This window comes from Carboxylicivirga linearis (assembly GCF_018271995.1).
In the GTDB taxonomy this organism is placed as follows: Bacteria; Bacteroidota; Bacteroidia; order Bacteroidales; family Marinilabiliaceae; genus Carboxylicivirga; species Carboxylicivirga linearis.
On sequence record NZ_JAGUCO010000007.1, the window covers coordinates 173,014 to 230,684 of the forward strand.

The window sequence follows — 57,671 nt, forward strand, 5'->3', positions numbered from 1 at the left end:
TCGAGTATAACGAGGTTTATGGAACGGTAAAAGATATCGGAATAAGAGCCACAACCATCACGACTATGCAAGGTCAGGATGTGGTTTTTCCCAACCGCCTGATTGTAGAAAATTACTATACTCATTTTACCATCAATGGACATCGACGAATAGATCTTTCAGTGGGTATTTCGTATGGTGATGATCTGGAAAAAGCAGAAGAGGTAACCAAAGAAGCAATCCGTGAAATAAGCTATCTGGAGCCTGGCACAACAGTTGAGCTTTTTTATACTGAGTTTGGAAGTAGTTCAATCAACTTTGTGATTCAGTATTGGGTTAAATTTGCTCGCGAATCTGATTACCTGAAAGCACAAAGTCAAGGTATTAAAAACATCAAAAAAGCCTATGATCAAAACGATATTACCATTACTTTCCCAATCAGAACACTGGATTTTGGTATGAAGGGAGGTAAATCACTTGGTGAAGTGCTTTCGGAAGCTAATACATCGAAAGAATAAATCCATAGAATATAACCAGAATGGGGCCATGCAAATACTTGTGTGGCTTTTGTTTTTTGTGAAAGGGTAATGGAGTATCAGGTATAATGTGGAATACCAAACTGTGTATTTTGTGCCACACTTAAGGATGTTTTGCCACAGTTTTTGTAATCAAAAGGTCTTCTATCCCAGTATTTGTGTTTTGGCAAGGTATTTTCACTACATCTAACAAATAAATGTTTAACCAAAATTTATACGTTATGTCTAAAACAACAAATACATTGATAGGATTTATAGCAGGAGCAGCTGCAGGTGCCATTACAGGAATTTTATTTGCCCCCGATAAGGGATATAAAACCCGCAAGCGAGTAAAAAAGAAAGCTAAAAAAATAAAAACAGATGCTCAGCGTGAAATCAACGAGAAAATGGATGATTTGAAAGAACAAATGTCTGAAATGGTTGATGACATGAAAGGTAAGTACGCCGATGCCGAATCGGAAGTGAAAGCCCAAATGGGTAAAATTAAAAATCAGGTTGACAAAAATAAAGTTGACGCCTAATAACTATTCCCGGCATGAACAAATTATCATTAAAGGATAACATCTCAGAGTTAAACGGATCGGTTAAAGACTATATGGATGCACGGGTGCAATTAGCAAAGGTGCATTTGCTGGAAAAAACAAGTAAAATAGGGACTTACCTAATTACCTCCATCACCATTATGGTTACCCTTCTGTTTTGTTTATTATTATTGGCTTTGGCATTTAGTTTCTGGTATGGTAATATGGTTCAGGGCTTATTGATTTCGGTTGCCTTTTTTCTAATACTGGCTTTTGTAATCTACATATTAAGAATCCGACTAATTGGTAATCAGGTAGTGAGAAATTTAGCATCCATAATACTCGACGATGAAGACAAAAACTAATGAGATGAAAAAGAAAAGATTGAAATCCTTTAATGACTTGTATTATTACAAACAAAATCTGGAGTACAAAGTAAAGTACAACGAATACATAATGAAAGAAACCGTTCAGGATTTTGAAACGTATCTTCAGGTTTCGGCTGTTAACAGCTTAAAAGAGCATTTACAGAATACGATAAAATCATATCTCATTAGATTGATGAAGCGATATCAGTCGAGCTAATTATAAACAGACTTTTTTAATAAAACAGACCTCTTTATCATTGAAAGAGGTCTGTTTTTGTTTTTCAACCAGGTATTTAAATCTGAATTATATAATGCATATCTCAAACTAAAATCATGTAGATTTAAATGTGGAAGTTATTCAACAGGTTTGTGCAACGCATTCTGTTGAGAGGCTTCTACAGTTGGATTTACGCCATTTTTCTTTCTAAAAAAATATGTTTCTGTAACTGTCAGTAGCATAGTGTTGTGTGGTTTTATAGCAGGTGCTGTGCTAATTAATTATCTATTTCAGAATGGTATTTGAACTACTTATACCAAACAATAACAAATAAAATAATAGAGATATGAAAAAGAAGATAATTGAGTTCATTCAGACTACGGAAAACATTGAAGAGGCTACCAGAGCTTTAATCGCGTTAGGAAATAAACTGGATAAAGATCTGGAGCTGGTTATAGTAGCAGATCCTAATATTACAACTACGCCAACAGGTATGAATCCTGTGCCGTCGATGGAGGAAGCAAAGCAGTTTTATGAATATATTGAGTCAAAGGAAAACAAAGCTCAGGAAGTCATTAATAATTTAAAAGAAATGACTCGCGATATCTATATCAACCTAAAAGTACAGACGGGTACATTGGACTATTTAGTTGAACAGAAGTCGAAGGAAGAGGATACCTACCTGATAGTGCTGGCCGACGATAATTACCGAAACGACTTTTCTATCATTACTTTCTTTGAAAAGTTTTCTCAAATTGCAGAGTGTCCTATATTAAGATTGCCGGGTAACTACCATTTCAAACCATTTGCCAAAATATTATATGGTTCTGACTATCTGGAAGTAGATATTCCTAAACTTCAGAAATTAACCGGTATAGCCGCAGTATTCAATGCCGATGTTACCTTGTTGCATGTGACTAACGATATTCAAGCAGAGGAATTCGACACCATTAAAGTAGGAAAAGAAATTCTGGATAAAGTAGATTATAAAAAGCTGGTGGTGCGAACCATACAGGCATCTGATATATCCAATGGAATTAATAATTATGCCACCGAGAATGGCTATGATTTAGTAGCTGTACTTCGCGAAAAGAAAGATTTCTTCGAAAACCTGTTTAATAAAAGCCAGGCCATTGAAATATCTAAAAAGTCGGATAAACCGGTATTGATGTTTCACGAATAAAGAGGGATTGATAGAATAATTAACATTTAACAATTAAAATATATATTATCATGGAAGTATTAACAAAAACATATTCGAGATTAGGATTTAGTGGATTAGATACAGCCGAAATGGTGACCACAATGAACAAAGTTTTAGCCAACTATCATGTTTTTTATCAAAAACTAAGAAATTACCACTGGAATGTTAAAGGAAGCGATTTCTTTGACTTGCACGAAAAGTTTGAAGAACTATATACCTCAGCTGTGACTAATATTGATGAGGTTGCAGAACGAATCAGGGTGTTTGGTAAGACTCCAATGAGTACTTTGGCCGAATATCTGCAGGTATCGGATATTAAAGAAACCGGAACAGATTTAACTCCTATTGAAATGGCAGGACAAGTATTAGCCGATATTGAAACCCTGGATGGATTTTTGGTTGAGGTTGCCGAGGCTGCCAATGAAGTAGGAGATATGGCCACCATGGATTTAATGAATTCAATGATCCGTTCGTTGGAGAAACAGCACTGGATGCTAACCATGTGGCTTAATAATTCAAAAAACTAACGAATAGTCCATTTAGTGTAAGATTAAGTTAGGTTAGAGGGGTTCAGCTTAAAAGCTGGACCTTTTTCTGTTTTAACCTTTATTTTTTAGGGGAAGTTGATACAAAGTATCGCTTCTTTTCTCACATTTGCACCCGAAATGAGAATAGATAAAGTAAAAGGTCATATGGCAATGGTAGTTGCTAATATGGCATGGGGGCTGATGTCTCCTTTTGTGAAGTCGGTAGTGGTAAATAGTAATATTGATGCCTGGACCATTGTTGCCTATCGGGTGACGGGTGCGGCTATTGCTTTCTGGACAGCTTCGATATTCATCCCTAAAGAGCGTATTCCGTTTAAAGATTTACGATGGCTGGTGTTGGGTGCTCTGTTTGGTATTATTCTAAATCAAGGCGTATTTGTGTTTGGTGTATCGTATACTTCGCCCATTAATGCTTCTATTGTAACCACTACTTTACCTATTATAGCCATGGTTATTTCGGCTTTTTATTTAAAAGAACCGGTTACCTGGAAAAAACTGGCCGGTATTGCCATTGGTGCAACCGGAGCCATTGTAATTATCTTAAATAGTTCGTCGGGTAAATCGTTTGGCGAATTAGGATTAAAGGGAATTTTGTTGTGCTTTATGGCGCAATTTAGCTATGCTATTTACTTTGTGTTTTTTAAAAATATCATCAAGAAATATCACTCCATCACCATAATGAAGTGGATGTTTCTTTTTAGTACTTTCATCTATTTACCCCTTACCTGGTCCAATATTTCAAGTGTTGATTATGGCAGTATGCCGGTAACAGTAATGGGGCAATTAGCTTTTATAGTCCTGGGATCCACTTTTTTCTCATATATGATGATACCTATTGCGCAAAAATACCTTCGCCCAACTGTGGCCACCATGTATAACAATGTGCAACCTATTGTAGCCGCCATAGCCGCCGTTCTGCTTCAACTAGATAATTTTGGCTGGCCCAAAGTATTTGCCATCCTGCTGGTGTTTGCAGGTGTGTATTTGGTAACTACAAGTAAAGCCAAAGAAGAAGTGTAGAAGATTGAAATGGGTAGGGTAGAGTGTGCAACAACATCTTTAGATAGTACAACAACACTTCCAGTCCACTTAACAACGCCTTAAGAGTGTGCAATAACACCTCAAGTCTGTTCAATAATACCTTAAGAGGGTGCAATAACACCTTTAGATAGTATAAAAACGCCTTCAGTCAGTATAAAAACACCTTAAGAGTGTTCATCAACAAAATAAAATGATTAACTAATAGCGTTTTTATTTAATCTGATATTGTTATTGTTTCTCATGAAGTGATTGTCGGCGTGTTTTGGGTATTCTTTGGCAAGGTGAGGGAAGAGGTGACTGTGGATTAAGTGGGGGAAATTAGTATCAATCTTATTTTTACACAGATCACAAATTGGTTGACTTTAAAAAGTACTTTTAATCTTTATTATATAGCTTTTCTAATGTCTCTTTTTCGGTAGTTTGCTCAATTGTTGTATTGTTATTTTGTTCTATTCATAAAATATACTGTAAGGATATAAAAATCAATACTTCAATTAACAGGTTTCTCATATGTATTTCATGTTTTGCATAATCATATAACTATTTTAGACTAAAACATCATAGATATCATAAATAAGTATGAGTGAAAGTTATCAGAAGTTAAATTAATCGAATATAAACAATTAATAGTCGAAAATTTTAAAAAACTCGAGTGTGAATGACCATACATTTACAATGTATTCAAATAGAATATGTTATTAATCTAAATCTTTTTATTATGAAAAAAAATGTATGGTATTCCCATTTATTCTTGATGGGAGTGATTTCACTGATCACGGTCTTTTCAAGCTGTGAAAAAGAGGGTGTTACTCCGGAATTGGAACCTGAAGTTACCCCTAAATTAAAATCAACCATTATTGAAGGTGATTATGTATTGTTTAATCGTAATAGCAATTTAGCTGCAGACTTAAATGTTAATACAGGTGATATTACTCAATATAGTTATTGGGGAGGTTCAAATCAACATTGGAGAATTACAGCAGTAGGAGGCGGATATTATAAAATTAGCCCATTAAGTGATTTGAATCTGGCCATGGATATTGCAGCTCAATCAATGGATGATGGTGCTAATTTACAGACCTATTCTTATTGGGGTGGGTATAATCAGCAATTCTTATTAAATGATCTGGGTAATGGTTATTACAGTATTATTAATCGTAATAGCGGAAAAGCGTTGGATGTATACCAGGCATCTACAGCCAATAGTGCAAACATTAATCAATGGTCGTATTGGGGAGGTGCTAATCAACAATGGAGACTTGAACCTTTATCAAATGGAGGTAATGCTAATGGACAACTTTCGTGGAGATTAACTTCCTCTGGTGTTCCTTCAGATGTTTTAGCACGTATTACTGCTGCTATGGATGCGGCGGTAGCCAGATATAATTCTTGGGGTGATTGGGCCCCTCGTACATTAACTGTTGAATATAACACCGGGGTGCCAACGGCAGATGGAAATATTAATGGAAATATTCGTTTTGGTGCTAATAGCAGTTATCAAAATGAAAGAACAGCTTTACATGAGATAGCTCACACATATGGAGTTGGAACTTCCGGAGCCTGGTCGTATCCTTTAATTGATAATTATCTTTTTGTTGGAAGCAATGCTGTTGAAAAAATTGAGCAATTTGATGGATCAGGTGCTACAATAAGCACAGGAGGTAGTCATTTTTGGCCCTATGGTTTAAATTATAATGATGAATGGTCTATTATAAATGCTAATCGTCATGTACAAATTGTGTATGCAATGTGTCAGGATGGGTTGTACTCAGGTTATTAATATATAACCACATCCGGGTATAGTTATTCCGGTTAAAAAATTTATTGTTATAACTATAAGGCTGGGCTAACTTTTAGTGTCCAGCCTTATTTTTTAGTTAGGTATAGTGGGGTAACTATTTGTTTTTGCTTTCTACGCCTTTTCCTATTATCATACCGATGGCTCCACATAAAATTGAAGCAGAAATCACTATCAACCCTCCATACTCAGTTTTAGGTAGAATATTAAGTAAGGTCAGGATGATACCTATTAAAAAGGCTGATGAGGCACCTATAACCGTATAACCGAAAATATACCATGGGAATCTTATTTTGTTTATTTTGGTTTTTACAGAATCTGATTCAAGGGTGGTTTCTTCATCTAATGTGTTTATTAAAGAATCGGAAGAAACATTTAAGGTAGAAGCAATCATTTTTAAAGTACTGCCTCTCGGTACACTTTCTCCATTTTCAATTCTTTGGATTGTTCTTAAACTAATACCGGAGTTTTCGCATAGTTCCTCCTGAGACAACCCATTACGTTCTCTTAATTCTTTAATTTTTGTTGGTGTATTCATGTAGATTTCTTTTTGGTGTTTTGTTAGTTCAAATATAAGAGTGAGAAACTATATTGTATTGCGTCTTTTTACATCAATTTGCAGGTCAATTAATTGCATCGTAACGACGGTGAAGTGACGTAAAGATGACGTAAGTTTGACATCGGATAATTTTGGATTTTTCGTTTATTGATATAATAACTCTTTGTATGAATAGAAGAGCTACCTAAAAACCGCTTCAGTAGATGGTGTCAGGATGAGCCAACCTAGCCATGATTTATTTCCAGCTTATTATAGGGCGTTTTTGTCTTCTTTTCTATGTGTTTTAATTTAAAATATGCCAACCAATGTGATATTTCGTCCATTCTCATATTAAACGCAGTAAAGTCGTCTTGCCAATTAAAGTCTTTTGATTCAATGCAAAGAATCCAATCCACACTTTCTTCATTATGCTCTTCTTTGGTACTAATAGATTTAATTGAATCCCATGTCAGATAATGATCTTCTTTAATTTTTATGCCAGAATCATTTATTTCAATAACTGGCTTGTTATTTATTGCTCGAATGAAATTATGTACAATAAAATATACTAATATTAAACCACCAATAATGACTATGATAAAATATTCTGTTGAATGCTTTTTGTCTGAATTATCTAGTTCACTTAAAAGTAGAAGTTCTGTGAATCCAAAAGCTATTGCTGTTTTAATCCAATATTTAGTATTGTTGTATCTAATTTTTACTTCTTGAGGGTGTTTGTGAGCATATTTTTCACTTAACCTAATTTCGGAAACAAACTTTTGAGTTATGTAATCAAAAAACTTCATTTATAATACTTACAAATTTAGTTTATCATGTGTGTAAATGTGCTACAACGTACTTGTATGTATACCTTGTATATTTATATTTTATTAATTGTATTGCTTTTGTCCACATACAAGACCAAAATAGTATGTAAAGTGGACAAAGTTATTTTATAAGTCATCTATCGGATTTTTAAATTTGCTAAAATCAGAATTAGATACATGGGGTACCTATCTGTTGTTTTTAAACTGGCATGTCCCAGCCACTCCTGTATATATCTTAAATCGGTTCCTTGCTTCAGTAAATGAGTAGCAAAGCTGTGCCGAAGCATATGAGGCGTTACTCTTTTTTTTAAACCAATAGGTAGTTTAAACGGTTGCCGGTGTTCGGCAGCTTTGAGTTGTATGGTTGGTTTTGATATCACAAATAGATTTGCAATGATGTTAAACAAAATTAATAAAATAGTTAGTATAGGCAAGTGATTTAAATATGCCTTGGTGATAGCTCTATACAGTAAGTAAGTTTATTTTACTATACTATTCTAAAAAATATTGTTTTTGAGTGGAAAAGAAAAACTCAGCCGTTAATGAGGGCCAGTCAGCGGTATTAAAGTCCCGATCAGCGCCCCGGTAATCCGATCAGCGGCATAAAAGTGTCGATCAGCGGGGGTGGGGATGCGATCAGCGGTGAAAAAATGCAGATCAGCGCCTTCGGAGCCCGATCAGCGGGTAAAAAGGGTGGATCAGCGGGTGGGGAGACCGGTCAGCGCCTTGTAGGCCAGGTGTATTCAGAAAAAACAAGAAGCTGTTGCCTCCTGTTTTTATTATATCAGTTACCTCTATGCTTTTTATTGTACTGACTCGAATATCTTTTTAGTTTTGCCGAATTGCGCCAAAACACATATTGGCCATAGTCTCTTATTACTCTTAAATTATTGCTCAGAAGGGTATAGGCTTTATCGCGTAAAAGTTTATTTGCATTTTCATCACCCTTCGATCCGTTTGAAAGAGTTCGTAGTGTTGCTAACTGCTGCAAAAAAGATTTAGCCTCTGAATTTATTCAGCTTCGTTATTAATGTATTATCAGGTATAATTAAGGGTGAGTCAAAAAGGTACCAGGTATTATACGTAACTAATCGATTAAAATGGTAATCTTTTATCAATTGACGTTTATCGGTATACGCTATTATGGGGATATAGAAAATGTAAATGGATGCTCCCCTCGGGGAGCAGTCAGCAAAAGCTGACTGAGGGATAATCGTTACTCAATATTCTTACGTACCATATTTAAAAACTCCTGCAATCCTTCTGTATCTTTCTTTTCAATTAAACTCAGAAGATGTTTTAGTTGAAAACGAATATTCTCAACCTGCTGATAGGTATATGGGTTAAAAAGGATTTCAGTAAGCAGGTAATCTTCTTCCGACATCAAACCTTTAGCAATATTCATATGCTTGCTGAAAGTTGTTCCGGGGGCTTTTTGATGTTTCATGCAGGCACCAAAAACCAACGACGAAGCAAAGGGGATAGATAGTGAATACGCAATGGTTTCGTCATGCCCGTCGAAGCTATATTCGTGTATATTTAGTTTTAAAGAGCTGAAAAAATCTTTGAAGAAGGCCTTGCCCAGATGATCGCCTTGTGTTATGATGATGGCATGATGCATGCTTAAATCATTAAGATTGGCAAAGGTAGGACCAAACATAGGGTGGGTGGATACATAGCGATATCCGCTTTGTTCGTAAAATTCCTGTAATCCGGTTTTTACCGATGATATATCAGACAGAATGCAGTTTTTAGGTACATAAGGTAATACCTCTTTAAAAGCCGGTAAGGTATATTTTAATGATACTGCATTAATTAAGATCTCAGGAGCAAACTCTGTAATCTCTTCAAATTTAGTGAGACGTTGTGTATTAAATACGTATCGAAGTTTGCTCATATCGCGGTCAAAAATGGCAACTTCATGATCGAGACAAAGGGCATCGGTTAACCAGGTACCCATTTTTCCTGCTCCTAGAATACAGATTTTCATAATTTTCAAATATATGTGTTTGGCCTTACCAATTCTTGATTCGTTTGGCCTAAGGAAAGATGAATTCTTATTTAAGGTAATACTATAGTAAGACTGGGAAGCTGAGAACTTGTTCGAAGATCACCCAGCCGCACTTAAGTATTACAAGAATAGGGGTTCGTCTTTCATTCAGCCTTGATTTTCTTTGTTTCGTTTCTTGCATCAAGGCAAGAAATGAAAAGCCCTGCGGCTAGAGCAAAGAAATACTTATTTGCTGATTAATTTATGTTTATATGCAAATAAGGAGTAGTGATTTTACTACTCCTTATTTGTATTGATTTATTTCTTCGCCAATTCTTTATTCATCACAATATTCTGACGATTGATTGATTCCTCATGAATGTGTTCGAATACTTTCACCACAAATTCAGGATTCAATTTGTTTTCATCAGCCTGATTACGACGTTTATTCATAATCTCATCATAACGACGAGTTTGAAGAATTGTAATGTTATTATCGTATTTGTACTTACCAATAGCTTCAGAAATCTTCATTCGTGAGCTTAAAGTCTCTAATAACTGTTGGTCGAGCAAGTCGATTTTTTTACGTAACTCATCCAAAGTAACACGTGGCTTTTCACCAATGGCCGATTGACGAACAACCAAATCATCCATTATTAACTTCAGATGATCAGGTGTTACCTGCTGACTTGCATCACTCCATGCTTTTTCAGGACACATATGCGATTCAATAATCAAACCGTCGAAATTAAGGTCCATGGCCTCCTGCGATACCTCTGCAATCATTTCGCTCTTACCTGAGATATGACTAGGGTCGGTGATGATAGGTAAATTAGGAATACGACGACGAAGCTCAATAGGAATCTGCCACTCAGGATTATTACGGTATTTGGTTTTATCGTAAGTACTGAATCCACGGTGGATAGCACCCAAACGCTTAATACCTGCCTGGTTGATTCTTTCCATGGCACCAATCCATAGCTCTAAATCCGGATTTACCGGGTTTTTAACCAACACAGGAATGTCAACACCTGCTAATGCATCTGCTACTTCTTGTACAGCAAATGGATTAGCTGTAGTACGAGCGCCTACCCAAAGCATGTCCACACCAAATTTCAAGGCTTCGTATACATGATGAGCAGTAGCCACCTCAATACTGATGAACATGCCTGTTTCTTCCTTCACCTTTTTCAACCAAGGCAAACCAACAGTTCCAACGCCTTCAAAAGCACCTGGACGAGTACGAGGTTTCCAAATTCCTGAACGGAATATTTTCACTCCCTGAGCAGCTAATTGTTTAGCTGTAGTCAATACTTGTTCTTCAGTTTCGGCACTACAAGGGCCTGCAATTAACATAGGACGCTCCAGTTTGTATCCTGGTAATTCCAATGGTAGTAAATCCAGTTTATTTTCCATGGTTATTGTTTTATGATTTTTTCTATTCTTTCTTTTGCTTCAATTAATACTTCTTGTTTGGTACAAAGGCTAATGCGAATGTATCGCTTACCTGTTTCACCAAATATCAGTCCCGGAGTAATAAATACATCTACTCCGTATAAGATCTTGTCTGATAGCTCACCACTATCCTTATATTTATCAGGAATGCGGGCCCATACAAACATACCTGTTTGGTTGGTGTCGTAAGTGCATTCCAGTATATCCATAATTTCCTGAACTAGTACTCTTCGTTGTTTATACTCTTCGTTAACGGCGCTGTACCAGTTGCTGTTTAGTTGCAAAGCTTTAACCGCTGCCAGTTGAAGAGGTTTAAACATTCCCGAGTCCATATTGCTTTTCACTCTTAAAATATATTGAATGAAAGTAGGGTTGGAGAAAGCTGCGCCTACACGCCAGCCTGCCATATTGTGTGATTTACTCAACGAATTCAGCTCAATGGCAATATCTTTGGCACCCTCGATAGATAAAATACTCTGTGGTGAATCATTCAAGATAAAGCTATATGGATTATCGTTGCAAATAACGATGTTGTGTTTTTTACCAAAAGCAATTACTTTCTCGAAAAAGCTGATACTTGCATTCGCTCCTGTTGGCATGTTTGGATAGTTAATCCACATCAATTTCACATTGCTTAGATCCTGTTTCTCCAGTTCATCCAGATTAGGTAACCAACCGTTGTTTTCGTCCAGGTTATAGGGAATAAGAGTTGCCTGAGCAATCTTGCTTGCCGAAGCATAGGTTGGGTAGCCCGGATTGGGAACCAAAACACCATCCCCCGGATTAAGGAAGGCAAGAGTGATATGCATAATACCTTCTTTAGAGCCCATCAAAGGAAGAATCTCAGTATTTGCATCAGTCTTTACACTGTAATATCTTTCGTACCAGCTGCTGAAAGCCTCTCTAAGTTCAGGAATACCAACATAGCTTTGGTAACCATGATTGGTTTCTACCTGACTTTGTTGAGTTATTTCTTCAATAACTTCCGGAGCAGGAGCCATGTCTGGATTTCCAATTCCTAAGTTAATAATAGGTTTACCTTCTTTTCTTAGCTTATCCAGTTCCTTCAATTTGATAGAAAAGTAGTATTCTTCTACCTGATTAATTCTATCAGCAGGTTGTATATTATTCATGATTTGCAATTTCTATAGTATTACCGTTAGGTATTGGGTATGATTGTTTACCTTTTTCGTATTCACCTAAAATCTTTAATTTTTTGCACAAAGGTCGTATAGCATCCAATGATTGTAAATAGCGTTTATAATCATTAAATGTAAGATCGATGTAAAATAAATACTCCCACTCTTGTCCTACAATGGGTAAAGATTGAATTTTGGTTAAGTTTATGTTATAAAAACTCAGAACGGTTAATACCTTCGATAAACTTCCTTCATCATGAGGTAATGAAAATACCAGTGATGATTTGTTAATACGGTCTTGCTCCAATAGTTCATCTGTTTCGGTTAATGCTCTGTCCGTTATCACTAAAAAGCGAGTATAATTACGTTTATTGGTTTCTATACCGCTGGCAATAATATTCAGGTTATACATTTCGGCAGCTAATTCCGATGCAATGGCAGCAATACCAGTTCGCTTTTCTTCGGCAATTAGTTTAGCACTTAATGCGGTGTCTTCAGAGGCAATTAATTTAATGTGAGGGTAATCTTTAAAGAACTCCTCACACTGAGCCAATGCCATTGGATGTGAATGAACCTCACGAATATCCTCAATAGATTGTCCGGGTAAGGCCATTAACTGGTGTTTAATGCGTAATTTATATTCGCCAATAATAACCAGATCGCTATCCTTTAGCATGGTGTAGTTTTGCAAGATACTTCCTACCAAAGTATTCTCAATAGCAATAATCCCGTAAATGGATCTATCCTCTTTTAATGTTTGAAACAAATCAGGGAAGGTAAGGCACGGAATCATCTCAAGATTATCCTCTTCAAAATAAGCTTTGGCAGCTATTTCGTGGTTTGCGCCCGGCCAACCTTGTATTGCTATTTTTTTCTTTGGTTTCATTGTTAATGTATGTATATGAAAAAACCCGCCTTGCGAGGCGGGTTTCTATATATTTTAATGTTTTGAATTATCTTATAGCGTGCCCACCTCTTTTAGTCTGTTAAAAAAGAAATAATAAAAGCTATAAAAAAAGTTGTGAGCCATTGTTCTGTGTTTTCGTAATTGTGCTACAAATGTAGAGAATAATTTTATATTACCAAATTGTGATTGATAAAATGTATTAAAATTTAAATAGTAAGTTAAGGCTTTAATTTACTAATAGATTCTTATTACTGCAGGGTGGATTTTTGCATTTTTAATTCTTTAATATGTGAAACTATGTTAGTAGGCTTTTGTTCTACAAGAGGATGGTAAACCATAAAGGTTGTGCCTGATCCGGGTTTTGATTCAACTTTAATTTTACCACCTAAAATGGTAATCAAATCACTACTAATGGTAAGCCCCAATCCTGTGCCTTCAGCCTTTTTATGGTTTGGATTTTCAACCTGTTGGAAACGGTGAAATATTTTTTTAAGGTGTTCTTCTGCAATACCTATTCCTGTATCTTTTACATAAATTACCAGCATTTTATCTTCAACAAAAGCTCCTATTGTGATACTTCCCTTTTCAGTAAATTTAATGGCATTCGTCATTAGGTTGAACAGAATTTGTTTTAATCTGATATTGTCGGAATGTAAAATCGTGTTTTCGTCAATCTTATCAATAGATAATTGAATTTGAAGTTCGTGTTTATTTAATTTATCTTTTTCACTCTTAAATTGTTGGTGAATCTCCCTTAAAATTTCAATCACTTTAAATGATGAGTATTGAAGTTCAATATGCCCACTCTCAAGCTGCGAAAAAATCAGAATGTCAGAAATCAATTGTAATAACTGGTGACCATTGGACTGTATAATATTAAGGTAGTTGTGTTTTTGATCAGCAGTTAATTCATTATCTTCCAATAGTTCTGAGAAACCAATAATGGCATTCATTGGTGTACGAATCTCATGAGACATATTAGCCAGAAAAGTTGATTTCATGTAATCGGCTTGCTCTGCTTTTTCTTTTGCGGCTATTAGTTCCTGTTCATTCTTTTTCTTTTCTGTTATATCGGAAATGACTTTTACAAAACCTATAGGAGTTTTACCACCATCAAAAACCGGGCTGGTTGTAGTTCTGAGGAATTTATTGATTCGGGCATCGTAATATTCCGAAGGCTCTGTTACATTTGATGATTTACATTTTTCTATTTGACAGAATTGGCAGGGTTTATTTTCGTTATAATTTATTTCGTAGCATTTCTGTTTGATCAGTTCATCGTTTTTGTTAAGTGATTTTTCTTTGTAGGCTTTATTGGCCCATAGAATCCTGTACTCATTATCAATAAAAACAACTTGTTCTTCAATACTGTCTAGTATCAACGATTTTTCGTTTTCAAGTTGGGTGATGAGTTTCTCATTCGATAGTCGAAGCTTAAGTTCCTTTTTTAAAGCAAGTCGGTTACGAGTGATATTGATACGAAGATAGATAAGGTAGATAACTAACGCGGTTAGCACAGAACCGATGATGTAGAGGATGATAGTTAGCCAAATGGGTTGTTTTTTTTCAACAGAGGCTAACATCCATTGGTCGATTATAGAATGGTAAACATCAGGGGATTCAGTTAAAAAATCACTAACAGCCAGATCAAGTTCACTCATCAATTCTACAGATTCATGGCTTGTTGCAAAATTAAGATGAACGGGATTAAAAAATATGGAGGTTTGCTTTAAATTGTGATGCATATTTATGTTGTAGCCAAAAACTTTATTGATGGCAATGGCTTCAACTTCATTGTTTTCAATTGCTTTAACTAATTCTATCTGATTGGAGTATCGCCTTATATTGGTGTGTATGTTAAAGTCGTTGAGTAAGTTGATAAAAGCTGTTCCATGAATATCGCCCTTTTCTATGCCAAGTATCTTATTCTGCATATCAGAGATGTTATTTATTTGGCTATTCTGAGCGGTGTAGATAACACCCCAATTAATAAAAATGGGATTTTTGGAATAACTAATAAGCGATTCTCTTTCTTTAGAGTAGGCTATGCAAGGGGCAATATCAATTTCATTGTTTTTGGTAGCGTTAAGAATGTCTTCCAGCGTGTATTCCTGATAGTTGAGGTGCCAGTTTTTTTTATTGGCTATATTCTTCAGGATGTCAATAAAAATTCCTTTTGACTGACCAGTAGAGTCTGTAAACAGGAGAGGTGGGTTTTGGTAAACTCCCACCGTAAGTTCACGATCTATGCTGCTTTTGTTATTAAAAGCTGCTGTATGAACATATGATGCCAGAAATATGGCTAATATGGTTAAAAGTTGCTTGGGCATAAGTTGTTAATTGCTGCAAATATAAACAATTACACCCAATGGTTGCTTTCGGTTTCTTACATTTCTTCAATTTCTTTTAATTCAAGCCATCGCATCTCTTTTTCTTCAATTAAGTCCATGGTTTTGCCTAAGAGTGCTGACTTCTCTACTAACTCATCTGATGCTAAGTTGCCAGAGTTTAGCTTGTTTTGTAAGTCTTCTTTCTTTTGTTCCAACTCTTCCAGCTCAGTTTCTAAAGCTTCCAGTTCTCTTTTTTCTTTAAAGCTAAGTTTTTTGGGCTTTTCTTTAGTTTGTTGTGTAGTAGCTGATGGTTTTGCTTTTTTCTCTGATTTAACTTTTTCGCGTTGTTCTTTTTTTGTTTTTTCGTTATAATCAGAATAATTACCCGGGAAATCCTTGATTCGTCCTTCTCCCTCAAAGGCAAAAAGGTGGTCGCAAACTTTATCAAGAAAATACCTGTCGTGTGATACTATGATTACACAACCCTTGAAGTTTTGCAGATAGTCTTCCAGAACGTTTAAGGTGAATATATCTAAATCGTTGGTTGGCTCATCCAGAATTAAGAAGTTAGGATTACGCATTAAAACCGTCATCAGGAAAAGACGTTTTTTCTCACCACCACTTAATTTTTTCACAAACACATGATGCATTTCGTTAGGGAAGAGGAAGTAACGAAGAAACTGAGGTGCCGACATGCTTTGATCATTTCCCAATGAGATGTCGTCAGCGATTTCAGAAATCACATCAATCACTTTTTTCTCTTCATTAATCTTAATTCCTTCCTGACGATAGTATCCAAACACAACCGTTTCACCTTTCTCAATCTCTCCTTTATCCGGCTGAAGTGTTTCTGTTAGAATATTTAAAAATGTTGATTTACCTGTTCCGTTTTTTCCAACAATACCCACTTTTTCGTAGGGAGCAAACTTATAACTAAAGTCTTCAATCAGCTTTTTATCGTCAAACGACTTTGATATATTATGAAGGTTCACCACTTTTTTACCTAATCGGGCCTGCGTGATTCCAATCTCAAGGTTTTGCTCGTTCAGGTTTTGAGATGCTTTATCTTTTAATTCATGAAAAGCATCAATACGGTATTTGGCTTTGGTAGCACGTGCCTGTGGCATGCGATTCATCCAATCCTGCTCACGACGCAATAAATTCCGTGCTTTTTCTACTTCTGCCTGATGGGTCTCAATTCGTTCCTGACGTTTTTTAAGGAAGTAAGTGTAATTGCCTTCGTACTTGTAAATGGTTTCATCGGCCAGTTCGATGATTTCGTTACAAACACGATCGAGAAAATAGCGGTCGTGAGTAACCATTAATAAAGTGGCTTTTGATTTTGATAAGTATTGTTCCAGCCAATCAACCATTTCTAAATCAAGGTGGTTAGTTGGCTCATCTAATATTAATAAGTCGGGTTCTGATATTAATATGCTTGCCAGTGCCACCCTTTTGCGTTGACCACCAGATAACTCTGATACTGGCTGATCGAATTGAGTTATTTTAAGTTGAGATAAAATTTGCTTGATTCGTTGCTCATAGTCCCATGCCTGCAAAGCATCCATCTTTTCAATCAGTTCGCCCATGGCTTCCTGATCGTTTTTTTCAATGGCTTGCTCATATGCTTTGATGGTTTGAACTACTTCACTTTCGGTATTGAAAACTTCTTCAATAACGGTGTGTTGCTGATCGAGATAAGGATCCTGACTTAAGTATCCTAAAGTAATACCATTTCGCAGAATAACATTTCCTTCGTTAGATGGCATTTTACCTGCCAATATATTCAACAGAGTTGTTTTTCCTGCACCATTTCGAGCAATCAAAGCCACCTTCTGACCTTCGGACAGTCCGATGTTAATGTTATCGAATAAGCAAATGTCGCCCCAATGCTGGGTTATGTTTTCGGCAGATAAGTAATTAATCATGATCAGCTATTTGTTCTCTCCAAAAAAACACCATTTTTTTCGTTACGCTTGCTTACAAATAGGTCATTTACAAAAGTAAACTTCCAAATTTATCCGATTCGCAAGCCTCAAAAATGAATCTTTCTTTATCAGAGAAGATGATTTTTTGAAATCAAAATTTAAGGCTGCAAAGGTAGGTAAATAGTTTATAAGTTATAAGGCAGGGGGCAGTAGTTATTTGTATTTAGCTATTCGTTGAAATAATCTCTAAAAGTCTGTCATCATCCGTTGAACCAATTTTTAAAGGCCGCTACTTTTTCGCGACTCACAATAATCTCGCGATCAAAATCAACATCGGGTTTAATCTTCAAACGGCTGTTTGAGTGCACCAATACTTCCTGAATTTTATTGATATTAACAATGAACGATCGGCTGATACGAAAGAATTCAGCAGGATTCAACATTTCTTCTAATTCTTCCAGTTTATAATCTATGATGTAACGATTTCCTTTTTCGGTAAGGATAAAGGCGTTGCGTCCTTCTGCATAGAAAAGCACTATTTTATTGGTGGTCACCGATTTTATTCTTTCACCCAACTTCACCATAAATCGCTCTTTAAAGGTTTTGCGATAGCTTAGCAATGCTTCGTTTAATTCTTCCAGCTTTAGTCGCTGGCTGGCTGATGACAAGTTCTGGCGAAGACTTTCCAGTTTCTCAAGGCTGTGAAACAGATCATCGTAATTAATGGGCTTCAGTAAATAATCGATGCTATTTACCTTAAAGGCTTGAATGGCATATTCGTTATAGGCTGTTGTGAAAATCACCGGAATATTAACTTGTACCTTATTGAAAATTTCGAAGCTTAAACCATCCGATAGATGAATGTCCATAAAGATTAGATCCACATTATTCAACGGATTTTGTAACCATTCAACCGATTTTTGAACGGATTCGATGATGCCTTCTATATGAATATTTGCATCGTAGCGCTGCAATAATCTGACAAGAATTTCACTTGCCGGTTTTTCATCTTCTATAATTAATACTCTCATGGTTTATTCTTCTTCAATTTCAAAAAGTGGTATGTTGATATTTATTTCTTTGTCTTCTTCAAATATCTCCGGACGTTGTGAACTAAAATAGTCATAAGCTTTATTCAGGTGCTTGATGTTCCAGTGGTTCATACTTTCCAGTGTTATTTTAGGGTTATTAGTAGCCTTAAATATAAGATGCTTGTCAACTCCGCTTAGGTTCACTTCAAGTGGTTGATATTGATTGATAATAGAACGGTTACAAACTTCGGTTAACAAGGTGGAGATGGTACCTGGAACAATTTGTTGGTAGTTGCATTCATCATCAAGTTTATCGGTAATTCTGATGGCGCCATTATATTTAATGTTCAGGATGTAAATTAAGGAATTGAGATTACTTAATTCCTCAGCTACACTAACCAGTTCAATATGTCGGGTATCTAAAATGTATCGATAAATTCCAGACAGATGTTGGATGATACTTTCTGCCATCTTTTTATCCTGTTTCACAATACTTATAAGGTTTTCGAGACTATCGTATAATAACTGAGGATTGATTTGCAGTTTGTAGTTTTCGAGATCATGTTCCAGGCTTTTTCTGAGTTCTCTTTCTCTGATGTAGTTAATTTGTTTATTGGTTTCCAAAAAGGATGTACTTACGTGTATGATGGCATAAACTACTGATACTATTCCGAATACACCGTTAAATACAATTAATTCTCGTTGAATATCCGTTAACTGTAAAATATAGGTGAAATATAAAAAGACTAATATTGAAATGATTAGTATGGAGATGGTAAGCGATATGAGAGAAATAATAATAATTCGAGTAGATGCACCGGAAGCTTTGGAGGTTTCGTTTTGCTCCGATTCATTAGTCGATGCATCCAATATTTTTATGGGGTATTTGTGCAAGGTGTAATTAAGTACCAGCCTTTGCACTTCCAGTAAAATAAAAGAGAATATAATAGTTACCGCAACTTCATTACTAAAAAAATGACTCCCTAGCTGATTTAGAGTGTCGAAAACCAGCAGTATTAGAATGTAAACAATTATTCCTGTTGGTATTGGTAACAGAAAGCGAAGCCATTTATTTAAGGTAGTATTGTTTTTCTTCATCAGGTTGGTCTATTGGTATAAAAATAAGCAATCTTAAATCATTTGGCTACGGAAGATTTATAATTAAAGGGAGTTGAACGGTAAATTGTTTGTCTCTGTCTATTATTAAACCCTGTTTGCTGAAATAAGAGTAACGTTTTTTTATGTTTTCAAGGCCCACCTTATGCGATATATGTTGAAGTGGTTTTTTTACCAGTTGGTTTTCTACTTCAATAAAACCAGGTTTGCGTTCAAAATTATTACTTATTTTTATTGTGTTGTTCGGGCTCGACTCAATAAGAATATTCAACGGTTTTTCTTCGTCGAAATGATTGTGCTTAACAGCATTTTCAACCAGTAATTGCAATGTCATTGGGGGGATATAGGTTTTCTTAACTGCTTCGCTAATGTTTATAGATAAATGAAGAGCATTTTCGAAACGTATCTGTAACATAAAGTAATAGGCCTCAATAAAATCCAATTCTTCTTTAACGGTTACCAAATCTTTCTGGTGACTTCTTAAAATATAACTGAACGTTTTGGCAAATCGTCGTACAAAACTTTCGGTGGTGGTAATATCTCGGTGAAGGAGGGAAGCAATGGTGTTAAGCGTATTAAAAAGATAGTGTGGACTTAACTGACTTTTAAGAATATCGTATTGCAATTTCAGCCTTTCCCGAATCATTTTTTCACTTTCAATATTGGCTTGAATAAAGCTTGTATACGAGTATTGGTAGAGATTTATAAGTATGTATACAATATTGGATAGAAGAAATAAAATAATGAATTTTAATGTAGCATCGCCGGAATTGCTAAGAAAAGCTCCCAATGATTGATTAGGGTGTTTGATAGCCACGAAAATCCATAAGCTAATAGCAATCAACACCAGAGCTACCAAAGAGTTAACTATAAAATGAAAAAAGAATCGCGAAGGGGTACCTTGCGTCCATGGTCGAATACGGTTAAGCCCTTTGGTTACAAATGAAAAGGCTGTAAATACTACCCACGAAGTAATAATAAACAACGAAAGTGTATCCATATCACTTCCAAATGAGCTTAAATCACCTTTTTCACTGAAGGTGATATAGCTATAGATCAGCACTCCATAAAGGGTGCTGACCAAAGCTTGTATAAGCAGTTTTTTTGATGAATAGATAGATCCGGGCATAAGTATTCCTCTAATTTAACGGATAGTTTTTAAAACTCTGTTCTTTTCGTATTCCGAATCGAGCTCTTTAGCCATTGATTTGAAGATGTATTGAACAGAAGAATCATTGGTAGGTATCTGAGGACTCATTCTAACCAGTATAGCTGCCTTTTCAATATCAACATCAATGCGTTGGTTACATTCCATTACTTTAATAAGTAATTTGTTATTTACAACCGGATGATCGATTACCATTCGCAAAATCTCTTCAATGGTTGAGTTTTGGTCCATTCGTTCAACTACCTGAAAAAACTGATTGTAGTTGTTGTCTGCAAGAGGAAACTGCTGAATAACCTGGCGGAGTACCGCCCCTGCTCCATGCTGAAAATCCGGAACCAAACGACTGGTTTGTCTCAATAAACGGTACATCGCTTTTTCATTCAGCTTATTTTTATTCAGTAAATCAAGCATCACATTGTATATTTCCATTTCACTGTCCATGCTTGCCAAAACTCCAAAATAGGCATCTATCACCTGATCGTCGTTGATAAATAAGCGATTGGCTTTTCTTAGAATCTGTCCACGTTGGCTATTGGATGAAATATTTTCAGCTGTTCTTAGGTAATTTAACAGAGCTGATTTGTCCGGTTTTTGATTTCCGGTAGATAAGCCTGTTTCTAACATGGCTGTGGTAATTTCGCCTTTCAATACATAGTAACTGTCAGACATGTCATCCAATGTATTTCTGAATTCAGCCATAACACCATCATCTTTTGGTAGGTATGGAATAGCGAATAAAAGTACAGCTCCCTTTTCTCTTTCTGATGAAAAATCAGAAACAACATCCAACATGGCAATCCATGTGTCATTGGAAAGTGTCTTTTTCTGAATCAGGTCTTTTAATACATTCCCTTTTTCTGAGTTAATTTCCATATCATCAATAATATCGAAATACTCTTTTCTTATAATATAGTCATCAGAATATTGTTGGTTGAACAAACGAAGTGTAGAACCTCGTTCAGTATTATATTCGTGTGTTGACACAGCATGTAGTAATGCTGCTGCCTGACTATTATTTAGTTTATAATTCTCAAGTATGTATCGTAACAGGGTGCCTTTGGTACTGTTGGATTTAACATCACCAACTTCATCAATTACACGCTGAAGGTCTCTGTCTTTTATTTTATTATCGAAAATCAGGGTTTTTAAAGCATTGGTTCTTGATTTACCACTACTAATAGTTACCGTCTCCATTGAAAAAAAGGACCATTCAGTTCTTGATGTATGAGATGTTGAACCTTCCTCAATAATATCAAAAACAGCATCCAATCCTTGTTGATTATATATTCGTCTTATTCGTGATTCTATACCCAAATCACTGTTTTTAACTATCTCAGGAAGTATTTCGGCCAACCATTTTTTACCTTCAGGTTCGAATGCTGTGCTTGATTTTCCAACATAGTACTCGTAAGTAAGTTTACCTTGTTCATCAGCATGAATAAAAAGACGTCGACTGTTTCCGAAAGATGTTTTATTAATTTCAACAAATCCACCAGCAGAAATAGAATTAATCATTTTATCATCATTGGAGACTTCAATAATACCCTGGTATTTTAGGTCGAAGGGCAAGTCGTTGGAAGCAGATGAAATGGTAAGGTTTCCATTTTCATATACAAATACCTTTGTTTTTTTGTTACCCGGTTTTTCATCAGCTTTAACCGTAGCTTCACTAATGCCGCATACGCATATAATAAGCATTAGTACGCTAACTATTTTGTTTTGTATAGTAGATGTTCGGTTCATATTATTTGGTTTTGATTTCACTTTATCAATTTTTGATAAAGCAATAATAATATGAATGGGATCCTAAAAAAAGTGCAATGAAGTGAATTGTTGATTTTATGTAGTCAATTGCAAAAAAAGGTATGAATTGATGTTTTATCTGTTTTAAGAAACGAAATAAATGCTATAAATGATGCCTTGAAACAGTTGGTTTTACGGGTTTTGAGTGTGGTTTTGAAGTAATTGTAATTAATTGATATTCAGGAGTACTTAAAAGGGGTTTAAAACGTGCTTACGTTTTTTAAAATCGTCACTATGTTTTGCGTAAAACGTAAGCATGTTTTAACAGAAACATAAGCATGATTTTTTCTTTTCTGGTCTTCAGCTATGCATCATGTTAGTTTTCTTCCTTTTCAAACTCAAATTTAAATTTTGCATTGGGGTATTCTTGATAAATGCTATTCTGAGTAAATTCCTCAATGGATTTAACCTGTTCAATTAAATGTTGTGATGGTGTTCCGCCAAAACGAGAGATGTTAATAATAAATTCGAATTGTAGTTTATTGTGTTTCTTAACGTTATTTGCTGTATCAAAAATAAGGCGTTGGATATCGTAAATTAATCTCTCTTCATCCATGTGACCAATGAAAAAAACAATGCTTTTGCCACCTTTTATTTCCTTGTCGGTTTCCATGGCATTGCATGAACTTTCTTCTTTTTCAGGAGTGATAACCTGATAAAAAATATTCTCTTCAATATTGCTAAACTGAAGAGATTCAATAGGAGCAAATGTTTCTTTATTAATAACCTGATAAAAAACCATTCCTTTTTCTATTTCGCAATGATAACCTTTGTATAATATGTAAGTCAGTTTCTTACCTTTAACATCCATTGTAGCAATATCCGTCATCACAAAGGCTTGCGATTGAGGAGTATCTTCAAGGGCGATATTTACAAACTCATTACTAAACGAAACCATTTGAACTTCCTTAGTATTATTATCGCTTGTTTTGAAATACATGTAATTGGGACTTTTTGCCAATTTATCAATGTTCGATAATAAAACATTATTAGTTTCTTTTATTAGAGAAAGTAAAGAAATTGCTGCCTTTAAATATTCCATAGTGTAAAAATTATTGCCTTTTCAGGTTCAAAAGTAAATAATTATTGGCTTAAGACAATTGATATGTAATTAAAATTAAACACTAAATATCAAATTGAAATTGCTACTGGTAATTTATAAAGATATAGTATTCGAATAAAGATAGTGTCTAAACTAATTTTAAAGAAAAAATTTAAAAATATTTCTTCTAATTATATGCCAATGTTTATAGGGGATAGAGAACTGTGGGAAAAAACATTACACATTTGTGCTAGTATAATAATCATACGTGTTATAACAAAACCTGCCTTTTCTGATAGATTTGATCAGTAATCGTTAACCTAAGAATTCAATTTTATTACATGTAATGTCAAGCAATATGATGTGATCATTAATAAAAAATGAATTCTTTAAAAAAATCTATTAATTAAATTCTAATGAAAATGAATCTAAAAACTACTTTTCTGAATGCGTTAGTACTCTGCTCGTTGATGTTTACGGGCACGGTGGGGGCGCAAACAACAACAACAACAAACAGGGCTTTGGAGGCAATGGTTTCTACGTCTCATGTTTCTCCCTGGGAAATTCTGGGAGCAGTAAATGATGGAGTGTCATCAACCAGCTCAACAGCCAAACCGGCTGAAGGAGCTTATGGAAACTGGAATGGTGAAGGTTTCTATGATACATACAACTGGGTGCAATACGAATGGGAACATCCAATTAATATTGAGTCCACTAACGTATTTTGGTGGTCTGATGGAGGTGGTATATCTCAACCAACAGATGCTTATATTGAATATTGGAATGGAATAAGTTGGATAAATGCAGGGGCAATTGGATTAGAGTTAGATGTAGATAACTCTTTAGATATAGGGGTATGGTCCAGTAAAATTCGGATCAATATGAAGAGTGATACATCAACTGGTATTATTGAGTGGAGGGTTATGGCCACTGATGAAACACCATGTGATGCCTCTGAAATAACTACCTTAATACAAGTGAATGATTCGCAGGAAGAACCATTGTCAAACGTGGTAGTAGGTGTGGGTGATAATGTAACCATTACCGCACAGACAACAGGAGAGGGAGAATTGTATTGGTTCGATCCTGATGGAGAAAGCACCACAGGAATTACTAGTTTAATCCTTGATAATATACAGGCAGAGCAGTCCGGATCATATAAAATTGTAAGTATTAATGATTGTGGCGGTTATTCTGAAGTCAAAGTTATTATTACTGTTAGTTTAAGTAATGATGGTTCAGCTTATAACTGGCCAACCTACGATCCACCTATCTATTATGATTTTAGAGATGAATTTCCTGAATTAGAAATGCCAACGCAGGATTTGGACGATTGTGCCAATGTGGCCGGTCGTAAGTCTTCAGGATGGTGGACATTTGTATGGGGACCAAATGCCAGAAGTGAGATAACGGATGCAGCCATAGATCCAATGTTGGAACGATTCAATGAAGATTTTGCTTACTTCAGAGATACAATGGGCTGGCCACCTGATAGAAGGGTTAAGGATGGATATAGAAGTGCTATTTATTTATTTGGTTCGGGTTTATGTACCGATGATGCAGACACAACAGCCTTAGGTGGTTGGATGGGTAATATTAATTACCAGGGAATTAATTACCCTAATGTTTTGGCATCTTATTATCCGGTTTACTCTTTTGATCCTAATTGTCCGTATGCTGATCGTGAAGGTCAGATGGGAGCGATGATTCACGAAGGAATTCATGCTTTATTGGCTGATTTACCGGGTGCTAAAAATTCAGCATGGTTTCATGAAGGAGGAAATACCTGGTTACAACAGGAGATGGAATCAAAAAAGGCTGATGATTATTCATCAATGGGATTCTTGAATGCCGGTGCCTTAATTGCTCCGTTTATGCCTATTGAATGTTACAGCGGATGGCTTCAGGATGATAGTTTTGGTGGTCCATCAGCTGAAGGAGTAAATATGGGTGATGAAAATGGTCAAATTTGTACATGGCGTAATTTGCTTGGTGGTAACCAATACGGAAATATCTTCCCGGTAATTTTTAGTCAAATTTTTGGAGACCATAGTGTGGCCTGGATATGGAGACATTGCGAAAACAGGGTTTTGGAAGGTATTTCTGACACTTTGGGTGATTATCAAATGCGCCGACTTATAATGGAATACAGGGCTAAACAAGCTTTGCTGGATATTGGTAAATGGTCAGGTGCATGCCGTGATTTAATTGATGCGAACTTTGGAATCAGCATTCATTCTGAGTGGGAACCATCATGGTTAAACCCTGAGGTATGGTATGCTACCCCATATGCAATAACTTCAGATGATGGCAATGGATTGTTAACTCCTGAGTATAGAACCACTCCGGGGTGGTCAGGTGCTAACCAAATCCCTTTGATTGTTGAAGGAGATAAAGTTTCGGTTGATTTCCAGCCTATTGGTCAAAATATGAGTTGTCAATTATGTTACCGGTCAACAGATGGTTCGTATGTGTATGGACAACCTGTGTTAGGTGGGCAATGTTCATTGAACCTTGACAAACCAGCTGCTAATAATGTCGTTTTTGCTGTTATTTGTAATACAGATTACATCTATGAAGGAGAACAGACTCGTAAGGCTCATTTCGATTATCGCTTACAGTTGGGTGACGGTGTTAAAGAACGCGGTCACTGGAATGTACGCTGGTACCAATGGGATCAACAACTTTCAAATATAGATATTCCAACCTCAATTAGAATTGAAGAAGGTGTTGTGAAAAAGCTTACAGTGTATCCTAATCCAGCAACATCAGGTGATGATATAAAAGTTAGTTTTGGAAATAATGACGGCGATTTGGCTAACTTGAAAATTTACAGCTTAAGCGGACGATTAATTGTAAACACTAAAACATCTAATTCTGAAATAATGCTTAATAGTTCAGAATTTGAAAAAGGAATTTATGTAATGTCTGTAAATCATTCAGGCACTACTGAAACTTTTAAATTGGTTATTCGATAGATTAATTTTTTCTATAACAGTTCAAGAGTGTTAAGAAGAAGCTGCCTCAAAATTAGTATTTGGGGCAGCTTTGTTTTTTGCATACATTCTATGCCCACACGGGTTTAGAAATTCTTTCAATTTGTTCTAATTCTTTGGCTGAAAACTCAAGATTATTTAATGCAGCCAAATTATTACTTAGCTGATTGGTTGAAGATGCTCCAACTAATACCGAAGTTACTGTATTGTGGCTCAATAGCCATGCTATAGCCATTTGGGCCAATGATTGGCCACGTTGTTGAGCTAACTCATTTAATTCAAATATGGCTTTACGCTTAACATCGGTGAGCATTGATTCTTTTAGAAAATGCCCTTTAGCCATTCTCGAATCTTCAGGAATTTCTTTTAAGTAGCGATCGGTAAGAAGACCTTGGGCCAGTGGTGAAAATGGAATACAACCAATACCTCTTTTGTCTAATACGTCCAGTAATCCTCCTTCAACCCATCGCTCAAAAATATGGTAACGGGGCTGATGAATTAAGCACGGAGTACCCAATTCGCGAAGAATAGATTCCGCTTTTTGAGTTTGCTCGGCTGTGTAATTAGATAAGCCAACATACAAAGCTTTTCCTTGACGAACCATTAAGTCCAAAGCTCCCATTGTTTCTTCTAAAGGTGTTTCAGGATCGGGACGATGATGATAAAAAATATCTACATAATCAAGTCCCATTCGTTTCAGGCTTTGGTTGAGGCTGGCCATAAGGTTCTTTTTGGATCCCCATTCGCCGTAAGGACCATCCCACATAAGGTAACCTGCCTTGGATGATATTACCAACTCATCGCGATATACACCTAAGTCTTTCTTTAAAACCCGACCCAGTGTTTCTTCTGCTGAACCAGGTTCAGGTCCGTAATTATTGGCCAAATCAAAATGCGTTACTCCATTATCAAAAGCATGCAACAGAATAGATCGCGAATTATCAAAAACATCGGCCGATCCAAAGTTATGCCACAAACCCAATGATATGGCCGGAAGCTTTAATCCACTTCGTCCGCATCTATTGTATTTCATCGTATCGTAACGGTTACTGGCAGCTATGTAATTCATTTTAATATTATTGAGTTAGAAATTTTATCATTTTATCTCCTGCATCTGAGCATACTTCACAAAAACCTTTGGCTTCGTTTGATTTCATTCTACAGTTTACCGCTGGACGATAAACACCTTTTGAAACATATCCTCCTCCTTCAAAAACGCCGGTTTGGTTTTTAAATTCAGAATCAACCGGAGTGGGTACCGGAGTGTGTGATGATAGCATCTTCTTCCATTTGGCGTCAAAGTTGACTAAGGTAGTGATATTGGGCTGCCAGGGTTCTACTTTTAAATCAAAAAAGTCCTGATAAGCAACATCTGAAGTGTAGTATTCATCAGCCAGGCCAAATAAACCATGTCCTAATTCGTGAATCATAACTTTATAAGCCAATGGATGATCGGCTGTGCCAAGTGAGAAATGATTGTAAATACCACCACCACCATAGCGACTTGAATTAACCAGTACAACAATATGATCGTATGGAGCTTCTGCAGCTATGTCTCTGATGGCTTTAACATCAGTTGTTTCAAGATATCTGTCTACATAAAAAGTATTGAATGCTGAGTTAACAGCGGTTTCTTTCCAAATGCCTTTTTCAGGTTCGCTGGGGCCACTATCTTTCGACGGTGAACACACTGCCCAAAAGTTAAACTTGTCTTTGTTTTGAGCGTATGGTTTTTGTTTCAATAAGTATTCAGCATGTTTTTTTACATCGCTTTTAAATTTCTCCATTTCATCAGATTGATACCCTTCGGCAATAAAAACGAGATCAACCATTTTATCCGATGCGCCGTTATTAATGATTTTGGCAACTTCGTATTTTCCGGTAGAGAATTGTCTTATATTAACATCGCTTGGATTAATCTTCTGACTTAGCATGGTGGTGAAATTACCGCCGCGATGGCGTTCTTCTAAAACAAATGTGACTTCATTTTTAGGATATGGAAAAGTGACAGTTTGATAAAATGCCTTTCTCATATTTTTAGCTTCCTCAGTACTTCTCCATTCTTCAAAAAGGGTACAAAAACCTTTGGAATATAATGTGTCAGATGAAGCATCATCGATAATAAAAAAGCGATATTCTCCGTAGTTAAATTTGTCAATCAGGTTGGTTTTAGAACCTCCCCAAAAAGGTTCCTTCTTAATTTCAGTGATATAAACCGTTTGGTTTTGTTTATTACCAGCCATTATTAGATCAATGCGCATCGAATGGTCTTCAAAATTCTTCTCAAAAACAGATTGGGCTTTAATGCAGCTTGTGATTCCAAAAAAGATAATGATATTTACTAAGAGTTTTTGCATAGAATTAATTTTATCAAAGAATTAAAAATACAGTTTTAAACCAAGAATCAAGTACAAAATTATAAATAATGGAAACGGTTGTTGAAAAAGGAACTATTGAGTTTGACAATATAATTAATAGTAAAATTGATAAGTATTTCGAAAGTATAGGATTATCAGATACTTCAGGTTTGTTAGTGAAGGTCGCCGTGCTTGCAGTTATTGTCTTGCTTATTAGTTATTTGGTGAATAAACTTACCAAATATTACATTATTAAAGCCATTGAAAGAGTTATTCGAAAAACAAAATCTAAATACGATGATTTCTTTGTTGATCGTCAGGTATTTCAGCGATTGTCTCATCTGGCACCGGCCTTTGTATTATATATTTTTAATGGAATTGTGTTTAATGATTTTCCACAGGTTGGAGAAGTCGTTCATAAAGCCATTCTTATCTATTTAGTTATTGTTTTTGTTTGGAGTCTAACAGCTTTTTTTAGTGCTGTTATGGATATCTATGATAGTCATGATTATGCACAAGAACGCCCGATCAAAGGCTATGTGCAGGTTGCACAGATTATCGGTTATTTTATTGGTATTTTGCTAATCGTATCCATTGTTTTTAATGTTGAGTTGATGGCATTATTTACTGGCTTGGGTGCTATTGCGGCAGTTTTATTACTTATTTTTAAAGATACCATATTAGGATTGGTTGCCAGTGTGCAATTATCAGCTTATAAAATGGTTCGGGCCGGTGATTGGGTAAGCATGCCTTCGCATAATGCCGATGGTACTGTGGTGGATATTTCGTTGAACACCGTAAAGATTCAGAACTGGGATAAAACCATAACCACTATACCCACTTACGAAATGGTTTCGCACCCATTTATGAATTGGAAAGGAATGGAAGATTCAGGAGGTCGACGAATAAAGCGTGCCGTTAATATTGATATGCGTAGTGTGAAGTTTTGCTCAAAAGATTTGTTGGAGCGGGCCAAAAAGATGCATTATTTAAAAGATTATGTGGAAAAGAAAGAGGTGGAGCTGGCAAATTATAACAAAGAAATGGGTATTGATGAAAGTGTTACAGTTAATGGCCGACGAATGACCAATATTGGTTTGTTTCGAAAATACCTGGAAGCGTACCTGCATCATCATCCTAAAATACATAAAGACATGACTTTTTTGGTACGCCATTTGCAACCAACTGAAAAAGGATTACCTATTGAATTTTATGTGTTTAGTAATGATCAGGCATGGGCAAATTACGAATCGATTCAGGCAGATATTATGGACCATATTCTGGCTATTTTACCTGAGTTTGATTTGAAGGTGTATCAATTTCCAACATCAGGCAGTTTACCCATGGAAAACTAACTATTTATTTTATAATGCTTATAAATTATAGTTACATTGATGGATTTTTAACTATATGTATATATTAATGTATTGAAATTAAGGTGGATGTGTGGATTTAAAATCCTTATGAGTAGTTGTTTTTGAAAGTTAAATTATTCACATTGTGATGGATTATCATTGGATATTAAATTTATATAGATTAATTTCGTACCAAATCATAAATGAAAGTGTAAATTTATTTACAAATTCTAACAATTGTCAAAAATAGTATGGAGAGCAATTCACAAATCGATAGCTTAGATAAGAAAATTTTATCGCTGATTACTAAGAATGCACGTATTCCGTTTTTAGAAGTTGCCCGCGAGTGTAAAGTATCAGGAGCAGCTATTCATCAGCGTATTCAACGATTGATGAACATGGGCGTTATTAAGGGTTCTGAGTTTATCATTAATCCAACCAAAATTGGGTATCATACTTGTGCTTTCATGGGTATTTTTCTTAAAAAAGCAAGTTTGTTTGATAAGGTGGTGAAGATGTTGGAAGATATACCTCAAATTGTTGAATGTCATTACACAACAGGACAATATGCTGTTTTTATTAAGATTTATGCCAAGAGTAATGAGCATTTGAAGAGAATATTACATGATAAACTGCAATCAATTGCTGGTATATCAGCTACAGAAACTATTATTTCGCTGGATGAGAGTTTTAAACGTCAATTGCCAATAGAGTAGTTATTCTTATATGTAAAATATAAAACCCCGCTTCTGCGGGGTTTTTTTATAACATCCATTTTGCATGGATTATATTAAAGAGCCCTTCGTTAAACTTCAGGAAAGCATTTTTGGTATTAGTGCAGATCTGCGATTCCCTTACCATATCCAATGTAACATCTTCTTCTAATAAAGGCCTTTCGTATCTTGCCTTGGGTACATTTAAATCAAGATGTGGCAGTGTGTGATTGGTTGCTTTAATAGTGTATTCATCCTTAGTAATTACACCTTTTTCAATTAATAACGGATGTGCTTCGAAAAAATTGAAGGTGTTATTTCCTAAATACAAATGAAGATCGAAACGTTGCATTAGAGGTATTTCATAATAAAAGGCAAATCTATTCTGGGCATCATTTAAATGAATACGAACACAATTGGTTGATTTATTAATTGGTGAATAAATAATTTCCCATATCAACTGATTGTGATCAATAAAGAAAATGTTGAGTTTATTTATTAGTCTTAATCGTGGTAAAGCAATGGACGAAAAATGTGGATCATCTTTGTATTGTTCACATAGTTGATCGATTGTTTTATCAGATAAAATTAGTTTCTCAGACATGGTATGTGGTGTTCAAAATAGTAGGATTACTTGCATCTTTTGAAAAGGTGATATCCAAATGCCCCAGGAATATCCCTGATTTACCTACTTGATTGATAACAACGTTCTTTCCAATTTTGTTTTTGACCGTTTCTGGTTCAGACATAAAAGTATGAGTATGACCACCTAAAATCATATCAATGAAAGATGTATTTTCAGCGAGCTTTATATCAGATACTTTTTCATCATCATACTTAAATCCAAGGTGTGATAAAGCAATAATGTAGTCGCAATTCTTTTCTTCTTTAAGTAATTTAGCTGTTTTATTAGCCACTTCAATAGGATTAAGATATTGGGTGTTACCAAAACGATCCTGATTAACCAATCCATCCAATTCAATACCTAAACCCATTACACCAACTTTTATAGGTCCTTTAGTAAAGGTTTTGAAAGGTAATGTCATGTTTTCCAGTGGGGTATTCTTAAAGATGTAATTGCTGCATATAAATGGAAATTTGGCTTTTTGTAGTTGTTTAGCTAACTCTTCAATTCCATTGTCAAATTCGTGATTCCCAATAGTTGCAGCATCATATCCCAGTTTACTCATGAGCTTAATTTCTAACTCCCCTTTATAAAAGTTAAAATACGGTGTGCCCTGAAATATATCACCGCAATCAAAGAGTAAAACATGCTCGTTTTCTTGTCGGATTTTATCAACCAATGCAGCTCGCTTGGCAAATCCTCCACCATTAGGATATTTGTAATGATCGGATGGAAGTGGTTCAATCTGGCTATGTACATCATTGGTATGTAAAATAGACAATCGAACTTCCTTTTGCGAACAAGAATAAAGTTGGGGCGTAATTGCAGCCGTAAATGCACCAGCTCCTAATTGTTTAATGAATTTCCGTCTGTTCTGTATCATAGCTTTATTCTATTGTCTAATTGGGAATTTGCTTTTTCGTTGTTTGCTTCCAGTTTTTTAATGTGATTAATAATCATATCCCGAAGCTTCACTTTGGTTTCGATTATAGTTCCTTTTTTAAACACATCATAATGGTCGCCACCTTTTGATAGATAGTCAGAGGTTGCTACAACATAATACTCTTTGTTGAAAGGCTTGCCGTTTATCTTAATTCCGGTGGCTTTTTCATCCTTAATTGTAAATGATGCACCAGCAACACCGTCTCCTCCCTGACTGGCTACGTAGTTTAAAAATTCAAGTGTTTGATCTTTCGTTAATTTTACCAAAACAACCTCATTTTCAAAGGGCATTAATTGAAATATTTTATTAACCGTTATAGGCCCTTCTTCAATAATGGTTCTTAAGCCCTTGTGATTCATCAAGGCCATGTCAGGGGTAAGTAAATTTTTTTCGCTACTTATTAATCGAGTCTCGTCCAGTATTAAATCCGAAATAAAATTAGTCAGTAATCCTTCAGGTAGGTCTTTATCAAGAGTGCGAGCAGCATGCCCAATTACCTGATACATTTGAGCATCAATACTATCTTTATATGGAGTTATATAATCAACAACCGAATTTTTCCCTTTATAAGAACTATCAATGAAAATAGTTGTTGAGTTTGTTTCTTTGGTTTGATATGAGCCATTATTACAGCCCAATGTAAATATCAAAAGCAAAGAAAATAATGCAATTATTAAAGTATTGTGTTTGCTGGTTTTCAACATAGTTGATAAGATTGTGAATTTACTTACAAAGAAAGGAGAAAGATATATAAAAGGTTTAGGCTAGTGTGTTAAATTTATGAAAAAATCGACCATATGGTCTAAAAAAATACCCGAATCAATCGATTCGGGCATTTTATCTGAAGTCTATATTTTTATTTAATTCTATCCAGGTAAATCTTTCTAACATCCAATAGGTAGTTTCTATCTATATTAGGGTTGTAAATACGAATCATATCTCTAATTCCAAAGTCAACATGTATATGGCCAATAGCAGCATCAAAAACACTGTGATCCCAATTGTTTTTTGCTTTTTTGGTAATGTCCTCAAAGTGTTTCCAGGTTAGTTTATGGGGAATAGTGAAGTATCCGTGATCTTTTTCGTCCAGATCAAAATAGATACCATCTTCAATTTCTTCTAACATAAAAAACTTCTTCAACCTGATGATTGCTTTTCCTTCCAGATTCTTTGGTTTCTTCTTGAATTCAAGTCCCTGATCGAGATAGCCTTGTTGTAAATCGGCTATTTGATCAAAGCTATCGAGATGACGTACTCTAATAATGTGAAACAGCTTATTGTAAATACTTACAGTACCGGCCGCAGCGTTGAAATTAGTTCCAAAGTACTTTTTAATATTCTGCGTTGCTCTGGTAATTTCTTCAAGAGTATAAAGTTGTTTCAAAACCAGATAGATGTATAGCGGTTTTGAATCAGAAGGGATATCACTGTAATAGCCAAAATATCCAGGGAAGGGTTCCGGAGCTTCCAATACAAAAGTATTCGGAAGTATTTTATCGTTCATGGTTACTAAAGATTCTTCCTTTAGTAAATTGCCATATCGCTGGAGAATTAATTTTTTTTGACTCATGATGTGTGTTTTTATTAATTAGTCTCCTAATTCGTATTAGTACTGATTAAAAGTTAAAACAAAAATTTTAATCGATCAACTATAAAGTCAAATTAATCGCCCTAAATTTTCGGAAAAAGTGGGGTGAAAAATATTTACTTTTTTAGTTGACAGAGAATTTGAATCAATCTTATATCACACGTTATCGCGAACGAAAGTTGGCATGTCAGGTTTTGAAAGATCCTGATGATAATAATAACCATCCAAATCAAATGCACGTAAATCGTCTGGGTTCTCAATCTTGTTTTGGATGATGAAACGGGTCATTAATCCTCTGGCTTTCTTTGCAAAAAAGCTTATTACTTTGTATTCCCCATTTTTCTGATCTTTAAAAACAGGAGTGACAATACGTTTCTTTAATTTCTTTTTATCGATGGATTTAAAGTACTCGTTGGATGCCAGATTAATCAAAATTTCTTCTTTATTCTCGTTCATGTCATTCATAAGAAGTTTGGTGATTTTATCTCCCCAATATTCATATAAATTCTTCTTCGATCGCATTTCTAATTTTGTTCCCATCTCCAGTCGGTAGGGCATAATTGCATCCAGTGGACGGAGCATTCCATATAATCCTGAAAGAATGCGCAGGTGGGAATTGGTGTAGTCTATTTCATCATCATTTAAGCTATAAGCATCCAATCCATTATACACATCACCTTTAAATGCAAATAAGGCCGCCCTTGTATCTTCTTCATTAAATGGGTGATTCCATAATTGAAACCGATGATGATTAAGTTTAGCCAGCGGAGAGCTGATACTCATTAATTTAGATAGCTCATCGGGTTTTACTTTCTTTAGTTTATTTACTAAACTGCTTGCCTCTTTTGGAAAACGAATATCTAATTTTTCGGTTGTTGGAACCGGCGATTCAAAATCTAGTGTTTTTGCTGGGGAAATTACTAATATCATATATGTTAAGGTTTTACACTTTAACAGACTTCAAGATGCGTATGTTCAAACTTTTTATTTAGTCAGCAATAATTACTTCAATACCAGCATTAATTAATTTCTCGTAATCATCTTCCGCTAATCCTTTGTCAGTTACCACTACATCAATATCGGTAAGTTGACCAATTATCGCTAAACTGCGTTTTTTAAATTTGCTTGAATCTGCCACTAAAATCACCTTTTTCGCCATCTTTAACATGGTGCGATTTAAAGCAGCTTCTTCAATGTGCGGTGTGCTTATACCTAATTGCGCATCAATACCATCGGCTCCAATAAATAACTTATCACTGAAGAAATTTTTAAGGTTATTCTGGCCAATAGACCCTACCAGCGACAACGAGTTTTTTCGCATAATGCCACCGGGCATAATAATATTGATATGATCCGATTCAGCCAGTGGAGCAGCAATGTTTAAAGCATTAGTAATGACTGTTAAGTTTTTAAAACGATGCAGATGGTTAGCTACCTCTTTTGTAGTGGTTCCTGAATCTAACACAATGGTGTCGCCTTCTTCAATCAAACGAGCAGCTCTTTTACCAATGGCTTCTTTCTCTCTCGAATGCTGAATTTTTTTATCAGATAATTTAATTTCCAGATTAACTTTATCCGTTTTAATGGCACCTCCACGGGCTCTTATTAGAAGATTTTTATGTTCCAGTTGAGTAAGGTCGTTACGAATGGTTACTTCGCTAACATCAAATTGTTCACTTAATTCATGAACATTAACCTGTCCTTTCTCATCTAATATTTTAAGTATCAGCCCGCGTCGGCCAACTGTTGTATTTGGATCAAAGTCACTCATGTCGATTCCGGTTCTTCCAATAAAATTATTTACACAAATTAACTAAAAAATTCGGTAATCAAATCGGTCATTCTAAAGATTCAACATGTGATGTGGTATGGAAGGTAAATTGCTTTAAAAAAGAATACTTTTATAGCAGAATAAAATACCATAGTTGTTTTGAGTAATAAGAAACAAATATATCTGGCCCCCTTACAAGGTTATACCAATGTATTTTACCGAAAAGCCTTAAATGAGGTTTATTCTGGTGTAGCCAAATATTTTACTCCTTTTTTTGAAGAAGGTAAAGGTTGTTTTTCTGATCCTGAATTGAATCCTGAATTGGATATGAATTTGAATGCAGGATGTTATTTGGTACCTCAAATTGCAACCAATAATATTCGGTTCTTGATTGCTTTTTCAAAAAAGATTAAAGAGCTAGGATATGAGGAATTGAATTTAAATATGGGGTGTCCTTTTCCAATGTTAGTTAAGCGAAGTAAAGGAGGAGGTATGTTGTCTGATACACATTTAGTTGAGCAATTGTTAGCTGAATTTTTTCAACAGGATATTGGCTTAAGACTTTCAGTAAAGATGCGATCTGGTTTAACAGAAGTAAATCAAGGATTACGTATGCTTGGTGTTCTCAATCAATTTCCTTTACACGAGATTATTGTACATCCCAGATTGGTGATTCAGAAATATAATGGCCATCCTAATTGGGATGATTTTGAAATGATGTTAAAAGCTACTTCCATTCCAATGGTTGCAAATGGCGATATCGTTTGTAGGAATGATGTGGAAGTAATTCAAAAAAATTTCCTGGAAGTTAAGTCAATTATGATAGGCAGGGGAATATTAAGTAATCCGGGAAGTATCTTGCTTGAAAAGGAAGAAAATACAGTTGAACGATTCTTGCAATTTCACAAGTTATATTATGATTTGGTGCAATCTAATACGCTTAACTGGAATCAGGCGTTTAATTATCTATCTGATTTTTGGTTTTATCCTTTAACAAACACTACGGAAGGGAAACGTTATTTTCGGAAATTAAAAAAGCATAACCATCTTGATTTGTATCAAGACTGGCTATATGGAGTAAAAGACCATATTCATTTAAAATAAGGATAGCTTTAGACATGTTTAATTGCAATGGAAAATAATACCTTTGTATTGAAAAAATTCAGACTATGATTTTAAATGAGGTAAAAGCATTGTTACTGCACGAAGCGCAGGCAATACAAAATATTCCGGCTACAGATGATTTCGAGAAAGCCGTTAATTTATTGCATCAGCAAATCCATGAAAGAAGAGGAAAGCTAATTACCACAGGAATGGGGAAGGCTGGGCAAATTGCCATTAACATGGCTACCACTTTTAGTTCTACAGGCACACCTTCTGTTTTTTTACATCCAAGCGAGGCACAGCATGGCGACTTGGGTGTGGTTCAGGAGAATGATGTGATGCTAATGATTTCTAACTCAGGAAAAACCCGAGAGATTATTGAATTAATTGACCTGGTGCGAGGTTTACATCCAAATATCCCGATTATAGTTATCACCAGTAATACTGAATCTGTTTTGGCGGAGGAATCGGATGTTTGTATTAGTACCGGAAACCCTAAAGAAGTATGTGCTTTGGGCCTTACACCAACAACTTCAACCACTACCATGACTGTTATTGGTGATGTATTGGTGGTGTTGCTTATGAAGAAAATCAATTTTACCAATGCCGATTACGCCAAACGTCATCATGGAGGATATTTGGGCGATAAATCAAGAAAGGCAGCTGGTTTAAAATAATAAAGCTATGGCATTCAATTGGAAAAGTCTACAAAACGGTTCTGACATCAGAGGGGTGGCTCTTGAAGGGATCCCCAATGAAAACGTTAATCTCAATGAAGAAGTAGTTGCTCAACTGGCAAAGGCTTTTGTTTTATGGTTGAGGAAAAGAAGCAGTTCAACACAATTAAAAGTGGCAGTTGGTATGGACTCTCGTTTGTCAGGACCATCCTTGAAAAAATCTTTTATTGAGAGTTTAGCTAAACAGGGAGCAGATGTTTTGGATTGTGGTCTGGCATCAACTCCGGCTATGTTTATGACTACTGTAACTGAGCCGTATTTGGCTGATGGAGGAGTGATGCTAACAGCCAGTCATTTGCCATTTAATCGTAATGGATTAAAATTTTTCACTTCTAAAGGAGGATTGGAAAAAGCTGATATTGCTGAAATTTTATCGTATGCCGATGCGGGTGAATTTGAAATATCTTCTCAAACTGGTTCTGTGGAGGAAGTGGCTTTTATAGATGTGTATTCAAATATTTTAGCTGATAAAATTAAGACAGAGGTAGATGATACAGCTAATTTTGATCAGCCACTAGCCGGTTTTAAAATTGTATTGGATGCTGGTAATGGAGCTGGTGGTTTTTATGCTTATAAAGTACTTGAAAAGTTAGGTGCAGATATTACCGGAAGTCAGTTTTTAGATCCAGATGGTAATTTTCCTAACCATATACCCAATCCTGAAGATGAAGAAGCTATGGCATCAATTTGTCAGGCTGTAAAAGCAAATAAAGCTGATCTGGGAATTATATTTGACACAGATGTTGATAGAGCTGCTATTGTTGATGACGAAGCCAATCCTGTTAATCGTAATGAGTTAATCGCTCTTTCTGCCGCTATTATCAATGAAGAGCATCCGGGATCGGTGGTTGTTACTGATTCAATAACTTCTGATGGTTTGGGCTGGTTTATTAATGATCATTTAAAGGCTGAACATCATCGCTTTAAACGAGGTTATAAAAACGTTATAAACGAGTCGATAAGGTTAAATGAAGATGGAAAAGAGTCCTGGTTGGCCATTGAAACATCGGGACATGCGGCATTGAAAGAAAATTATTTTCTTGACGATGGGGCTTATCTGGTTACAAAAATCTTAATCAAGATGGCGAAATTGAAAAAAGCTGGTCAACGACTTACCTCTTTAATTGAAGCTCTTCCGCAGCCGGTAGAGAGTAGGGAATTTAGGATTAAGATTGAAACTGATGATTTTAAAACCTATGGAGAACAAGTGATTGCCGATTTAGAGAGTTTTTCTGCATCAAATAAAGGATGGAAAATTCTTCCGAATAATTACGAAGGTATACGTGTTTCATGTGAAGAGGGAAATGAGAAGGGTTGGTTTCTTCTTCGTTTATCGTTGCACGATCCGGTTATCCCTTTAAACATCGAATCAGATGTTGAGGGGGGCGTTAATGCTATAGCAGATAAGTTAATTGAATTCTTTGATATATATAAACACCTTAATTTTAGTGTTTTAAAAAATAGATAGTTTATGAGAGTGTTGAAGGACAATGCAGTTGCTATGATTGTAGATATTCAGGAGCGTTTATTTCCTCATATTTATGAGCATGAGCAACTAGCTAAGAATGTTGAGATTCTGATAAAAGGATTGCAGGCCTTGGAGGTTCCTGTTGTAGTTAGTGAGCAATATAAAAAAGGCTTGGGAGAAACCATTGAGTCAATTGAGAGTTTAATTTCAGCTGATGCTCATGTTGAGAAAATGGCTTTTAGTTGTTGTGATGAGCCTAAGTTGATGGAAAAGATGGAATTGACAGGAAAAAGGTTTGTGATTTTGGCTGGTATGGAAACCCATATCTGTGTATTGCAAACTGCCATCGATTTGCTTGAAAGAGGATATCATCCTGTTGTGGTTGAAGACTGTGTTAGTTCACGAACTTTAGCTAATAAGCAAAATGCAATTGCTCGTCTGCGTCAGGAAGGTGCAATTGTTACATCCTACGAGTCGCTATTATTTGAGCTATGTAGATTTGCTGGTTCTGAAACATTTAAAACAATCAGTAAGTTGGTGAAATAAAATTAATTGCTTTATTTTGAAGCCATTCCTATAATAGGGATGGCTTTTTTAATAAGAGGATCAATAATGCGGAGAGTATTTGGATTGGGAGAGACTGTAATGGACATGATTTTTAAAGATAATCAACCCGTTGCAGCAAAAGCTGGAGGAAGTGCTTTAAATACAATGGTTTCATTGGCTCGTACAAATGTTTCGTCCTATTTTATTAGTGAAGTAGGAACGGATCGATTGGGGCAGATGATAATGGATTTCTTAGAAGAAAATCAACTACATACCGATTATATTTGTCGTTTTAATAAGGGTAAATCAGCTTTGGCTCTTGCCTTCTTAAATGATGATAATGATGCCGAGTATGAGTTTTTTAAAGATTATCCAAAGCAACGATTAGTTGGTGAAATTCCGGAATTTACACCAGGAGATATTTTAATCTTCGGATCTTATTTTGGCTTGAATCCGGTTATCAGACCACGCTTATTAGAATACCTTCAAAAAGCTAAATCGGCAGGTGCAATTATTATTTATGACCCTAATTTCAGAAGTCATCACCTGGAAAATCGTGAATTGTTAATTCCAATAATTGAAGAGAATCTGCAAATTGCAGACTTAGTTAGAGGAAGTGATGAGGATTTTGAAAATATTTATGGCACAACAAATCCTAAAGAAGTATACGCAAAAGTAGCACAGCATTGTACTAATCTAATAATTACAGCCAATAAGAATGGCGTATATGCCTTTGGTGAGAATCATTACCGCCACTATATGGTTCCGGTAATTGAACCAATAAGTACTATTGGAGCCGGGGATAATTTTAATGCAGGAATGATAAAAGCCTTTCTTGACTTTAATATTATCAAGTCAAAAGATCTTTATCTATCAAAAGAAGATTGGATGCATATGGCAGCTTATGGAATTGAGTTTTCTGCTGAAGTCTGTATGCGCATTGATAATTACATTCATAGCGACTTCAGCAAAAAACTACATGATAAGGTTCAAAAAAGAATTGAAACTATTAATTAGTTATACACCTCTTGTTTGGTGTAAACACCTGTTTTAATCAGTTCTTTATCAATGTTATCTTTGGTAATTGGTATAGATGGAATTTTAATGGTAGGAATATCTGCAGTACCATTGTTGGTCAAGCTAAGTAATTCCTCATCTATTTTCTTTCCTTCTAACATTTGAATAGTTTGTTCGGCGGCAGTATATGCATTCTTCTTCAATGGATGATAAGCTGTCATCAACTGTTTTCCGGCAACAATATTTTTTATACCGGTTATTTCAGCATCCTGCCCAGTTATTAGTACTCCATCAAGCATATTGTTTTCTTCTAATATCTTAATAACTGCATCTGACATTCCGTCAAATCCGGAGAAAACAATATCTGGTTTTTCATGTCGTAACGACATAAACTGCCTCATTTCATACTCCGTATTTTTATCACTCCATTCTTCAATATAGGTTTTATATAATATTTTAAAGGCACCAGATTCTACATATGGTTTTATTTCTTCATCAATAGAATTCATTAGGCCAATAGCATTGCGGTCATATTTATCACCACCTAAAATAATTACTTTCCCTTCTTTTCTCTTTTTGAGCACTTCGTTCACCATCAACTGTCCAAGTTGTTTGGTGTCTCCTGAAATAAATAAATCAGGTTCGCAGTTAAAAATAATACGGTTGTAGGCAATCACCTTCACACCACGACTTTGTCCTTCTCTTACAATGGCGGCAGCAGAATTGGCATTGATAGCGATTAAAACTAAAGCGTCAATACCAGAGTCAAACATTTCAATGGCTTTATCATATTGTAAAGCTTCATTTCCATTTCCATTATCTATTTGTACTTCAGCTCCTAATTCAGTGGCTCTTTCTTTAAAATAGTTACCTTCAATTACAAATCGTTTAGTTACCTCAGAGGAATATAGAAAGCCTATTTTATAATTGTCATTTTTAGAACAACTACTTAGTAGTATTACAAGAGCTGCTAGCAGTGTGTGGATTTTCATAACGTGCGAATATTAATGTTGTATCGAATTATTAGGTGATAAAAGTAATATTTTGTCGATAAATTATTTCATTAAAGAAACAATTTTTCCCATATTTGAACCAAGGAAGCTATCTATTAAAATAATCTGTATGAGATGGAAAGATCTAAAAATTCGTGCCAAAATTGGTAGCGGGTTTGCGGTTATTATGGCCGTTGTTTTATTGCTTGGCGTGGTTATTCTATATAATCTACAGAAAGTGGATAAGGGTACAACATCACTCACCAATATGTATATACCTATCGTCCGTGAATCAGTAAAACTTGACAAATATTGGAAAGAAACGCGTGAATATTCGCGTAGTTTTGAATTTACCGGAGATGACTATTTTAGTGAACGAGCCAAAGTAAGTTTTGAGAGAATGTACTCAGCACTTGATAACTTAGTAGCCGTGATTCAGGGTAAAGAAGGTATTATGCTCGACAAGGGCATAAATATGGTTGTACTGGAAAACCATATTGTTGATTACAAAAAAGTTTCTAGCCAGTTCTTCGAAAAGCAAACAAAATCAAATGAAGCTAAAGAACTTTTTATCGATGCCGCTCAGGCTTTAAAGGAAAAATCCAGAGGTATTGGTTCAACTAGTTATAAAGCTTCAGTTAAAGTGAATGATTTAGTTAATCAGCTAATTCAGGATGACAAAAAGCAAGACTTCCGATCTGTGGAAGAGCAGTTGGAAACTCTTAATTCCATTAAAAAGCAAATTGGTAGTGTTAACTATGGTTCAGATTTTACAGCTGATTTGCAGGTTGCTTTAAACTCACTAACAACGTATTTAAGCGGTTTAAGAGAAGTAAAGACACTGGAGTTAAAAAGGTTTGAAATTGCAAAAAATATCATGTGGGATGTAGGAGCTACTTCAGATGTGGGGCTGGATTTAATGATGAAAATGGGTGACGACAACTCAACTATTGTGTCATTACAGAAGCAATTCATGATCTATGCTTTAATAGTTGTATTTGTACTGTTTGCATTTCTTGTTTATACATTGTCAAGAGCTATTTCAAAGCCTATTGAGGAAGGAATTGAGAAAGCTGAAAAATTAGCCAATGGGGATTTATCAGTTGAATTTATTGCCGATAGTAATGATGAGGTTGGAGCTTTATCAAAAGCATTGAATACGATGGTTGATAATCTTAAGAATGTAATTTACGAGGTTACTAAGTCATCAGAAGAGATTATTAAGGCAAGCCAGAAGCTAAATAGTGGTGCTGTTGAATTAGCCGAGGGAGCCACAGAACAGGCTTCATCAGCTGAGGAAGTGTCATCATCAATGGAAGAAATGTATGCTAATATTCAACAGAATACAGATAACTCCAAACAGACAGAGGAAATAGCAAGTAAAGCTTCAGTTGGAATTCAGGAAAGTAACGAAGCTTCTAAGGTTGCAGCTGTTAATATTAATGAAATTACCGATAAAATTAATGTAATTAGTGATATTGCCTTTCAAACCAATATATTGGCATTGAATGCCGCTGTTGAAGCCGCCAGAGCAGGACAGGAAGGAAGAGGTTTTGCTGTAGTAGCAGCAGAGGTTCGTAAATTAGCTGAAAGAAGTCAGGCTGCTGCTGTTGAGATTACAAAGTCATCATCCGATACTTTAGAATCTTCTAATGCGGCTACTCAAAAGTTAGATGTAATTACACCTGAAATTCAAAGAACAGCTGATTTGGTAAAAGAAATTACCTTAGCATCGATGGAACAGGTGACTGGTGTAGAGCAAATAAATAACGCTATCCAACAACTGAATAATGTTACTCAGCGAAATGCGGCCAATGCGGAACAAATAAGGGAAGCAGCAACAGCATTAGATGGATTGTCTGATCAGTTGAGTAAGTCAATTGCTTTATTCAGCGGTGATGATAAGAAAGAAAGCGCATCGGTTGGAAGTAGAATTAGTGGTAAAGCTAAGAAAAGTTTTAACGTTCAGAAAGAAGAATCAAGAGAACCGAAGAAGGAGAAAGTAAAAGGGGAGGTTGGTTATAATATTGAGTTAGGAAAGAATTACGATGATTATGAGAAATTCTAATTATAAATAAAAACTAAACAAAAAAGGAGCTTATAGCTCCTTTTTTTGTTTCTTCTTTTTAATCTTGGGATATTCTATACGAGCATGATAAATATTCTTCAGTTTAGTTTTAAAAACCTCCTTGGCTTCGGTAATTTCAGCAAAAGTGATCGGTGCATTAATAAACTGATCTTCTTCAATTTGTTTATCTATAATCTTTTCAACTAATTTATCAATTTCGTCATCCGTATATTTCTTTAAACTTCTGGAAGCTGCTTCAATAGAATCAGCCATCATTAGAATTGCTGTTTCTTTTGTAAAAGGTGTTGGACCTGGGTAGGTAAAGATGCTAACGTCAGCTTCTTTATCCGGATTGTCATTTATAAATGAATTGTAGAAATACCATGTTTTTGTCGTTCCCTGATGAGTAGTAATAAAGTCGATAATTTGTTTAGGTAGCTTTTGCTTCAGAGCCATTTTAACACCATTCTCAATGTGATTAACAACTACTCTTGCACTTTCTTCATACGTTAGCTCGCTATGTGGATTCAGACCTTCAGCCTGATTTTCGGTAAAATACATTGGCGATGCCATTTTACCAATATCATGATACATAGCTCCGGCTCTCACCAATGCCGGATTTGCATTTAATCGGTATGCAACTTCCTGAGCCAAATTACCCACCTGAATACTGTGCTGAAAAGTACCAGGACAGGCTTCAGCCATTTTTCTTAAGATAGGGTGATTGGTGTCTGAAAGCTCAACCAATGTAACATCAGAAAGAAAACCAAAGAGTCTTTCAAAAATCCAAATAAGCGGATAAACCATTAAAAGCATAATGCCATTAATTCCAAAATAGATAAACATCTTGACATTGATGGATGTGAAATCGCCTTCTCTCCATAATGATAGTGCTATGTAAAATAATGAATATGTTATAGTTATAAGTATGGCCGCTCTAACTATATGACTTCTTCTAACCATTCTGAACAGGCTGAATAATGCAACTAAACCGGCAGGTATTTGAATGAATACAAACTCAAAGCTGTTTTCTGTAAAAAAGGCACTTATTAAAATGGTAACAACATACATAAAAAATGCCAGTCGACTATCGAAGAAAGTTCGGATAATAATTGGTAGTATGGCAAATGGGATAATGTAGAACGGAAAATCTTCAAATACTTTTTCAAGACTTGCCAACCCCACCATTATGAGTGTAATAAGCAATATAAATCCAATGGAGTTAATCGACTTAAAAACATCGTTTCTGAAATAATATAAGAACAACAGGATGGTTATAAATATGAGCGTCACCATTAATAGTTGTCCGGCTAATATAAAATAGTAGTTGGAAGAGGTTGAGAGCTTTGATTCATAACTTTTTCGTAATGAATCCAGCACTTTTACCGTATTGTCTTTCACAATCTCTCCTTGGTCAATAATTCGTTGTCCGGCCAATACCCTTCCTGATGTTAATGAAATATTTTCTTGCAGGTTGGCAATCTCTTTTGGATTTCGTTCTTCATCGTATATGATGTTTGGTTCTATATAATTATTTAATTCCAGGTCGGTAATAAACTGAGTTAGTTGCTGGTCGATAACTCCTGCGTCACCAACAATGGCTCTAATGGCTGTTGTGGATACATTTTGATAGGCTTGTGTTTGTAAATACATTTCCGACAAGGCATAGGGTTCAGCATAGCCTCCTGTTACCAACATTAGTTCAAAATCGTCTTCAACGCCTATGTATTGATCAGGAAGCAGTATAATCCCACTGTTGTAAATCGACCCAAGCCCTTCCTTAATAGCCTTTTTAATAAACCCAAAGTAACTGGTGTCTTTGTTATAAGATTTTGATAGGTTGGGGTATTTTGATTTTTGTGAACTGACTGTTTTGTTAAAGTCCTTCTCGAAACGAGCCAATACTTCCCTTTTTTTTGTGGTATCCTTATAAAAGTATGGACGGTAATGAGTTATTAAACTATCGTTCTCTATTTTGAGTTCGGCATTGGTTTTATATATCGGAAAGTCAAAAGGTGCTATTAATGTTTGATGTTTCCACGGCAATCCGCTAATGTATTCATATCCAAACTTACCCGTTTTAGGCAGTAAATAAGTGACTATTCCAATAGCAATCATGAAAAAGATAACCCTCACTAGTGGGTGAAAATATTTAGATTTAAAATGAGGAAAGCGCTCAAGCATATGATTTAATTTATGAAATATTGGATATTAATAGATCAAATGTAAGTAAAACCTTAGATTTTTTAATAATTTGGCTACTTATAAATAGCACTATTATCCCGCTGTAAATGGAAAAGTCAATTTGTACCTTTGGATATATTCCGGTAAGAAAAGATCCGGAAGAGCAGGCTGAAATGGTAACTCAAGTATTGTTTGGTGAGTCTTATGATATAACTGAACGGATTGAAAAATGGTGTCGGATCAAACTCCATACCGATGGTTATGAAGGGTGGATTGATGCCAAGTTGGTTGAAAAACTATCTGATAAAGCAGTGGAATTGTGGAAGAACTCGCCCAAATGGTTTGTGCCCGGCCCCTTTATAAAAGTCGTATCAGAGCCTGAAAAGTCAACTCACTTCATATCAGGAGGAAGTCAGATAGTAATGAATACTGCTGATAGAAACTGTTTTACGATAGGGACTAAGGATTTTTGTATATCAAGTAATTATAGTATTAGTAAGCCGGTTGGGGAAATTACTGATGTTGCCTATTCGTTTATTAATGTGCCCTATTTGTGGGGGGGCAGGAATTTTTTTGGTTTAGACTGTTCCGGTTTTGTGCAAATAGTATATGCTATTAAAGAAATTCAAATACCACGCGATGCTTCCCAACAAGTTAAATTAGGTACAATGGTATCGTTTGTAGAAGAAGCAGTGGCTGGTGATTTAGCATTTTTTGATGATGAGGAAGGAAATATAGTGCATGTAGGCATGTGCTTAGGGAAAGGAGAAATAATTCACGCTTCAGGACGCGTTCGGATTGATAAATTTGATCATCAGGGAATATTTGACAACACTACCAATAAGTATACTCATAAATTAAGAGTGATTAAAAGAATTATAGAATGAGTTTTACCTATGAATATCCGCGTCCTGCGGTAACCACAGATGTATTATTAGTAACCCGGAATAACCCCCAAAAGATATTATTGATCGAAAGAGGCAACAATCCGTTTAAAGGAAAATGGGCATTGCCAGGTGGTTTTGTTGATATGGATGAAGACCTTAAAGATGCTGCATTGCGTGAGTTGGAAGAGGAGACAGGTATTTCTGGTGTGAAGGTGAAGCAATTCAGAACCTATGGAGGAGTTAATCGTGATCCAAGACACAGAACTATATCGGTTGTGTACAATGGATTTGTTTCTGGTGAATTAGAATGTGCTGGACAAGATGATGCCGCCGATGCTCGTTGGTTTGATTTAAATGATTTACCCGATTTAGCTTTCGATCATTCATTGATTATAAAGGAGGCAATTGAGAATTTAAACCTTTAAAGAATTGGCAAGTACTATATTGGATTCCGGACCCATGTTAAAAATTAGGTCAAGAATACTCATATTAGGAATAAATCCATGTTTCTGCGCAAATACCTGCCAATACTTAATTGTCTTATAATTTCTATCGTAGTCTGGATTCTGTTTAGGGCTTATGAGGTACCTTAAATCGTCCATTCCTTCTTCCGGATGTACATATTCATTACTAAGACTAAAAGTTATATTTAACTCCAAAGCGTCTAAAATTGTTTGAAATAAGTTGATGTTATAATCAACTAAAGAATCATATTTCTTTTGATAGAAAGGTAGAAAATCATCCGCATAGTATTCAAAAAAAGGAGAGGAGTTATACGCTGAAGAAATAGACCGCCAGTGTTGTTTTTGCCAGTCGGTATCATAACTTATTTTAGCATCTTGTGTTTTTATCTTCACATTTTTTTTATTTACAACCGGAACAGATAGAGCTAACGGTCCGTTGGCAGCAACAATGTTACATCTATTGCGGTATGACTTTCGTTCATACGAACAATTTTGTTCTATTATTATATGATTGCCATCTTGCAGATGAGCAAAAAGCTGAATGGGTCCCAGATATGTAAGAGGAATTATTTTATTCGGTTGTTTCATTTTCGGTTGTTTGCTCTTTTGGGGTCTCTATCTTTTGCTTCTTTTTATCCTTTACTTTTAAGAAGAAGAAATACGATGCTCCCGTTACGGCACCAAAGATAAACACACAGATTAACAATACCGCTAATGAAATAGATACATCTTTAAAAAAGAATTTAACTGTTACATCTTTTGCGTTTTGAACTGAAAAAACTACCAGAATAATGGCAAATACTGTGGCAATCCAAAAGGTCTTTTTCATAGTTGAAGTTTTGAGTGTTAGAAATTTTCAACTAATGTAAGAATTGCATTTTATTTTGTAAACGGTAATTTATTGATAACTCCTATAATATGACTTTCGGGCACAAATCCCCAGTATCGGCTATCAAAAGAATGAGGGCGGTTATCACCAGCTACCCAGTAGTAATTCATCTTAAAAGTATATTGAGTACTTAACTTCTTGTTGATGTATATTTTTCCGTTATTCAACTCAATGTTATTCTCTTCATAAGCTTCAATAATTCGCCAATACAAAGAAATATTGTTTTCATTAATATTAACCGATAATCCTTTGGATGGAATAACTGCCGGTCCCCAATATGAGGCATTCCATAATGTTAAAGTGTTAAAAGGAAAAACATATGGATCGGGCATATTTAATGGTCTTTCTTCTCTTTCAAGATAATCTTCCCAATGATTGTCATACACCACTTTTTCCTGTATTTCAATAATCTGCTTCATTTCTTCGGTATAAGCTGAATTGGCAGAATTAAGAATAGAAGTTTGAATATTTTTAGGTGTGTTGTTGAGTAAGGTGTATTTATTGATAAAAATAGAATTGAATTCAGAAGGCTTTCCATTGATATAATTATCTCCATTAATAATTTTAAGAGTATCACCTGGTAAGGCAATAATTCGTTTGATAAAACGGGGACGTTTATTTACGGGAGAGTACGCAATTGGAGTGTGAGCCATTTTATTAGGCTTACCACTTATTTTAGTTTCTCTTTTCTTGAAATGATAATTTACTTTAGGGTTATCTATAAAAATGGTATCCGCTTCAGGAAAATAAAAAACAATCACATTCCCATAAATCAGCTCTTTAAAACCGCGAACTCTGTGATAATTATTTGGATTATTAATGGATTTACCTTGTCCTATTTCAACCTTATTCATTAAAAAAATATTTCCCGAATGAAAGGTGGGTTCCATTGAGGAGGATTGAAGCGTGTAGATACCAAAAAGATAGGTGTTGATAAATAGTAAAACAATAATGGCATAAACCGAAGCCATCAGCCAACCAATTAAGTTTTTCTTTTTAGATCCAGCTTTATCTAAAAATAGGTTGAGTTTATTATTAGTTGGTTTGTGCCATAAAACAAAAAGATGAATCAATAGAACCATCACTAATAACCAGCTTTGAGCCCATATACTAAGTAGTAAAAAAGCAATGGTCAGTATGTAGCGAATGATTACTTTTTTATTCATTCAATTTTATTTTGAGGTGATAAAAAAGAAACAGCAAGGCTTTTGGGGACCTTGCTGTTGTTATGTTTTAGTTTTTATGAACTATTTTAAAGAAACGGTCCCAGCGGATGTTGGCAGGGAATGATTTATCCGGATCTAATGATAACCAAACCAGGATTGGTTTTCCAACAATATGATCTTCAGGAACAAATCCCCACGATCTGGAATCGGCCGATTTATGCCTGTTGTCTCCCAGCATAAAATAGTAATCCATTTCAAAAGTATACTTCGTTGCAGGTTGATCATTAATGTAAATCTGACCATCTTTTACCATCAGCTTATTGCCTTCGTAAGCAGTAATTATTCTCTCGTAAATAGGTAAATTCTTAATGGTTATATCAATGGTTTCACCTTTTTTAGGCATTGCAAGAGGGCCGAAATTATCACGGCTCCAATTGTAATCAGAACTGTAAGGAAAAACCTGAAATCCTGTGTTGTTAGGGATTTCTTCATCAATGGTTATTGATTCAATAAATGGCATATCCTCAACTAACTTTGCTTTATCTTTAGTTAAAGGAATATAGTAAGAATTTCCCATTCCCTGACGATCAATTTTTGCAACTTCTAATCTTTCGTAAAAACGATCGTTGAGTGCTGTACCATCAGTTTTTATGAGATAGTTGTGTTGCAATCCTTCCGGATTATCAACAGCTTCGCCATTGATGTAAACCTGATTATGTCTGATCTCAAGTACATCACCTGGAAGAGCAATACATCTTTTTACATAGTTATCGCGTTTATCAACCGGACGAGAGATGACAGTGCCAAATCTTTCAGGGTGACTATGAATAAACTTCCTGCCAATATTCATAAAATAATGATTGCGCTCCCAGTCTGAATTGAATGGTTGCTTTGGCATTAAATTATTATTTTTTTGAGCTTCCTGAAGTCCGGTAATTAACATCTGATTGTAATAATCAGGGTTGTTAGATAAAAACGGAACGGTATCACCTGCCGGGAAGTTAAAAACCACAATATCGTTGTTTTTTACGTTGGTAATACCTGCTAACCTTTTGTAATCCCAATGAGGCCAGTCGAGGTATGACTTTATATGTGTGGTAGATGAAAATGTATTTTGCACTAATGGAAAGGCAATAGGGGTGTTTGGCATACGCGGACCATAACTTGCTTTACTTACAAATAAATGATCGCCCACTAATAGTGACTTTTCCAATGAACTGGTTGGAATTTTGTAGTTCTGAAACAAAAAGATATTGATAATATATACCGCAACCAGTGCAAAAACAATCGCATCTATCCATTCAACAATGGGGCTTGGCTTTTTGCCATCTTTCCTTTTTTTCCAGAATCCCCAAGGAATTTTTTTAGTAATATAATTATCAAATAAGAGAGGGTAGCCTAGTAAAAACCAATAGTTTTCAATCCAAACAACCCAAAGGATAAAGATGATGCTTGCAATAACAAGCTTTATCCACTTGAAATATGGTGTGTTGCGCATTATTTCAAATTTTTATTAAAAGTTAAGTAGGTCTTTCATGTTAAGCATGCCTTTTTTACCTTGTGTAAATTCAGCTGCTAATACGGCTCCTAAAGCAAAGCCTTGTCGTGATTTGGCACTGTGATGAATAACTATTTCATCAACCGGTGAGTCGTATTTTATGGTGTGAATACCCGGAACCTGACCTTCGCGAATTGCTTTGATGTTAATTTCATCTTCTTTTGCGGTATCAAGGGTCCAGTTGTTTTTTCTTTCTAAGTTGTTGATAATACCTTCTGCTAAAGTAATAGCTGTACCACTAGGTTCATCCAGCTTTTGCGTATGATGTACTTCTTCCATCGATACATCATATTCTTTTACTTTATTCATAATCTTAGCCAGTTGCTTATTAATCTCGAAAAAGATATTAACACCCAGGCTGAAGTTAGAAGCATAGAAGAAAGTTTGTCCATCTTCCTTACATGCTTTTTCAATTGCAGGAAGCTGATCAAGCCATCCGGTTGTTCCGGAAACTACAGGAACATTATTTTTAAAACAATTCTGATAATTGTTAAATGCTGCTTCGGGACGGGTAAATTCTATGGCTACATCGGCCGATTTAAAAGAATCGTCATCAAATGAGTCGGAGCTGGTGACGTCAATCTTACTAACTATTTCGTGTCCTCTGTCCAGGGCAATTTTTTCAATCTCTTTGCCCATCTTACCATATCCTACTAATGCTATTTTCATTTCGTTTATTTCTTTTCCTATCTGAGCAAAGATAAAAAAAGCATGTAAGTAATTGCCGTAAAAATTAGTTTAGTTTGAGATTAATAAAAGTAGGTGAGGGGAAAATAAAAAAGGAGGTCGATATGACCTCCTTCATTAGATATTTTGTGAAGCTTAATTAAGCTGCTTTCATCGCTTTTTTCACAACTGCTTTAAAAGCTTCTGGATGATTCACTGCTAAATCGGCAAGAACCTTACGGTTGATTTCAATGTTTTGTGCATGTAAAGCACCCATCAACTTACTGTAAGATACACCTTCGATACGAGCTGCAGCATTGATACGCTGAATCCACAATGCACGGAAATTGCTCTTTTTCTTCTTTCTGTCGCGATATGCATACGACATACCTTTTTCGTATGCGTTTTTAGCTACCGTCCAAACATTTTTTCTACGACCAAAGTATCCTTTGGTTTGCTTTAAAAGCTTTCTGCGTCTCTCTCTTGACGCTGCATGATTTACTGATCTTGGCATTTTAAAATCATTTTCGAATGGTTAGCGTCCCAGTCTCTGTCGGGATCTTTCGGCTAATTCACTCAGTTTAAAAATTAATTTTCTCTCTCTTCTTGAAATTTGTTCTTACTTCATGTTCAATAATAGCTTGATGTTTGTTTCATCAGCTTTATGAACAGTGCCAGCATAGGTCAAATTTCTCTTCTGCTTTGTAGTCTTCTTAGTTAAAATGTGACTTTTAAAAGCATGCTTCCTTTTAATTTTTCCGCTTCCAGTGATGGTAAAACGTTTCTTAGCACTGGAATTTGTCTTCATTTTCGGCATTATTCCTATATATTTAGTTAAAAAATATCCGTTATTTTTTCTTTGCCGCTTTTGGAGCGATAAACATGATCATACGTTTACCTTCCAATTTTGGTAGTTGTTCCACTTTACCCAGTTCTTCAACATCTTGTGCAAAGCGTAACAATAAGATCTCACCTTGTTCTTTAAATAGAATTGATCGTCCTTTAAAGAATACATAGGCTTTTACTTTTGCACCTTCCTGTAGAAACTTCTCGGCATGCCTTAATTTAAACTGATAGTCATGATCGTCGGTATTTGGTCCGAAACGAATCTCTTTAACTACCACTTTAACAGCCTTCGCCTTCATTTCCTTTTGCTTCTTTTTCTGTTGATAAAGAAACTTTTGGTAATCAGTTATTTTACAAACTGGTGGATCGGCTTTAGGTGAAATTTCAACCAAATCTAGATCTAACTCATCCGCCATCTTTAAGGCGTCTGATGTAGAAAATACACCTGGATTATCAATATTATCACCCACCAGTCTTACCTGTGGTACTCTAATGTGCCTGTTTATTCTGTGTGCAGGTTCTTCTTTTATAGGTCTTACCTGCCTTCTGTTCGGTCTAGCTATAGTTAAACCCTCCTTCTTTAGTTAATATTATTGTCAATCGCAGAAAGCATTTTTTCAACTTCCTGATTAATAAAACTTACAAATTCTTCGAGTTTCATGACCCCATTATCACCTTCACCTTGCTTACGAACGGCAACTTTTTGTTCTTCAGCCTCTTTTTCTCCTACAATTAGTAGATATGGAATTCGCTTTAACTCGTTGTCTCTGATCTTTTTACCTATTTTCTCATTGCGGTCGTCTAAGACGGCACGAATATCGGAATTATTTAGGAAATTCAAAACTTTTTTTGCGTATTCATTATGCTTTTCACTAATAGGGCAAATTACCACTTGTTCAGGGGTTAACCACAATGGAAATTTACCTGCAGTGTGCTCTATCAATACCGCAACAAAACGTTCCATACTGCCAAAAGGTGCACGGTGAATCATAACCGGACGATGCTTTTGGTTGTCGCTTCCAATGTACTCTAATTCAAATCGTTCCGGTAGGTTGTAGTCCACCTGTATAGTACCCAACTGCCACTTACGGCCTAAAGCATCTTTCACCATAAAGTCAAGCTTTGGTCCGTAAAAAGCTGCTTCACCGTATTCAACAATGGTGTCCATGCCGCGTTCTTCACAAGCTTCAATAATTGCTTGTTCAGCTTTATTCCAGTTGTCTTCGCTTCCAATATATTTAGAGTGATCTTCAGGATCGCGCAAAGAAACCTGTGTAATGTATTCTTTAAAATCTAATGCTTTAAAGATGTATAATATAATGTCGATAACTTTTTTGAACTCATCTTTTATCTGATCTGGTCGGCAGAATAGGTGAGCATCATCCTGAGTAAATCCTCTTACTCTTGTCAAACCATGCAACTCACCACTTTGTTCATAACGATATACGGTTCCGAATTCAGCAAAACGAATAGGAAGATCTTTGTATGAACGAGGTTTTGTCTTGTAAATCTCACAGTGGTGAGGACAGTTCATTGGTTTTAGCAAAAACTCTTCTCCTTCAGCAGGTGTGTTGATAGGTTGGAAGGAATCTTTACCGTATTTAGCATAGTGACCGGAAGTCACGTACAATTCTTTATTACCAATGTGCGGTGTGATTACTGGCTCGTAACCATACTGCACTTGTACTTTTTTCAAGAAGTTCTCTAATCGTTCGCGCAAGCGAGCTCCTTTAGGTAACCATAAAGGTAAACCCTGACCAACCTTTTGTGAAAAAGCAAATAATTCAAGTTCTTTTCCAATTTTACGGTGATCACGTTTTTGAGCTTCCTCTAAAAGAACAAGGTATTCCTCAAGCATTTTAGCTTTAGGAAATGAAATAGCATAAATACGAGTTAATTGTTTGCGAGTTTCATCACCTCTCCAGTAAGCACCTGCAACACTTAATAATTTAACAGCTTTAATAGGAGCTGTTGAAGGTAAGTGTGGCCCGCGACATAAATCGGTGAAGTTACCTTGCTTATAAAACGAAATGGTTCCGTCTTCCAAATCGTTGATTAACTCCAGCTTATATTCATCATCTTTTTTAGTGAAGTAATCTAAAGCATCATTTTTAGATACTTCACTTCTGACGTATTGTAGTTTCTGGCTTGCCAGTTCTTTGAACTTCTTTTCAATTTTTGGCAAATCACCATCCTTTATTACAACATCATCGCCCGGATCGATATCGTAATAAAAACCATTTTCGATGGTTGGTCCGATACCAAACTTAGTTCCCGGATAAAGAGCTTCAATGGCTTCGGCCATTAAGTGAGCTGATGAATGCCAAAATGCATGTTTACCTTCTTCGTCCTCCCATTTGTGCAGCTTAACGGCAGCGTCGGTGGTGATAGGGCGCGTTAAATCCATCAGGGTGTCGTTTACCGTAATAGATAATACTTCTTTAGCCAAGCGAGGGCTAATACTCTGCGCAATATCAAGGCCTGTTACGCCTGATTCGTACTCTCTGACACTTTGGTCTGGAAAGGTAATTTTTATCATTCTCTTTTCAGTTTTATAGAAAAATCACGCAAAGATAAATAAAACAGAGCAAACAATCGTTTAATTCTATTTTGATTTATAACTTTTTCACTCACAAAAACTGAGGAGAACGATTGGGTTGAGTTTAAAGGCGATTCTCGTAATCAAACGTAACAGGAAAAGGATCTTAAGGTTGATTCCGAGAATTCGCGTGATTATGCTTTATGAAATCTTTTACCACGTTTAAAAACAAGACGTTTTTCCAGTTCTGTTTTTTCTTTGGGCGGCGCCAGTAGATAGGTTTGACAATCGTCACCGCAACATCCGTCGTGCTTGGTTTTACAATCGTCGCATTGGATAAACAAAAGATTACACTTTTTATTGGCGCAATTGGTATGACTGTCGCAAGGTTTGCCGCATTGATGACAATGACTGATGGTATCATCAGAAATGCGTTCTCCTAAACGATTATCAAAAACGAAATTTTTTCCCTTAAATGTGTTTTCCAATCCTTGAGTTGACACTTGGCGCGAATAATCGATGATTCCACCCAAAAGTTGGTTAACATCAGAAAAACCATGGTGTTTCAGATAAGCACTGGTTTTTTCGCACCGAACACCACCTGTGCAGTAAAGAAGAATTTTGTCATTTTCTTTTCCTTTTAATTTATCTAAAATTTCAGGAAGCTCTTCCTTAAATGTTTCAGCATCGGGTAAGAGGGCACCTTCAAAATGTCCTATTTCACTTTCGTAATGATTTCGCATATCTACAACAGTGGCACCTTTATTCAAAGCCTCGTTCCATTCTTTAGCTGATAGGTGCTGTCCCACATTGGTTACATCATATTCTGTGGGCTGCAGCCCGTCAGCTACAATTTGTTTTCGGACTTTAACCTGCAGTTTTAAAAATGATTTACCATCATCTTCCACTGCTATTTTAAAGGGAACATCTTTAAATAAGCTAATTGATCTCAGGTGCTTCTCAAAATCGTCCCACCTATGGTCGGGAACGCTCATTTGTGCATTGATGCCTTCGTTGGCGATGTATATTCTGCCGAGGCAATTCAATTGATCCCATTTTTCGTATAGCAGGTTTCGCATTGCCCAGGGATCGTCAATTATTACATATTTATAAAACGAAACGGTTGTGCGCTTAAAAGTTTCGCGGGCAAGGCGCTGCTTTAATTCTTCGGGGCCAAGTTTATTGTATAGTCCTTTGTTTTTACTATTTGGATCCATTATTACCTTTTTGACTGCAAAAATATAAATCAAAAAAGAAAAAGAGATAAAAAACTCTGTAAATAAATTTAAAAGAACGGGGAATTGCTGAAGTTCCCCGCTTAACTTGGATTCTCTAGTATTAAAGTCCACTAAAATCAATGTCGTTAAACACCATTGTTGGACTTAATATGCTGGAATAAGGATAAGGGTCGTTGCCTAATTCGGTAAGTTTTTGCCAGAATTTTTTAGCATTACCTGAGATATTCATTTCATTAACAGGTTGAACTAATTTTCCGTTTTCAATTAAAAATCCTGAAACACCAAAAGAAAAGTCACCTGTAGTAGAGTTTGAGTTGCCTCCATTGAAAGAGGTAACAAAAATACCTTTTTTTATATCATTCGCAATGGAGTCGAAATCTCTTTTCCCTAATTCAAAACGAATGTTAGATGGTTGACCTCCATTGGGTGTCATATTTAATTTTTTTCCGTAATAATTATCAATGTAATATTGATTCAATATTCCGTTTTCAATCATTACCCTTGGTTGTGCTGCAATGCCGTCTCCATCATATAATCTTGATCCAAAACCTCCTTCGATAAACGGATCGTCTATTAAGGTGAGTTTAGATGAAGCGATGGATTTACCCTGCATTCCTTCAAGATACGAACTTTTTTGTTGTAATGCACGGGCTTGCATTGGTCCAACAAACATATACAGTAATCGTGCAACGGCTCTGTTTTCAATAATCATTTCGTATTTACCGGAAGCTATTTTGGTTTGCCCCATTTTGCGAATTGCGTTTTGGGCTGCTTTTTTACCCAATTCATCAGGCGTGGGCATGGTTTTAAAAAATCGGCTACCTCCCCAATGGTATCCTTCGGGGCGGGCATCGTCATCTTTAACGGTTACTTCACCTCCGGCCCAGAATGAGGTAGAGATGCGCTCGCCAACAAATCCGTTACTGTGTACTTTTACACTTTCAGAATAGTCGTCACTGTAACCTCCGGTTGCCGATATAATTTTATCACTTTGAGCACGAGCTACCCTTTCAATTTCTTTGGCAATATTTACTTTATCTTCGGGAGTTACGCTTAAATAACTGCGATCCTCAATTTTTAAATCTTTTTCAAGATTCTCGGGATAAAGAGATGGATCAGGTAATTCGCGAAAATCATCGGCACTTAAGTATTTGGTTGCTTCAACTGCCTCTTTTATAAAAGTCTGGAGATCTTTTTTGTTAAGATTGTTAGTTGAATGACCTGAATATTTATGATCACGATAGATATTGAGCGATAAGCCGTTGGTAGTTGATTCTTTTATCTTTTCAATTTTTTGTTCGCGGACTTCGATTTCTACTGATCGGGAATTATATACAGAAGCTGCAACTTCAGTAGCTCCTTGTTTTTTTGCATAGTCAACGGCCCAAATGGCCAGATCTTTACGTTCTTTAGTATTCATTTTAATTGAGTTTTGAGTTAGACAAGGTTAGGCATTTACACCGCCAAC

Annotated in this window: 55 protein-coding genes (2 of these 55 only partly in view); 19 read left to right on the top strand and 36 right to left on the bottom strand. The window is 35.7% G+C overall.

Annotation, left to right across the window (positions count from 1 at the left end; all coding sequences use genetic code 11):
* From KEM10_RS11970 to KEM10_RS12005, 8 genes are all read left to right on the top strand, one after another.
* Positions 1-497, top strand: partial view of a mechanosensitive ion channel family protein gene (locus KEM10_RS11970; protein ID WP_212216239.1) — the 3' portion only. The gene continues 409 nt to the left of window position 1, outside the view; only the last 497 of its 906 coding nucleotides appear in the window; the start codon falls outside the window, past its left edge; the stop codon is at positions 495-497.
* Between the two features lie 239 nt (positions 498-736).
* Positions 737-1,036, top strand: coding sequence for a YtxH domain-containing protein (locus KEM10_RS11975; protein WP_212216240.1), 300 nt, complete (start codon positions 737-739; stop codon positions 1,034-1,036).
* Positions 1,037-1,050: 14 nt separating this feature from the next.
* On the top strand, positions 1,051-1,401 hold the full coding sequence (locus KEM10_RS11980; protein ID WP_212216241.1) for a phage holin family protein: 351 nt from the start codon (positions 1,051-1,053) through the stop codon (positions 1,399-1,401).
* A 4-nt stretch (positions 1,402-1,405) separates the two neighbouring features.
* Entirely contained in the window at positions 1,406-1,621 is a 216-nt protein-coding gene (locus tag KEM10_RS11985; RefSeq protein WP_212216242.1) for a hypothetical protein, read from the top strand.
* Positions 1,622-1,967: 346 nt separating this feature from the next.
* Positions 1,968-2,804: a universal stress protein gene (locus tag KEM10_RS11990; RefSeq protein ID WP_212216243.1), complete on the top strand. Its 837-nt coding sequence runs from the start codon at positions 1,968-1,970 to the stop codon at positions 2,802-2,804.
* A gap of 50 nt (positions 2,805-2,854) precedes the next feature.
* Entirely contained in the window at positions 2,855-3,352 is a 498-nt protein-coding gene (locus KEM10_RS11995; protein WP_212216244.1) for a Dps family protein, read from the top strand.
* Positions 3,353-3,490: 138 nt separating this feature from the next.
* Complete coding sequence (locus KEM10_RS12000) at positions 3,491-4,393, top strand: DMT family transporter (protein WP_212216245.1); 903 nt, start codon at positions 3,491-3,493, stop codon at positions 4,391-4,393.
* A 739-nt stretch (positions 4,394-5,132) separates the two neighbouring features.
* A complete protein-coding gene (locus KEM10_RS12005; protein ID WP_212216246.1) occupies positions 5,133-6,194 on the top strand; it encodes an RICIN domain-containing protein in 1,062 nt (353 codons plus the stop codon).
* Between the two features lie 115 nt (positions 6,195-6,309).
* On the opposite strand, the gene KEM10_RS12010 is transcribed toward KEM10_RS12005, so the two are convergent.
* The 14 genes from KEM10_RS12010 to KEM10_RS12075 form a co-directional block, all read right to left on the bottom strand.
* Positions 6,310-6,750: a helix-turn-helix domain-containing protein gene (locus KEM10_RS12010; protein WP_212216247.1), complete on the bottom strand. Its 441-nt coding sequence runs from the start codon at positions 6,748-6,750 to the stop codon at positions 6,310-6,312.
* A 245-nt stretch (positions 6,751-6,995) separates the two neighbouring features.
* Positions 6,996-7,556: a hypothetical protein gene (locus KEM10_RS12015; protein ID WP_212216248.1), complete on the bottom strand. Its 561-nt coding sequence runs from the start codon at positions 7,554-7,556 to the stop codon at positions 6,996-6,998.
* A gap of 158 nt (positions 7,557-7,714) precedes the next feature.
* Positions 7,715-7,864 carry a tyrosine-type recombinase/integrase gene (locus KEM10_RS24750; protein WP_212216301.1) on the bottom strand — a complete coding sequence of 50 codons (150 nt, stop codon included), beginning with the start codon at positions 7,862-7,864 and terminating at the stop codon, positions 7,715-7,717.
* Between the two features lie 929 nt (positions 7,865-8,793).
* On the bottom strand, positions 8,794-9,567 hold the full coding sequence (locus tag KEM10_RS12025; RefSeq protein WP_212216249.1) for a prephenate dehydrogenase/arogenate dehydrogenase family protein: 774 nt from the start codon (positions 9,565-9,567) through the stop codon (positions 8,794-8,796).
* 318 nt (positions 9,568-9,885) lie between these two features.
* The gene (locus tag KEM10_RS12030) at positions 9,886-10,983 is read right to left on the bottom strand and encodes a bifunctional 3-deoxy-7-phosphoheptulonate synthase/chorismate mutase type II (protein WP_212216250.1); all 1,098 of its coding nucleotides are present in this window, start codon (positions 10,981-10,983) and stop codon (positions 9,886-9,888) included.
* A gap of 2 nt (positions 10,984-10,985) precedes the next feature.
* Positions 10,986-12,155 (bottom strand): pyridoxal phosphate-dependent aminotransferase, encoded by a 1,170-nt coding sequence (locus tag KEM10_RS12035; protein ID WP_212216251.1) that lies wholly within the window; start codon positions 12,153-12,155, stop codon positions 10,986-10,988.
* The gene (locus KEM10_RS12040; RefSeq protein ID WP_212216252.1) at positions 12,148-13,047 is read right to left on the bottom strand and encodes a prephenate dehydratase; all 900 of its coding nucleotides are present in this window, start codon (positions 13,045-13,047) and stop codon (positions 12,148-12,150) included. The genes KEM10_RS12035 and KEM10_RS12040 overlap by 8 nt, the downstream gene beginning before the upstream one ends.
* Before the next feature lie 269 nt (positions 13,048-13,316).
* Positions 13,317-15,398 (bottom strand): hybrid sensor histidine kinase/response regulator, encoded by a 2,082-nt coding sequence (locus KEM10_RS12045; RefSeq protein WP_212216253.1) that lies wholly within the window; start codon positions 15,396-15,398, stop codon positions 13,317-13,319.
* Positions 15,399-15,454: 56 nt separating this feature from the next.
* A complete protein-coding gene (locus KEM10_RS12050) occupies positions 15,455-17,326 on the bottom strand; it encodes an ABC-F family ATP-binding cassette domain-containing protein (protein WP_212216254.1) in 1,872 nt (623 codons plus the stop codon).
* A gap of 260 nt (positions 17,327-17,586) precedes the next feature.
* Positions 17,587-18,357, bottom strand: coding sequence for a LytR/AlgR family response regulator transcription factor (locus tag KEM10_RS12055; RefSeq protein ID WP_212216255.1), 771 nt, complete (start codon positions 18,355-18,357; stop codon positions 17,587-17,589).
* Positions 18,358-18,360: 3 nt separating this feature from the next.
* A complete protein-coding gene (locus tag KEM10_RS12060) occupies positions 18,361-19,455 on the bottom strand; it encodes a histidine kinase (RefSeq protein ID WP_212216256.1) in 1,095 nt (364 codons plus the stop codon).
* Positions 19,456-19,501: 46 nt separating this feature from the next.
* Positions 19,502-20,602: a sensor histidine kinase gene (locus tag KEM10_RS12065; protein WP_212216257.1), complete on the bottom strand. Its 1,101-nt coding sequence runs from the start codon at positions 20,600-20,602 to the stop codon at positions 19,502-19,504.
* 15 nt (positions 20,603-20,617) lie between these two features.
* The gene (locus tag KEM10_RS12070; RefSeq protein WP_212216258.1) at positions 20,618-22,384 is read right to left on the bottom strand and encodes a hypothetical protein; all 1,767 of its coding nucleotides are present in this window, start codon (positions 22,382-22,384) and stop codon (positions 20,618-20,620) included.
* A gap of 376 nt (positions 22,385-22,760) precedes the next feature.
* The gene (locus tag KEM10_RS12075) at positions 22,761-23,486 is read right to left on the bottom strand and encodes a hypothetical protein (protein WP_212216259.1); all 726 of its coding nucleotides are present in this window, start codon (positions 23,484-23,486) and stop codon (positions 22,761-22,763) included.
* A gap of 416 nt (positions 23,487-23,902) precedes the next feature.
* Here KEM10_RS12075 and KEM10_RS12080 point away from each other — a divergent pair, with 416 nt between their 5' ends.
* Complete coding sequence (locus tag KEM10_RS12080) at positions 23,903-26,464, top strand: T9SS type A sorting domain-containing protein (protein ID WP_212216260.1); 2,562 nt, start codon at positions 23,903-23,905, stop codon at positions 26,462-26,464.
* Between the two features lie 88 nt (positions 26,465-26,552).
* Here the strand turns inward: KEM10_RS12080 and mgrA are convergent, their stop codons facing one another.
* Both mgrA and KEM10_RS12090 read right to left on the bottom strand, forming a co-directional pair.
* Positions 26,553-27,551, bottom strand: a complete 999-nt coding sequence (gene mgrA / locus KEM10_RS12085) for an L-glyceraldehyde 3-phosphate reductase (RefSeq protein WP_212216261.1) — start codon at positions 27,549-27,551, stop codon at positions 26,553-26,555.
* 7 nt (positions 27,552-27,558) lie between these two features.
* Entirely contained in the window at positions 27,559-28,839 is a 1,281-nt protein-coding gene (locus KEM10_RS12090; protein ID WP_212216262.1) for a M64 family metallopeptidase, read from the bottom strand.
* Positions 28,840-28,907: 68 nt separating this feature from the next.
* On the opposite strand from KEM10_RS12090, the gene KEM10_RS12095 reads away from it, so the two are divergent.
* Together KEM10_RS12095 and KEM10_RS12100 are read left to right on the top strand one after the other, a co-directional pair.
* Positions 28,908-30,194 (top strand): mechanosensitive ion channel family protein, encoded by a 1,287-nt coding sequence (locus KEM10_RS12095; RefSeq protein WP_212216263.1) that lies wholly within the window; start codon positions 28,908-28,910, stop codon positions 30,192-30,194.
* Between the two features lie 251 nt (positions 30,195-30,445).
* Positions 30,446-30,910, top strand: coding sequence for an Lrp/AsnC ligand binding domain-containing protein (locus tag KEM10_RS12100; RefSeq protein WP_212216264.1), 465 nt, complete (start codon positions 30,446-30,448; stop codon positions 30,908-30,910).
* Between the two features lie 46 nt (positions 30,911-30,956).
* On the opposite strand, the gene KEM10_RS12105 is transcribed toward KEM10_RS12100, so the two are convergent.
* The 6 genes from KEM10_RS12105 to agaR form a co-directional block, all read right to left on the bottom strand.
* Positions 30,957-31,511, bottom strand: coding sequence for a hypothetical protein (locus KEM10_RS12105; RefSeq protein WP_212216265.1), 555 nt, complete (start codon positions 31,509-31,511; stop codon positions 30,957-30,959).
* Positions 31,504-32,415, bottom strand: coding sequence for a bifunctional metallophosphatase/5'-nucleotidase (locus KEM10_RS12110; protein WP_212216266.1), 912 nt, complete (start codon positions 32,413-32,415; stop codon positions 31,504-31,506). Before KEM10_RS12110 ends, KEM10_RS12105 begins: the two co-directional genes overlap by 8 nt.
* Positions 32,412-33,179, bottom strand: coding sequence for a 5'-nucleotidase C-terminal domain-containing protein (locus KEM10_RS12115; RefSeq protein WP_212216267.1), 768 nt, complete (start codon positions 33,177-33,179; stop codon positions 32,412-32,414). Before KEM10_RS12115 ends, KEM10_RS12110 begins: the two co-directional genes overlap by 4 nt.
* Positions 33,180-33,331: 152 nt before the next feature.
* Entirely contained in the window at positions 33,332-34,045 is a 714-nt protein-coding gene (locus KEM10_RS12120; RefSeq protein WP_212216268.1) for a hypothetical protein, read from the bottom strand.
* Between the two features lie 174 nt (positions 34,046-34,219).
* Complete coding sequence (yaaA, locus tag KEM10_RS12125; RefSeq protein ID WP_212216269.1) at positions 34,220-34,993, bottom strand: peroxide stress protein YaaA; 774 nt, start codon at positions 34,991-34,993, stop codon at positions 34,220-34,222.
* 58 nt (positions 34,994-35,051) lie between these two features.
* Positions 35,052-35,834: a transcriptional repressor AgaR gene (agaR, locus tag KEM10_RS12130; protein WP_212216270.1), complete on the bottom strand. Its 783-nt coding sequence runs from the start codon at positions 35,832-35,834 to the stop codon at positions 35,052-35,054.
* A gap of 159 nt (positions 35,835-35,993) precedes the next feature.
* Here agaR and KEM10_RS12135 point away from each other — a divergent pair, with 159 nt between their 5' ends.
* The 5 genes from KEM10_RS12135 (at position 35,994) to KEM10_RS12155 (ending at position 40,706) form a co-directional block, all read left to right on the top strand.
* A complete protein-coding gene (locus tag KEM10_RS12135) occupies positions 35,994-36,938 on the top strand; it encodes a tRNA-dihydrouridine synthase family protein (RefSeq protein WP_212216271.1) in 945 nt (314 codons plus the stop codon).
* A 65-nt stretch (positions 36,939-37,003) separates the two neighbouring features.
* Positions 37,004-37,615 (top strand): SIS domain-containing protein, encoded by a 612-nt coding sequence (locus tag KEM10_RS12140; protein WP_212216272.1) that lies wholly within the window; start codon positions 37,004-37,006, stop codon positions 37,613-37,615.
* 7 nt (positions 37,616-37,622) lie between these two features.
* Entirely contained in the window at positions 37,623-39,143 is a 1,521-nt protein-coding gene (locus KEM10_RS12145; RefSeq protein WP_212216273.1) for a phosphohexomutase domain-containing protein, read from the top strand.
* A gap of 3 nt (positions 39,144-39,146) precedes the next feature.
* Positions 39,147-39,689: a hydrolase gene (locus KEM10_RS12150; RefSeq protein WP_212216274.1), complete on the top strand. Its 543-nt coding sequence runs from the start codon at positions 39,147-39,149 to the stop codon at positions 39,687-39,689.
* Between the two features lie 66 nt (positions 39,690-39,755).
* Positions 39,756-40,706, top strand: a complete 951-nt coding sequence (locus KEM10_RS12155) for a carbohydrate kinase family protein (RefSeq protein WP_212216275.1) — start codon at positions 39,756-39,758, stop codon at positions 40,704-40,706.
* Here the strand turns inward: KEM10_RS12155 and KEM10_RS12160 are convergent.
* Positions 40,703-41,698 carry a substrate-binding domain-containing protein gene (locus tag KEM10_RS12160; RefSeq protein ID WP_212216276.1) on the bottom strand — a complete coding sequence of 332 codons (996 nt, stop codon included), beginning with the start codon at positions 41,696-41,698 and terminating at the stop codon, positions 40,703-40,705. The genes KEM10_RS12155 and KEM10_RS12160 overlap by 4 nt on opposite strands.
* A 130-nt stretch (positions 41,699-41,828) precedes the next feature.
* Here KEM10_RS12160 and KEM10_RS12165 point away from each other — a divergent pair, with 130 nt between their 5' ends.
* Entirely contained in the window at positions 41,829-43,766 is a 1,938-nt protein-coding gene (locus KEM10_RS12165) for a methyl-accepting chemotaxis protein (RefSeq protein ID WP_212216277.1), read from the top strand.
* Positions 43,767-43,796: 30 nt separating this feature from the next.
* Here KEM10_RS12165 and KEM10_RS12170 read toward each other — a convergent pair whose 3' ends face one another.
* The gene (locus KEM10_RS12170) at positions 43,797-45,950 is read right to left on the bottom strand and encodes an HD family phosphohydrolase (RefSeq protein ID WP_212216278.1); all 2,154 of its coding nucleotides are present in this window, start codon (positions 45,948-45,950) and stop codon (positions 43,797-43,799) included.
* 107 nt (positions 45,951-46,057) lie between these two features.
* On the opposite strand from KEM10_RS12170, the gene KEM10_RS12175 reads away from it, so the two are divergent.
* Both KEM10_RS12175 and KEM10_RS12180 read left to right on the top strand, forming a co-directional pair.
* Entirely contained in the window at positions 46,058-46,837 is a 780-nt protein-coding gene (locus KEM10_RS12175; protein ID WP_212216279.1) for a C40 family peptidase, read from the top strand.
* Complete coding sequence (locus tag KEM10_RS12180) at positions 46,834-47,262, top strand: NUDIX domain-containing protein (protein ID WP_212216280.1); 429 nt, start codon at positions 46,834-46,836, stop codon at positions 47,260-47,262. The genes KEM10_RS12175 and KEM10_RS12180 overlap by 4 nt, the downstream gene beginning before the upstream one ends.
* Here KEM10_RS12180 and KEM10_RS12185 read toward each other — a convergent pair.
* The 12 genes from KEM10_RS12185 to KEM10_RS12240 all read right to left on the bottom strand — a co-directional run.
* Entirely contained in the window at positions 47,251-47,889 is a 639-nt protein-coding gene (locus KEM10_RS12185; RefSeq protein WP_212216281.1) for a WbqC family protein, read from the bottom strand. The two genes, KEM10_RS12180 and KEM10_RS12185, sit on opposite strands and share 12 nt — an antisense overlap.
* Positions 47,873-48,130, bottom strand: a complete 258-nt coding sequence (locus KEM10_RS12190) for a lipopolysaccharide assembly protein LapA domain-containing protein (RefSeq protein ID WP_212216282.1) — start codon at positions 48,128-48,130, stop codon at positions 47,873-47,875. The genes KEM10_RS12185 and KEM10_RS12190 overlap by 17 nt, the downstream gene beginning before the upstream one ends.
* Positions 48,131-48,180: 50 nt before the next feature.
* On the bottom strand, positions 48,181-49,356 hold the full coding sequence (gene lepB / locus KEM10_RS12195; RefSeq protein ID WP_212216283.1) for a signal peptidase I: 1,176 nt from the start codon (positions 49,354-49,356) through the stop codon (positions 48,181-48,183).
* 67 nt (positions 49,357-49,423) lie between these two features.
* The gene (lepB, locus tag KEM10_RS12200; RefSeq protein ID WP_212216284.1) at positions 49,424-50,854 is read right to left on the bottom strand and encodes a signal peptidase I; all 1,431 of its coding nucleotides are present in this window, start codon (positions 50,852-50,854) and stop codon (positions 49,424-49,426) included.
* Positions 50,855-50,869: 15 nt separating this feature from the next.
* Complete coding sequence (dapB, locus tag KEM10_RS12205; protein WP_212216285.1) at positions 50,870-51,583, bottom strand: 4-hydroxy-tetrahydrodipicolinate reductase; 714 nt, start codon at positions 51,581-51,583, stop codon at positions 50,870-50,872.
* Between the two features lie 157 nt (positions 51,584-51,740).
* Positions 51,741-52,094, bottom strand: coding sequence for a 50S ribosomal protein L20 (gene rplT / locus KEM10_RS12210; RefSeq protein WP_212216286.1), 354 nt, complete (start codon positions 52,092-52,094; stop codon positions 51,741-51,743).
* A gap of 105 nt (positions 52,095-52,199) precedes the next feature.
* A complete protein-coding gene (gene rpmI / locus KEM10_RS12215) occupies positions 52,200-52,397 on the bottom strand; it encodes a 50S ribosomal protein L35 (protein WP_212216287.1) in 198 nt (65 codons plus the stop codon).
* 31 nt (positions 52,398-52,428) lie between these two features.
* Positions 52,429-52,989, bottom strand: a complete 561-nt coding sequence (infC, locus tag KEM10_RS12220) for a translation initiation factor IF-3 (protein ID WP_317196661.1) — start codon at positions 52,987-52,989, stop codon at positions 52,429-52,431.
* 17 nt (positions 52,990-53,006) lie between these two features.
* Positions 53,007-54,965: a threonine--tRNA ligase gene (gene thrS / locus KEM10_RS12225; protein ID WP_212216288.1), complete on the bottom strand. Its 1,959-nt coding sequence runs from the start codon at positions 54,963-54,965 to the stop codon at positions 53,007-53,009.
* Between the two features lie 194 nt (positions 54,966-55,159).
* On the bottom strand, positions 55,160-56,182 hold the full coding sequence (trhO, locus tag KEM10_RS12230; protein ID WP_212216289.1) for an oxygen-dependent tRNA uridine(34) hydroxylase TrhO: 1,023 nt from the start codon (positions 56,180-56,182) through the stop codon (positions 55,160-55,162).
* Between the two features lie 121 nt (positions 56,183-56,303).
* Positions 56,304-57,623 (bottom strand): TldD/PmbA family protein, encoded by a 1,320-nt coding sequence (locus tag KEM10_RS12235; RefSeq protein WP_212216290.1) that lies wholly within the window; start codon positions 57,621-57,623, stop codon positions 56,304-56,306.
* Between the two features lie 27 nt (positions 57,624-57,650).
* On the bottom strand, positions 57,651-57,671 hold the 3' end of the coding sequence (locus KEM10_RS12240; RefSeq protein ID WP_212216303.1) for a TldD/PmbA family protein. It continues 1,524 nt past the right edge of the window; only the last 21 of its 1,545 coding nucleotides appear in the window; its start codon lies off the right edge, out of view; the stop codon is at positions 57,651-57,653.

Bases quoted from the DNA above. Each gene is read 5' to 3' on its own strand.
- KEM10_RS11980 (WP_212216241.1), top strand. From the start codon at position 1,051: ATGAACAAATTATCATTAAAGGATAACATCTCAGAGTTAAACGGATCG.
- lepB (WP_212216284.1), bottom strand. From the start codon at position 50,854: ATGCGCAACACACCATATTTCAAGTGGATAAAGCTTGTTATTGCAAGC.
- KEM10_RS11975 (WP_212216240.1), top strand. From the start codon at position 737: ATGTCTAAAACAACAAATACATTGATAGGATTTATAGCAGGAGCAGCT.
- KEM10_RS11985 (WP_212216242.1), top strand. From the start codon at position 1,406: ATGAAAAAGAAAAGATTGAAATCCTTTAATGACTTGTATTATTACAAA.
- KEM10_RS12050 (WP_212216254.1), bottom strand. From the start codon at position 17,326: ATGATTAATTACTTATCTGCCGAAAACATAACCCAGCATTGGGGCGAC.
- KEM10_RS12155 (WP_212216275.1), top strand. From the start codon at position 39,756: ATGCGGAGAGTATTTGGATTGGGAGAGACTGTAATGGACATGATTTTT.
- KEM10_RS12095 (WP_212216263.1), top strand. From the start codon at position 28,908: ATGGAAACGGTTGTTGAAAAAGGAACTATTGAGTTTGACAATATAATT.
- KEM10_RS12175 (WP_212216279.1), top strand. From the start codon at position 46,058: ATGGAAAAGTCAATTTGTACCTTTGGATATATTCCGGTAAGAAAAGAT.
- KEM10_RS12090 (WP_212216262.1), bottom strand. From the start codon at position 28,839: ATGCAAAAACTCTTAGTAAATATCATTATCTTTTTTGGAATCACAAGC.
- mgrA (WP_212216261.1), bottom strand. From the start codon at position 27,551: ATGAATTACATAGCTGCCAGTAACCGTTACGATACGATGAAATACAAT.
- KEM10_RS12185 (WP_212216281.1), bottom strand. From the start codon at position 47,889: ATGAAACAACCGAATAAAATAATTCCTCTTACATATCTGGGACCCATT.
- KEM10_RS12030 (WP_212216250.1), bottom strand. From the start codon at position 10,983: ATGGAAAATAAACTGGATTTACTACCATTGGAATTACCAGGATACAAA.
- KEM10_RS12180 (WP_212216280.1), top strand. From the start codon at position 46,834: ATGAGTTTTACCTATGAATATCCGCGTCCTGCGGTAACCACAGATGTA.
- KEM10_RS12025 (WP_212216249.1), bottom strand. From the start codon at position 9,567: ATGAAAATCTGTATTCTAGGAGCAGGAAAAATGGGTACCTGGTTAACC.
- KEM10_RS12160 (WP_212216276.1), bottom strand. From the start codon at position 41,698: ATGAAAATCCACACACTGCTAGCAGCTCTTGTAATACTACTAAGTAGT.
- KEM10_RS12055 (WP_212216255.1), bottom strand. From the start codon at position 18,357: ATGAGAGTATTAATTATAGAAGATGAAAAACCGGCAAGTGAAATTCTT.
- dapB (WP_212216285.1), bottom strand. From the start codon at position 51,583: ATGAAAATAGCATTAGTAGGATATGGTAAGATGGGCAAAGAGATTGAA.
- KEM10_RS12110 (WP_212216266.1), bottom strand. From the start codon at position 32,415: ATGATACAGAACAGACGGAAATTCATTAAACAATTAGGAGCTGGTGCA.
- KEM10_RS11995 (WP_212216244.1), top strand. From the start codon at position 2,855: ATGGAAGTATTAACAAAAACATATTCGAGATTAGGATTTAGTGGATTA.
- KEM10_RS12150 (WP_212216274.1), top strand. From the start codon at position 39,147: ATGAGAGTGTTGAAGGACAATGCAGTTGCTATGATTGTAGATATTCAG.
- KEM10_RS12060 (WP_212216256.1), bottom strand. From the start codon at position 19,455: ATGAAGAAAAACAATACTACCTTAAATAAATGGCTTCGCTTTCTGTTA.
- thrS (WP_212216288.1), bottom strand. From the start codon at position 54,965: ATGATAAAAATTACCTTTCCAGACCAAAGTGTCAGAGAGTACGAATCA.
- KEM10_RS12040 (WP_212216252.1), bottom strand. From the start codon at position 13,047: ATGAAACCAAAGAAAAAAATAGCAATACAAGGTTGGCCGGGCGCAAAC.
- KEM10_RS12010 (WP_212216247.1), bottom strand. From the start codon at position 6,750: ATGAATACACCAACAAAAATTAAAGAATTAAGAGAACGTAATGGGTTG.
- KEM10_RS12035 (WP_212216251.1), bottom strand. From the start codon at position 12,155: ATGAATAATATACAACCTGCTGATAGAATTAATCAGGTAGAAGAATAC.
- rplT (WP_212216286.1), bottom strand. From the start codon at position 52,094: ATGCCAAGATCAGTAAATCATGCAGCGTCAAGAGAGAGACGCAGAAAG.
- KEM10_RS12065 (WP_212216257.1), bottom strand. From the start codon at position 20,602: ATGCCCGGATCTATCTATTCATCAAAAAAACTGCTTATACAAGCTTTG.
- KEM10_RS12115 (WP_212216267.1), bottom strand. From the start codon at position 33,179: ATGTTGAAAACCAGCAAACACAATACTTTAATAATTGCATTATTTTCT.
- KEM10_RS12120 (WP_212216268.1), bottom strand. From the start codon at position 34,045: ATGAGTCAAAAAAAATTAATTCTCCAGCGATATGGCAATTTACTAAAG.
- KEM10_RS12100 (WP_212216264.1), top strand. From the start codon at position 30,446: ATGGAGAGCAATTCACAAATCGATAGCTTAGATAAGAAAATTTTATCG.
- KEM10_RS11990 (WP_212216243.1), top strand. From the start codon at position 1,968: ATGAAAAAGAAGATAATTGAGTTCATTCAGACTACGGAAAACATTGAA.
- yaaA (WP_212216269.1), bottom strand. From the start codon at position 34,993: ATGATATTAGTAATTTCCCCAGCAAAAACACTAGATTTTGAATCGCCG.
- KEM10_RS12070 (WP_212216258.1), bottom strand. From the start codon at position 22,384: ATGAACCGAACATCTACTATACAAAACAAAATAGTTAGCGTACTAATG.
- KEM10_RS12190 (WP_212216282.1), bottom strand. From the start codon at position 48,130: ATGAAAAAGACCTTTTGGATTGCCACAGTATTTGCCATTATTCTGGTA.
- KEM10_RS12015 (WP_212216248.1), bottom strand. From the start codon at position 7,556: ATGAAGTTTTTTGATTACATAACTCAAAAGTTTGTTTCCGAAATTAGG.
- KEM10_RS12235 (WP_212216290.1), bottom strand. From the start codon at position 57,623: ATGAATACTAAAGAACGTAAAGATCTGGCCATTTGGGCCGTTGACTAT.
- KEM10_RS12005 (WP_212216246.1), top strand. From the start codon at position 5,133: ATGAAAAAAAATGTATGGTATTCCCATTTATTCTTGATGGGAGTGATT.
- KEM10_RS12000 (WP_212216245.1), top strand. From the start codon at position 3,491: ATGAGAATAGATAAAGTAAAAGGTCATATGGCAATGGTAGTTGCTAAT.
- KEM10_RS12145 (WP_212216273.1), top strand. From the start codon at position 37,623: ATGGCATTCAATTGGAAAAGTCTACAAAACGGTTCTGACATCAGAGGG.
- KEM10_RS12075 (WP_212216259.1), bottom strand. From the start codon at position 23,486: ATGGAATATTTAAAGGCAGCAATTTCTTTACTTTCTCTAATAAAAGAA.
- agaR (WP_212216270.1), bottom strand. From the start codon at position 35,834: ATGAGTGACTTTGATCCAAATACAACAGTTGGCCGACGCGGGCTGATA.
- lepB (WP_212216283.1), bottom strand. From the start codon at position 49,356: ATGAATAAAAAAGTAATCATTCGCTACATACTGACCATTGCTTTTTTA.
- rpmI (WP_212216287.1), bottom strand. From the start codon at position 52,397: ATGCCGAAAATGAAGACAAATTCCAGTGCTAAGAAACGTTTTACCATC.
- trhO (WP_212216289.1), bottom strand. From the start codon at position 56,182: ATGGATCCAAATAGTAAAAACAAAGGACTATACAATAAACTTGGCCCC.
- KEM10_RS12140 (WP_212216272.1), top strand. From the start codon at position 37,004: ATGATTTTAAATGAGGTAAAAGCATTGTTACTGCACGAAGCGCAGGCA.
- KEM10_RS12080 (WP_212216260.1), top strand. From the start codon at position 23,903: ATGAAAATGAATCTAAAAACTACTTTTCTGAATGCGTTAGTACTCTGC.
- KEM10_RS12165 (WP_212216277.1), top strand. From the start codon at position 41,829: ATGAGATGGAAAGATCTAAAAATTCGTGCCAAAATTGGTAGCGGGTTT.
- KEM10_RS12045 (WP_212216253.1), bottom strand. From the start codon at position 15,398: ATGCCCAAGCAACTTTTAACCATATTAGCCATATTTCTGGCATCATAT.
- KEM10_RS12105 (WP_212216265.1), bottom strand. From the start codon at position 31,511: ATGTCTGAGAAACTAATTTTATCTGATAAAACAATCGATCAACTATGT.
- KEM10_RS12170 (WP_212216278.1), bottom strand. From the start codon at position 45,950: ATGCTTGAGCGCTTTCCTCATTTTAAATCTAAATATTTTCACCCACTA.
- KEM10_RS24750 (WP_212216301.1), bottom strand. From the start codon at position 7,864: ATGCTTCGGCACAGCTTTGCTACTCATTTACTGAAGCAAGGAACCGAT.